Genomic DNA, 42,971 nt, shown 5'->3' with positions numbered 1-42,971 from the left:
ACCACCTTCCTCGGTGGCGTACTCCTCGGCGCGATTGTTATTCATCACCGTGTCCGCAAATAGCAGACACGCTCTAGGCGGAACCTCTGGTGAAACCGCCGTTGGCGATGATGGTTCCGGAGTAATGTTGGTGTACCAAGCCGATGGGGTCGATGCCCTCCTCGGAGTGGTGACCGCGATAGTCGGCGAAAACAAGCCCCATCGGACCTGCCCGCACAGATATGCATACAGTTCAGCGGTGTCGACGTTGTGTACGTCGTTGAAGTAGAAACCGGGGGAGAGCTTGACTCCCACTCGCTCCGGACCGACCCGCTCGGCGGCGCCCTCGATGCACTCGAGCAGAAAACGTGCGCGGTTCTGGGTGGTGCCTCCGTAGGCATCGGTGCGCCGGTTGGTCGACGACGAAAGGAACTGCATCGGTAAGTAGCCTCCGGTGCCGTGGATCTCGACTCCTTCGAAGCCGGCCCGAATCGCGCGGACCGCGGCGTCCACGAGATGGCGGATTTCGCCGGCTACGCCGCCTCCATCCAGAGCCTCGGGCATCGGATACGGCCGGTCGTGGCGGGGGGTGTCCCTATGGTTCCCGTCAAGCCGCTGAGGAAGTGGTACCCGGTAGAGTTCCTTGTTCTTCAGCATGGCGTAGAGGACATCGTAACGGCGTCGGGCGAGGCAGATCAGGGCCGCGCCCAAGCTTCTTCTTCTCGGCACGCTTTTTGTCGTAGTAGGCGCGACTGGTGGGGTCGTGGAGGGCGGAAAACGCGACAGGAACAGGGCGCGTTTGAGCTTTTTGTTGCCGGAGCGGGCGGGGTGTTCGCCACGGATCGAGGAGCCCCGATTTACGGGTGAGAAGGTGCGATGCCGGCGTAGGCCGCCATATGGGCGGCGGAGGCGAAGGCGGAGCCGTCGCCGACCTCGATCAGGACCGGGCTGCCGCCGAAGAAACCGTTGCCGGGCATCGAGGTCAGGACCCGGGAAAGAGGGTGGTCATCGGGGGCCCTTTCCACGTCTTCGGCGACCGTTTCCGCTGTTGGAGAGTCTCTTTCAGGGTGTCGGCAAGTTTGGGGAGGATCGTCTCGGCGGCCTGGGTGCCGGGGACCACCACTGTCTGCTCGTCGAGGGCGGTGAGGATCTTGTCGACGAGTCGGGTGCCCATGCGGGGCGCGTGCTTGACTGCGATCGCGGTGAGTTTTCGCTTGCCTGCTTTTGCGAATCCCGGCTGGTCCGCCGCAGCGGGAGAGGATCTCGAGGACCGCCGGATGGGTGATGTGGGGTCCGAGGACCCGTTCGAGCCGGATGGATTCCAGTGAGCAGTCCTCGGATGCGGTTGCTCACGCGGGTGGCCTCGCCGGCGAGGTCGTCGTCGAATCCGACGTTGGCGGGGGCATGATGACGGTGTGACCAGGAACAGGTGAACGCGCGTTTCCAGTGAGTACCCATCATAGGATTGCAGTATGTCAAGAGAAGATCAGATCCTTACAGCGGCGACCCAGCTGTTCTCCGAGCGGAGTTTCGACGGGGTCGGCGTCGATGCCATCGCGGGGGCGGCAGGTATCACGGGTTCGGCTGTCTACCGGCATTTTTCCAGCAAGGAGGAAATTCTTGCTGTGCTGTTCGATCGGCTTCTCGATGCACTGCTGGTGAGAATCGGCGAGCCCACCGATTCCCCGGAGTTCGAGATCGAACGTTTGATTGCCGCTCACGTCGAGTTCACGATGGAGAATCCGGAGCTCACGATCATCTGGAACCGTGAACAGACGACGTTGTCGCAGGTGTATCGCGCCAACATCATGCGGAGGAAGCGAGCATATGTGGATCGGTGGATCCGCGCCCTCGGTGCTGGATATCCCGGACGGACCAGGGAAGAGCTGGCCTCGGCTGTGCGGGCGGTCCACAGTCTGATCTCGTCGGACACGTCCCGTCCGGGGGGTGCGAAACGGCCGTCGAACATCGCGGTGGTTCTCTCTTCGATGGCGCGTGCGTCCCTGGGGGCACTTGCCGATGGCTATGTCTCCGCGGTCGCCGGCGCGACCAACGGTTCGCAGTAGCGAGCGAGCAGCTGATCGGGCCGGGCGGTGTCTCGTTACGCTGCCGGGTCCCGACCCGGCCGGGGGTCGCCTGTCAGCCCGCCGGCATCGCGTCGAACCCGTCGGCGAAGTCGGTACATGGCCCGCCGGCGGCGGCGATCCCAAGCGTCGCGGGCAAAGTGTAGTATTGCGACATCGGGTCTGAAAATATGTGGAATGCCGGTATGTCAGCCTCGACACCCAGCTACTACTACGACAGGTGCCTATGTGCAGGCCACTATGCAGACGTCCTTGACCGACTGCTGTGCGAGCGACACCGTTTCCGCGACTTCCATCCGGACGAGGTATCTCACGGGCTGCACTTGTCGGCGTCGATGCTCAACTTCACGGGACGGGGATGGTTTGCACCTGGATCTTTCTGTGTGTGCTCTACAGGCGTCGAATCACTCTGGAAACAGCGGACTGACGACGCGAGTACCGCGCCACTTAAGAGTTGATTGACGGTGGGTCGTCCTGACACCACAAACACATAAAGGGGACAAGGTTCGTGAGCAGTGTCGATGCAGCGATCCTCAAGCTCGCATGCCGATGGTTGCCTTACGGGGGGCCCCCGGCCGAAGAAATTCTCATCGGCTTCGGCATGTCACCGCTCAGATATGAACAACGGCTTCTCGAACTTCTCGATTCCGTTGCCTCACGAAGTTTGTCAGTCGCTGAGCGAACCACCCTTCGTGCGAAACTGGCGGCGAAGCGTGACGGACGGCCATGTAGTCCGCAACGTGTCCTGTCGGAAGCGATACATTGAACCTCGTTCGCCGCTACCCAGCCCAGTCCATGGAAGCGTGACCAATGCTCAACCCTTTGCACGAAATCGATAAATCCGAGCTTGTCGTATCTGGGAACAAGTCCTATGCGGCAGGTGTTCCTGCGGTGTTGGTCTCGCTCAAGCGTGGGCTGGAGCAGATGGGTCCGGTGCGTACGGCCCGGACCCTGATGAAGCTGAATCAGCGGCAGGGATTCGACTGCCCGGGCTGCGCGTGGCCGGAAACCCCCGGGCACCGCAAGCACGCGGAGTTCTGTGAGAACGGCGCGAAGGCGGTCGCCGAGGAGGCCACCACCCGCACCGTGACACCGGAGTTCTTCGCCGAGCATTCGGTGGCGGATCTGCTGGGTCGCACCGAGTTCTGGCTGGGCCAGCAGGGCCGGTTGACGCATCCGATGGTCCTGCTGCCGGGGGCCACGCATTACGAGCCGATCGGGTGGGACGCGGCGTTCGCGCTGATCGCCGGGGAACTGCGCGCTCTGGCGTCGCCGGACGAGGCGGTGTTCTACACCTCCGGGCGCACGTCGAACGAGGCGGCGTTCCTGTATCAGCTGATGATCCGGGCGTTCGGGACGAACAACCTGCCGGACTGTTCGAACATGTGCCACGAATCCTCCGGATCGGCGTTGGTCGAGACGATCGGGATCGGGAAGGGGTCGGTGTCGGTCCCCGATATCGAGAACGCCGACCTGATCCTGATCGCCGGGCAGAATCCGGGGACCAATCATCCGCGGATGCTCTCGACGCTGGAGAAGGCGAAGGGCAACGGCGCGAAGGTCATCGCGATCAACCCGCTCCCGGAGGCCGGACTGCTGCGGTTCAAGGACCCGCAGAAGGTGCACGGCGTCGTCGGCGACGGGGTCCAGATCGCGGACGAGTTCCTGCAGATCCGGATCGGCGGCGACCAGGCGTTGTTCCAGGGGTTGGGCCGGTTGCTGCTCGAGGCGGAGGACGCGGCACCGGGCACCGTGCTGGATCGGGAGTTCATCGACCGGCACACCGCCGGGTTCGAGGAGTGCGCGGCGCACCTGCAGCAGGTCGATCTCGGCACGGTAGTGCAGGCCACCGGGCTGACGCTCGAGCAGATCCGGGCCACCGCGGACGCGTTGATCGGATCGAAGAAGACCATCATCTGCTGGGCGATGGGATTGACCCAGCAGACCCACGGGGTCGCGACCATCCAGGACGCGGTGAACCTGCTGCTGCTGCAGGGGATGATCGGCAAACCGGGCGCCGGGGTGTGCCCGGTGCGCGGCCACTCGAACGTCCAAGGTGACCGGACGATGGGCATCTGGGAGAAGATGCCCGAATCCTTCCTGACCGCCCTGGATACCGAATTCGGCATCACCTCCCCGCGTAAGCACGGGTTCGATGCGGTCGATTCGATCCGGGCGATGCGCGACGGCAGGGCGTCGGTGTTTATCGGGATGGGCGGCAACTTCGTCTCCGCGACCCCGGACACCGAGACCACCGAGGCCGCGCTGCGCCGGTGTGCGTTGACGGTGCAGGTGTCGACGAAACTGAACCGCTCGCACCTGGTGACCGGGCAGGCCGCACTGATCCTGCCGTCGCTGGGCCGCACCGACAAGGATGTCCAGGCCGGCCGCAAGCAGCAGGTCAGTGTCGAGGATTCGATGTCGATGGTGCACCTCTCCCGCGGCAGCCTGCCCCCGGCCGGTGACCAGTTGCGTAGTGAGGTCGCGATCGTCTGCGGGATCGCGCAGGCGTTGTTCGGGCCGGACCATTCGGTGCCGTGGGCGGAGTTCACCGCCGACTACGACCGGATCCGCGATTCCATTGCCCGGGTGATCCCGGGGTTCGAGGACTTCAACCGGAAGGTGCGCCGGCCCGACGGGTTCGGGTTGCCGCACCCCCCGCGGGACGAGCGCCGCTTCGACACCGGCACGGGGAAGGCGAATTTCACGGTCAACGACCTGTCCTGGGTGCCGGTGCCGGCGGGGAAGCTGATCCTGCAGACCATGCGGTCGCATGATCAGTACAACACCACCATCTACGGTCTCGACGACCGCTACCGCGGCGTGAAGGGTGGTCGGCGGGTGCTGTTCATCAGCGCCGAGGACCTGGAGTCGTTCGGGTACGCGGCGGGGGATCGGGTGGACCTGGTCTCCGAATGGACGACGGCGGACGGCAGCGTGGAGGAGCGGCGGGCGGAGGATTTCCGGTTGGTGCCCTACCCGACGCCGGTCGGGAATGTGGCCGCCTACTACCCGGAGACGAATCCGCTGATCCCGCTCGATCACGTCGCGCGCAAGTCGAACACGCCGGTGTCGAAGGCGGTCACCATCCGCCTCGAGAAGCGGGGCTGACCGGTGGGGCGGGTGACGACCCGGACCCCGGTCACCCGGATCACCGACACCCGGCACTCGACCCGCCCGGACACGGTGGTGGTGGAGGAACCCCTCGAGATCCGGGTGAACGGCACACCGTTGGCGGTGACGATGCGGACCCCCGGCTCGGATGTGGAGTTGGCGCAGGGCTTCCTGCTGACCGAGGGCATCATCACCGGGCGCGCCGATATTGCGTCGATACGGTACTGCAACAGCGTCGACGAGCACGGCGTCAACACCTACAACGTGCTGGATGTGGACCTGGCGCCGGGAGTGTTCCTGCCGGACATGGGCATCGAACGCAACTTCTACACCACGTCCTCGTGCGGGGTGTGCGGGAAGGCGTCCCTCGACGCGATCCGGCAACGGACCCGGCATTCCCCGGCCACCGACACGGTGCGGGTGGCGGCGGCGACCATCGCGGAGTTGCCGGACCGGTTGCGGGCGGCGCAGAAGGTGTTCGACACCACCGGGGGTTTGCACGCGGCGGGGTTGTTCACCCGGTCCGGGGAACTGCTCGCGGTCAGGGAGGACGTCGGCCGGCACAATGCCGTCGACAAGCTGATCGGGTGGGCCACCGAACAGGATCGGGTGCCGCTGCGCGGGACGGTGCTGCTCGTCAGTGGTCGGGCGTCGTTCGAGTTGGCGCAGAAGGCGGTGATGGCCGGGATCCCGATTCTCGCGGCGGTGTCCGCGCCGTCGTCGCTGGCGATCGACCTCGCCCACGACACCGGACTCACCCTGATCGGGTTCCTCCGCGGCACCACCATGAACCTCTACACCCATTCCCATCGCATAGTCGACTCCGCCCCGCGGGCATGAGGTTGCCCCTCGGGAGTGGACACCCGATTTCATGCGGCGACTGACAGCGTAGACGACGCCCTCAGCTGTTGTTCGAACTCGACCGGTGTGAGGTAGCCGAGGGCGGAGGGATGGAACCGGCGGGCGCACGGAAAGTGACGGCGACGCCGATTGAAGTACGAGAGGCAGTCGAACAGCTCCAGCCGTGCCTGCGACTTCGACGTCCAGCTGCGTCCGTGCAGCCATTCCCGCTTTAGGCCTTGGAAGAACGACTCGGTGAGGGCATTCATCGTTGCGGCGGTTCGGTGCGGTTGCGGTTGGCCAGACTCAAACAGTCGCACGCCTGAACAGGTACTCGCTGGTAACTGAGCCGACCGCATCCCCTGCACAGCTCCTCAATGGTAATTCTTCCTGGTGGCCGACTACGTCGCCGCCGCGTCGTTACCGGGGTGCACCTGGTGACGGATCTGCACCGGATGGGCAGACTCGCCCAACATGTCGCCGAGAGTGTGCGCCGCCGGCACCCGAACCACGTCGCCACCGGCGAGGCCGAACACCTGCAGCGGATGGGGCGGCGGACGGGCGAGTCGGCGCTCCTGGCCGAACAGGTACTGCGCACCCGAGATCCCGGACTGGCCACCGAACTCGACCGCCGCGACGACGAACTCGATACCCTGCACCGGCAACTGTGGGACCTGCCCCAGGATCCGGAATGGTCAGGTGCATCACCGCCGCGGTCGATGTGGCCCTGCTCGGCCGCTTCTACGAACGCTTCGGCGACCACACCGTTGTGGTCGGACGGCGGGTGACCTTTCTGGTCACCGGGCAAGTGCGGAGCTAGGTGCTAGCCCGCGGCGTTGACTGTCACACAGTACTTTCGGTCGATCCGCTGACCGGCGACCCGCCGAATGGGTCTCACACCCAGCAGCCGATGCGCTAAGGACCATGGTGTGGATGCAGAGCAGGTGTTCGGCGACGGCACGCCGCAACGGGTGGGCGGCTTCCGGTTCTCTTGGACGGGCAACGGTGGAAATGGTCCGAGGCCGACGCACAGATGCACGGATACGCACCTGGTGAGGTCATCCCGACCACCGAACTGTTGCTCTCCCACTAACATCCCGAGGACCACCCGCACGTCGCCGGGGTGCTGGACCGGATGATCAACGACGCCGAACCCTTCTCCAGCAAACATCGCATCATCACTGTCACCGGCAAGGTCCGCCACGTCGAAGGCAGGGCCGGCGCTGTTCTCTGCCCCGGGAACCCACCTCCTGATCGTTGACGGATGTGCCCGGTCGATCGCCGGGGCAACTTCGCTCGACTACCCAGACCGGCGCACGCTGAACGGAGTTGGAATGAGGTTCCCGCGTTTTCCCGGAGACTTCCGAACCAGGTCTGATCCTGGGTAGATGGAGGAGGATGTCACTGTGGGAACGAGGAAGTATCCGCCGGAGCTGCGGGAGCGTGCGGTGCGGTTGTACCGGGAGTCGGAGCCACGGCCGGTGATCCGACGGCTGGCTGAGCAGCTGAACGTGCACCCGGAGGCGCTGCGGACCTGGATCCGCCATGCTGCGGCCGATCACGGCGAGCACGACGATCTTCCGTCGTCGTCGATGCTGGAGGAGAACCGGCGCCTGGCGAAGGAGAACGCCGAACTGCGCCGTGTCAACGACGTATTACGCGCGGCAAGTGCGCTTTTCGCTTCCGAGATCGACCCGACCCGCAGGGGGGTCATGAGGTCCATCGATGCTCATGACTTCCCGGTCGGTCTCGTACTACGGGTCCTGGGTATCGCGTCGTCGACCTACTACGACTGGCGGGCACGGGCGACCTTGCCCGCTCGGCGGCGACGGGAGGACGTCGAGCTGCTCGGGTTGACCGACGAGATCCGCGCCTCCCATAAGTTCGCCGGCACCTACGGATCCCCGCGGGTGTGGTTGGAGCTACGTCGCCGCGGGGTGCGGGTCAGCCGCAAACGTGTCGAGCGGATCATGCGGGAAAACGATCGCCGGGGCGCCTACCTGCGCAAAGGCTGGAAGGGTGGGTCCACGAAGCAGAACCCTCGGCACATCGCGGCCCCGGACCTGCTGGACCGTGACTACCGCCGCGACCGCACCGAACCGCAAATGGGTGGCGGATCTGACGCGGATCCCGACCGGAGAGGGGGTGCTGTGGCTGGCCAGCGTGCGCGACGCGTTCTCGAACAAGGTGGTCGGCTGGCGCGCCGGGCCGCGCGCGGACACCGATCTGGTGCTCTCGGCGCTCGACTACGCCCTGCTCTCCCGCGACGTCCGCGGCAGGGAACTTATTTTCGACTCCGATCATGCCGAGGTTGCCGTTAAGCCGAGGAACTGCGAGTTCGTTTGTGCTGCTGAAGGTTTCTCAGTATTTCTTCGGCTTAACGATTGGTTGTCTGGCTTACGTTTGTGTCGTGTCGATGCCCCTATGGGCAGGAGGCGGCGATGGATACTACGATCACCAGGATCGGTGCGGTCGTGTTGCCGAGCTGCGTCTCCTCGGCGCAAAAAGTACCGATCATCAACACCTTCTACCATTCGCCACCATCGACATGATTCGCGCCGCCGTCAACGCCGCGCCACCTCAACATCCGGCGCCCCCGCCGAACACCACCTCGCCGAGGGCACACTGCAAACCCTCTACAGTCTGTTATGAACCTGAAACGTTAAGCCGAGGAATCCGACAGAAACAGGCAGCTGACCGGGCCCAACCCTGAATTCCTCGGCTTAACCCCGGCATAATCGCTGTTAAACGGAATTCGGCTTACTCCGACAAGGTCTGCCAATATACGGCGCTGCGGTTCACCCAGCGGCTCTCGTGGACGCCGGCATCGCCCCGTCCACCGGCAGCGTCGGGGACAACTTCGACAATGCGTTGGCGGAGAATCTGTGGTCGACTCTCAAGATCGAGTTGATCTATTGGCCCACAATCATATTCGTAACCAGAGCGGAGGCGGAGTCGGCTTTGTTCCGGTACATCGACACCTGGTACAACCCACGCAGGATCCAAGCCGGTCTCGCGGGACTCTCACCGGACGAGTACGAACGCGCCCACCATGTCCGGCCGGAGCTAGAGGAGACAGATATCATCCAAGCAGAGCTCACCGGAGCCAGATTGAAACGTCTCCGGAGAAGAGGGGGAACCTCACGGTGCAGTACGGGCACCTACGCGCGTCCACGGTCACCGACGGCTACGCCGGGCGAGCCCGCGACGGATTACGCCGGATCCTCACCTGCAACTACGATCCCGCCAAAGCGCTCTGCCACCCGGACCGCGTCCACCCGTCCGGCGGGTCGACCTCCCCGGCGATCGACCGGTGCGATCCGGCCTGCGCGAACATCGCGCGCACCGAAACCCACATTGCGGCACTGCGCACCGAGATCGCCCGACTCCGCGCAGAAATCGTCGAGCCGGCCACCCCGATGCCGCTGCGCGAACGCCTCCGACAACGCGTAGACCACCTGAACAAGCTCGTCGCACAACACGAGAAAACCCGCACCACGAACCGCGAGGAGACCGACGTTGACCGATGACGACGACCGGCGTGCCATCACCGCGGCCATGCAGCGATTGTTCGCGGGCACACCGCTGCGGTCGTCCGGCAAGCTGGACATCGTCAGCCTCGCGCAAGAAGCCGGGGTGAAGCGAAACAAGTTGACCCACAAGCACACCGACCTCAAGGATCTTTTCTACGCGCAGCGACGAACCCGCGCCGGCGTCCCCGACAACGAGGTCGAGCTCCGCGTGCAGATCGCCACCTTGCAGAAGTCCAACCAGTCGCTGCGAGACGAACGGGACCGCTACCGCCTGACCAGCGAAACGTTCGCTCGTGCGTTGCACGTACTGACCATCGAGAACGACCAATTCCGGCGCGACGCACGTAACCGGTCGCTCCACCCCTCGCGCCGCTCGGGCCATCCGCGCCTGGTTGATCACCTCGAGCCTGGAACCTCGTCACCAGGTGAGACGTAACCACCGGGGTGCTTGTCGGTTGCTGTGGGCCGAAATTGCCGCTCCCTGGTCCACCTCGAGGGACGTTCCTACGTGGATGAGGGAACGGGGCACCGCAGTGCGGATGCGGTGTCCCAGCCGGCATCCGTCAGCCATCGGAGAATCGAATCGGGAAGCGAACCGATCTCCATGCGCGCGGCGGACGGACCGGTGAGGATGGGGCCGTCACCACAGATGGTGCCGGCAATGTCGACGGCGGGCTGATCGGGTTCGCAATGCCGACAGTGGTACCTGCTGGTCAGCTGCCCGGACCGGTCCGGATCCAGATGGAGCCAATCCACGGCGAGGTCAGCGCGTTGATGCGCGGCCTCGGCGCGAGTGGTGGGCTCGTGCCCGCACGTCGGGCAGATACGCGAGGACCGCAGATGCGTCTGCGACACCGTCACCTCGATCGCAGCCAGCCCCAACTCGCTGCGGCGGCGGACATACCGGGTGACCGTCGCTTCCGACATCGTCGCCCCATGCTCGGACACCGACCGCTGCCACACCCGCCGCGCGGTGTGCCGCTGCTTGCGCGGTGCCTGCTTGTCGGCGACCAGCCAGGAATCAACCAGCTCGGCCCAATCGTCGATCGCCGGCCGCACCCGGCGGCGATACGGTTTGCGCGGCGGCGGCACCGCCGAGGCCAACGCCTGCCGCACCGTGCGCCGTGCACCCCGTGCCGCTGGGCCAACTCCCGAATCGACAAATCCGAATCCCGCCGATCACGGCGGATCTGCTCGAACAACTTCATCCGCGAACCCGATCTCTTCACCGGTCCTCCCTCGCTGAAACATGTCCAACGAGGAAATCCGAACCCGGGTTGGGCCAAGATTCGTGCCGACACGCCGCACCACCCGACCGCGACCACTGGCATCCTTCAGCCCGGGGCCAGAATTCGTGCCGATCAGTGGTCGTGCCGGGGCCTACTCCGGTGACCACACCCAGTTGGACTTCGGCATAGAAGGGGCTGCGGTTGAGCGGTACGTGCTGCCAGACTTGAACACCGAAAGAGGGGCATTCGAGTTGTGGGGAGAGGCGGATGGTGCGGCTCAGGACCGGGGTAGTCGATCCGGGTCTCCATTGCCGCTTCGCGCCGGATTTCACCGGGCGCAACGCCGAGTTCCTTGCTGCCTCTACCGGCGCCGATTCCCTGTGGGTCGTCGACCATTTGATCGGCTTGTTCCCCTCGTCGGTGTGGACGCCGTCCCACGCGGGCGGCGCGCGGATCGCTCCACGCGCGGATGCGTACTACGAACCGTGGACCCTGCTCGGGCACACGGCGGCCCGGAACCGATTGAGCCGGCTACGGCTTGGTGTCGGGGTCACCGATGCCGGTCGCAGGCGACCGCGCAGGCCGCCGCGTCCTTGCACCTGCTCAGCGGCGGACGCGCGATTCTCGGGATCGGCCCGGGTGAACGCGAGAACAACGAGCCCTACGGTGTCGACTGGAAACGCCCGGTGGCCCGGTTCGAGGAAGCTGTCGAGACGATCCGGGCGTTGTGGGAGTCCAACGGCGAGCCGATCTCCCGGGATTCGGAGTTCTTCCCCTTGCGAGACGCGGTCTTTGCGCTGCCACCGCACCGCGGCACGCGGCCGGAGCTGTGGATGGGGGCGCACGGGCCGCGGGTGCTGAAGGCGGCCGGCCGGTACGCCGACGCGTGGCTGCCGGCGTTTCCGGGCAGCCCGGCCGAGTACCGCGACAAACTGGACGCGGTCCGGTCCGCGGCGTCGGATGCGGGTCGCGACCCGTCCGCAGTCCAAGCGGCAGGATGGATGTGGGTCATCACAGGACGGTCGCGGTCGATCGTCGACGAGATCCTCGGCTCGGCCGTGGTTCGCGCCTTCGCGCTCGCCGCCTCGGCGCAGACCTGGGCCCACCACCGTGTCGAGCATCCGTTGGGCCCGGCGTTCTCCGGTGCGCAGGACATCCTCCCCCAGACCATCGACGAAGCGACCGCGCTGGACTACGGCCGACGCGCGCCCGTGTCACTGATCCGCGACTTCTTCCTGGTCGGCACACCCGCAGAGGTTCTCGACCAGATCGCCGAACGGCGCGACCACGGCCTGGTCTACGCCGTGATGGTCGACCTCGGCGGGTGTCATCCGCGACTGAGCGAAGGCCTCCGTGCGTCGATATCCTTCGCGAAGGTATTGCGCGGCGTCCGCCGGTTGTGACGGGCCCCCTTGCTTTTGCTGTGCCAGCCGTTAACGGGAGAACACCCTCGCCGGGCTCGCCGAGGCCCGCAGACGCGGCCGCGTCGGAGGCCGACCGGTCTGCCCTGACCGACACCGCCCGTCGCGCAGGCCCGCACATGAAGGCTCACGGTGCTACCGTCACACAGATCGCCGAGGTGCTCGGCGCCCTGGTTCGTGGATCGGCTGGGCATGCCGTTCACGGTCGATGGTTAAAGATGGTCGAGCACACGACATCCTCGATTCACCACAACCTCGGCCTTCTGCAGGCATTTGCCGACGAGAACGGCCACGCCAACGTACACAACAAGTACGCCGTGGAGGGAGTCAACCTGGGAAGGGGTGCCTGACACCGGGAAGTCCACGGGACATGTCCCAGACAGGGGTTCGGCCGGGAATGCTTTCACATTCTCGGCCGGATCTCTGCTTCTCGAGCATTTCACCGTTACCGATTACTCTCTCGATCCGCGAATCTCAATGTACGCGCGCCCAGCGGCCCACCGAAATGCCACGCATCGACTCGTCACAAGTGCTGCCGACGAGCGTACGGCAGCCTAGTGCCGGGCATCTCGGGTCCGCCGCGGGGGTCTGCCGGCGGACGCCACCACCGAGCCTCCCGAGGGTGCCCGCTACGGGCTCAGCTGTTCGCCGGTGACGAGGAAGACCACCCGGCGTCCGACCACGACGGTGTGGTCGCCGAAACGTTCGTAGAAGCGGCCGAGCAGGGTCACATCGACCGCGGCCGGGATGCTGCCGGTCCAGGCGGGGTCCTGGATCAGGGTGAGCAGTCGTCGGTGCAGGTCGTCGAGCTCGTCGTCGCGCCGGCCGAGCTCGGCGGCCAGTTCGGGATCATGCGTGCGGAGGACCTGTTCGGCGACTCTGGCCAACCCGCCCGCCACCCGCCCCATCCGGGCGAGCAATTCCTCCGCCTCCCCGGAGGTGACGCGGTCGGGGTGCCGGCGGCGCACGCTCTCGGCGACATGTTGCGCCAATCCGCCCATCCGGCTCAGATCCGTCACCAGGTGCACCCCGGTGACGACCTGCCGCAGGTCCCGGGCCACCGGCGCCTGCAGCGCCAGCAGCGCCAGCGCCTGCTCCTCGCAGGGCCCTCGCAACGCTTCGATCTGCTCGGTGAGGTCGAAGACCCGCTCGGCCAGCGGAAGGTCGGCCCGCACGAGGGCGTCGGTGGCCGTGTCGATGGCCTCCCCGGCCAGGTGACACATCGACGCCAGCCGGTCGGTCAGCGTTTCGAGCTGCTCGTGAAACGTCGTCCGCGTTCGCATCATCGTGCACTCCGCCGGACTTCGGTCGCCGGGTTGGTCCCGAGTAGTTGCCGGGAGGCCGCTTCCCCGGTGCCGGCGGACGCCGGTCGAGGGTGCCGCGGCGTGCGGGGCCGGTGCTCGCCGCGACGCAGCCGCTGGGCGTGTCGTCTGCGGTCGGTTTCGGTCATGCCGCCCCAGATTCCGTAGGGTTCGCCCGTGGCCAGGGCGTGGTCGCGGCACCGGCTGAGTGCGGGGCAGTCCTGGCAGATCCGCCGAGCCTGAGATTCGCGTCGGGTCCGGGCCTGGCCGCGTTCGGCGTCCGGGGAGAAGAACACCGATGATTCGATGCCGCGGCACGCGGCGGCCTCGCGCCAGTCCCCGGCACCGGGGGTGGCCTCCTCGGTGGGCGGCGGCGATGAGGGTCCTACGGGCAGCACTGGCGGTTCCTTCCGTTCCCACGCAGCGGAGCCGTCGGAACGGATCCGCACGTCGCGAAGCCTTTTCTATGATGCGGGGTATCAGCTACGCCTCGTTCCGATAACGAAACCGAATACCCTGTTTGTGAGGTATAGCGGAGACCCGACCTCGGCGCCACCCGGTCGATCGTCCAGGTCTATCGCCGGTTAGCCGAGGGAACCCCCCAAGGGCTCAACCCGATAGTGGGGCACAGGCGAGGAACATCGCGGATGTCGAGTCCGTGGTTGTACCCGGTTGTTGGGGTGCCGGTGCCACGATTCTTACCCCAATGCGCCAGCCGGAGCTTGAACTTGCCCAGCATCACCCGGCCGGCAGTTCACACCGCCGCACGCGCCGTCGGACCCAGGCCAGCTAGCCGAAACTTTCACGAGGCAACCATTCCGTCGCCGTCGTTGGAATTCTTGGCATCCTCTGTCGGGATTCGTGCGCCTGGTCGTAGCCGGGGTTGCCCGCCCGGCTGGGGAACGATCGTGACGGGTTTCCGCAAATTTTAGGATTCAAGCTCCGCGACGACAGACGTGGCTTCCGGCCTCGCGCTCGCTCGCTCGCGATCGAATTCATCACGGGTGATCTGCCAAATCCGGAAACAGCAGATCGCAGAGATGAGCAGTGGTACCGACGCCGCGAGATACAGCTGAGTGGGGGCCAGTACCGCCAATCCGTACCCTGCGCCGATCGGGGCGGCGATCGCGCCGATCCTGCCCATTCCCAGCATCATGCCGTATCCCTTCGCGCGGGCAAGTGGCGGATACATGCCGGGGGCCATTGCGCCGAACGATGCGGCACCGACATATATCGCGATTCCCAGGACGACCACAACAACCAACGCCCCGGTACTGCCGAGTAAGAGTGCGAACCCGACGACGCTCACCACCGATACCAGCAGCGCCGTCCAGGAGATACGGGTCGCCAGCACCTTCAGCCCGACGAACCCGAATAGAACAGATCCGCCGATCTGGCCGATGCTGAGAATGGTCCCGACGAGCGCTCCGGCCTGAGTGTCACCGCTCGCATCGGAAATGAGCTGAGGCGTCCACGTATTGACGAAGTAGAACGCTGCCAGAAAACCACCGTATGCGATCCACAACAGAATCGATCGCTCTCTGAGCGTGCTGCCCAGCAATCGCTGCTTGCCTTCGCCGGTCTCAGCTTCCCCGGTGGAGGGGGCGGGAGCCGAAGGATCGACACCGGTGATTCCGACCCTCGCAATGATCTTTTCGATCTTTCGCTGCGCAGCAGGTGTCCGCTTGGACATCAAGAATGAGAGGGATTCAGGAAGCAGGAACACGACGAGCACGAGGCCGATCACGTTGATCCCCGCCCCCGCCCAGAGCAGGGGCTGCCACGCACCGCTGAAAGTGGACGTCAACGACAAACCGACGAATCCCGCGATCATGCCGCCGACCGGCCCGCCGACACCAAGCACTCCGATGACGAAGTTCCGTCGAGAAACGGGCGAAAACTCTTGCACAAGAACGATACTCGAGACCATGACGGCACCGACACCCATGCCCGTGACGAACCGGACGGCCATCATCGCTTCGGCGGTCGGCGCCAGCGCCGTCGCGGCCACGAAGCTAGTGGTGACGGTCAAGCCCATGATGATCAGTGGCCTCCGGCCGATCTTGTCTGCCAGGGGGGCGAGAATCGCGGCGCCGACGCCCATGCCGATGAGGCCGGCGCTGATCAGGTACCCCTTCTGATCTGCAGTGGTGAATCCCGCTGGTAGATTCGGGAGAACGTATCCCATGACAATCAAGTCGTAGCCGTCGATCACGGAACAGAACGTGCACAAGAAAACGATGACGTATTGGTACGGTCTCATTTTCGACGTCTTGATGGCACTAATGATGTCCACTCCACACCCTCTTCTTCAACTGAGCCAATGTATTTGTTCGGATATTCAGACAGACAGTGTCGCGGCGGCACGTGCCGCCGTTGTTCGGGACGCCGATCGCGCGGATGCGTGCCCCACCGCCTGAGAGATCTCACCGTAGAGACGCGCAGGGCCGAGGAGGTCTTGGCCCGGTCGACGAACCTGACGGATAATCGTCACGAACAGTGGGATCGGACGGCCCTTGCCACGCTGGCACGGGAGCAGAGCCGTCGTCTCGACGTTGACGTTGACGTTGACGCGGCAGTCGCGGCGGGACTGCGCCGCGTTATGGGGGAGAATTGTCGGGGCGGCCCGGTCCTTGGCGACACCCGTGATTGCCGCGGCTGCCGCCTTGAGACGTCGATGAGACGCATCTTGGCTGCGCGGTCTGTATAGGTCGCTCATTGCGGCGGTCTTGTCGGCGGCGCCACTGTCGAGGTCCAGGACAGCGACCGTGCGGTTCTCGGCCAAACGCCTTGTGATACTCGCACTGATCCCGGGTGCCGCTCGGTCACGATGGCAGTTCGATTGGGCATTTGAATCCTTGGGTCGAGGTGATACGAACCACACTGACGGTGTCACGTGCGCATCGGATGGTGGTGTGTCATTTCGCGCCACTGCCGAGATCGTCGCGAACCGGACTGGCGCAGAGTGCGACACATCGGTTTACCCGCACCGTGGGATCGTCGGAGAATGACCGAACTCATGGACGGCGTCATCGACGTGGCCTTGTTGGATGCCGATGTCGATGAATTCCTGCGACCCCATCCAGTCGGATTAGTGGACGCCACGGCACTCCTGCGCGCCCGGTTCAGCGCCGGGTTCGGATCCGCCGCCTGGCCTGATGGACTCGGCGGACGCGGACTGCCTCGTTCCGCCCCGGGGATTGTGGAGTGTCGCGGGTCGAAGCGGCGGGTGTGCCGTCCCTTCGCCGGGCCCCGAAACCGGATCGGGCTGGCGATGTCGACTCCGACTCCGACTCCGCTTACATTCGCCGGCCGCGGACAGCAGAAGCGGTGGCTGCAGTCTCTGTGGACGGGCGAGGAGATCTGGCGCCAGCTGCCCAGCGAACCCGGCACCGAATCCGACCTCGCCGACAAGGAGCCTGGTCCGAGAAAGCGATCGGTGGATCGTCACCGGTCAGAAGGTCTCGATGTCACGTGCGCATGGTGCACGGTGGGCGTTACCGTTCGCCCGTACCGATACCTCGGTCTCCAAGCATGTCGGTCTGACATATTTCGTGCGCGATATGCCGCCGGCCGAAGGCGTCGATGCCCGGCCGCTCCGGTACGGCATTCCTGTCGCCGCGACCCGCCATCGGGCACCGAGGCAGAAAGGATTCTGCTGGATGGCGCATCGGTTCGCCGCGAACACCCAGTTCACCGCGATCTGACACGCGCGCGGACCCGACTCGTCGGCCGGGGCAGGGCCATCTGGGCTGCCAAGGCCTCGCCGAGCTGCCGACCTCTGACTGTCCGGTCGATCTCCGATCGCCTGTCGTCCCACCCCTGATCCTGTCGAGGAGTTCCGCATGAGCGAGCAAGAAACCATTCACCAGTTCCGGCTGCGGGCCCGGGACTGGTTGGCGTCTCACGCCCCTGCCACCATCCCATCCCGCAAAGACCCCGAGTACCTGAGGGTCGCGCGGGAGTTCCGCCGGGCGATGTTCGAGGCCGGTTTCGCCGGAATCGACTGGCCGGTGGCGTTCGGCGGCCAGGGGCGAACAGCAGCAGAACGCCGCGCCTTCGAGGAAGAAGCGTCGAATCACATTCTTCCGCTGGTCGTCTTCGATATCGGCCTCGGGATGTGCGCACCGACCATACTCAGTGTGGGGACCGATGAACAGAAGCGCCGGTTCATCCGGCCGATGCTCGACGGCTCCGAGATCTGGTGCCAACTCTTCTCCGAGCCGGCGGCCGGGTCGGATGTGGCCAGTCTGCTGACGCGGGCGGTTGTCGACGGCGACCACTTCATCGTCAACGGCCAGAAGGTCTGGACAACGGGCGCCGAGGTGAGCGATTGGGGAATGATTCTCGTCCGCACCAACCCTGACGTGCCGAAGCACCGTGGCTTGACCATGCTCGTCGTCGACATGCAGGCACCCGGCGTCACGGTGCAACCGTTGGTGGACATGACCGGTGTCGCCCATTTCAACGAGGTGTTCTTCGACGACGTCCACGTCCCACTGGACGCGGTCGTCGGCGAGGTCGACCGCGGCTGGGACACCGCGCGCGTGTTACTCACCCACGAGCGGTTGGCGGTCACGAGCGGGGGTGGAACCGCAGGCGGAAGCAGCGGTCCATTGTCGTTCGCGGGTTTGAAGGCAGCCGCCGAATCCAGCGGCATCCTCGCCGAGCCCTCCGCACAGCAGGCGCTCGTCGACTTCTATCTTCTCGAACAGTCACTACGCCTGTTCAACGACCGAATCACACGCGATGTCCTGCGGGGCGTCGACCCCGGCGCACGCGGTTCGGTCGGCAAGCTCCTGCAAGGCGAACTGCTCCTCCGCGGTGGCGTGCTGGCAGCGGAACTGGACAATGGTGACGTCGTCGCCGGGGACGCCGCCGATGAGCTTGCCGCGGATGTGCTCTTCACCCCGGCTTTGGCAATCGGTGGCGGTACCAACGAGATCCAGCTGTCGATCATCGCCGAACGGCTGCTCGGATTACCCCGCGAGCCGGCAAGTGACACCAAGTTGCCGTTCCGAACGAAACCCACAACCAAGGAGGGCGCGGCATGACCGCCACGGTGTCAATCGCAGGCCAGGACGACCTGGACGCGTTCCGCGAAGCCGTCCGTGACTTCCTGGCCGCTCGGGCGCCACGAGAACACGTCCGCCAGGTCATCGCCGCGGGCGGCGTCGACAGCTCCGCCACCTGGACTCGCGCAGCCCGTGAGATCGGCGTGCAAGGCCTTCTCATCCCGGAGACACTCGGGGGAGCCGGTGCCCCACCCGGCGTCGCCGCGGTGGCGATCGGGGAACTCGGCGCAGCACTGACGGTCGGCCCGTTCCTCCCGACCCTCGTGGGTAGCGATGCCTTGGCCGCCTCTGGCCAGGCTGATGCCGCCGCCGCGATCGCCGCGGGCGAAGCGAAGGTGGCGCTCGATTTCGCCACGCTCAAGGCGCCGATCGCAGTCGAACGAACTGGGCCGTCATCGGTCGTGCTGGATGCGGCTGCGCTTCGAGTCCCGGACGTTCTCGACGCCGACATCCTGCTTGTCGGTGTCACCTCCGAGAGCGCATCCGGTCTGGCGATCATTCGCACTGACGATCGCGCGGTCGCCGTGAAAGAGCTGCGATCCATCGATCTCACCCGTCCGGTCGGTCGGGTGGCCGTGAACGCCGCGACCGCACCGTTTGTCCAGGACGGCGGCGACCTGCTGGCCAGGGCCGGCGACCTCGCGGCACTGCTGCTCGCCTCTGAGCAGATCGGCATCATCGACCGGGTGCTGCGCGATGATGTCGCATATCTGCTCGACCGAGAGGCATTCGGCCGCAAGGCCGGATCGTTCCAGGCGGTCAAGCACCAACTCGCGCAGATCTACTGCCACTGGGAACAAGCCGTCGCACTTCACGACCACGCGCTCGCCGTGTTCGAGCGCCCTGCAGAACGGACGCACGCGGTCGACGCCCTGCAATGTTTCGTCGCACCGGCCGCCGTGACAGCGACCACGGTCGGCCTACGGCTCCTCGGTGGCATCGGGTTCACCTGGGAACACGACGCCCACCTCTACTTCCGTCGTGCCCGTGCCGATGAATCGATGCTCGAAAACATCCATGTGCGACGTTCGCGACTCGCCGGCTCGCTCGGCCTGCGCACTCCGGTCTCAGGAGACGATGCGTGAAACCACCCGGAGTTTCGGCGATCGCGACGGGCGAGCGTCCGGCCGCGACCGAAGCACTGATCGCTGGCGACGTGAGAGTCGTTGTGTTCGACGCCCCATCTGCCCATGCCGCCGAGGCCACACACCGGTTCGGCGCCGTTCGTCCAGGCCGACGTCCGTGAGGAGGACCAGATCCACCGCCGTGGGCCACGCAAGCAAGCGACCTCCGACCGCTCCGGGTCTACTGCGCCCACATCTCAGACCCCGCCACAATCCTGGGATTTTCGGGACTGGCGACCACGGCGTCGGTCACCGTGCGCGGACATGTTCAATTCCCTGACGACGTCGACGCCATCGTCCCAGCCGATGGGGGCGTAAGCGGGCACCTGACTATGGGGACCCGCATAGTGCTTCGCCCGCAAGGCGCGCATGGGGGACACCCTGGGAGTCTTCTGCGCCGTCGGGGCGCAGCGGCGGTGTTTGCAGATCCACGCGAACGTCCTCTCGACCACCGACCTGCGGGGCAGAACCGTGAATCCCCAGGCGTCGTCGGTGTGCTTGACGACCTGAATAGTTAGCGACAGAACTTTTTTCGTCCAATCGATCGGCCTTGCAGCGTCGCCGCTGTCGGCCCACATCTACCTCGTCGACTATCGCGGCATGGCGCCGGACTGATCGTCGAGAAGCGGGCAGGCAGGCCCGCCGGTAATCGGAACGCGCCGTCCCGGCCGAGGACCCTGGCCATCGTCACCACGACCGCCAGCAGCAACCCGTTCGAGTCCACCGCGATGTGCCGTGCACTGCACCGACTGGGAGTCGATGATCGCGGCCGAGGGCACCGGGCCGCGTCCACCATGGACACACGAACCCAGCGGGTGCAGATCGAGTAGATCGCCGTGGCGGGCGGGAACTCTGCCGGCGGCTGCCGCCAGGCGATCCCGCCGCGCACCACATCGAAGATCGCGTCGAGTACCAGACGACGGCAGTATTATTCGCCCACCCCTTTCCGCGCGTGCTTCCGGGAGGCGGGAGCAGCGGCTCGAGGATCGGCCACTGCGCGTCGGTGGTAGACGAGGTCGGGTACGCCGCACGGCGGTGCGCCAGCGCCTCATCGGGGGTGTGGCATGACGCACAGCGCAATGGGGCGATGATGGCAAGTGAACTCCTGGTCGGGTCGTGACGTAGACACTCACTGACCTATCAGGAGTTCACCCATTCCGCACCCGTCACACGCTGACCCGCACTGAGTTTTCAGACGCTCTCTGAGGCAGCATCACTCCCGTTCCGGGCGATCGTCGGCCGCCATCTTCTCGAGGGCAATCGCGAGCTCATCCAGGTCGGCGCCGGCACCGTATTCCACATTCCCAGACCCGAGAACTCCGCTCTCGCCCAGCGCATCCGCAAGTCCTGCACCACCTCGCCGGTGCGTGACGCCTCCGGTAGCAATGACGACCGAATCGGCCACGAACGTGGAGACCGTTCGGCGAACGAGCAGGCTGCCCGTTGGACGCGGTCAAGGGAACGGGCAGGTTCGGCCGTGGTCGAGGCACCGTGAGGGTCGCCCCGAGATCGGCAGGTGGCGTGCGATGACGGTCGCGTGCATCGCGAGGTACAGACATCCAGAGGCAGAACTGTCCAGTCGCGCAATGAGACATGCTTCGACCCGGATGATGATGGTGTCGCAGTCTGCAACAGGAGCTTTGCCGGTGACCAGGCGTTTCGTAGCGTCCTAGGGGTAATCCCCCCAACGAGGACGGCTGGTTGACGGTGACGGAAGCATATATCTACGACGCGATCAGGACCCCCCGTGGCCGTGGTCGGCAGAACGGCGCGCTGCATTCGGTGCGTCCGATACAACTCATCACAGACCTGATCACGGAAACTCTGAAGCGGAACCCGACGCTGGATCCTGCGGAGATCGATGATCTCGTCCTCGGAGTGGTCTCCCCGGTGTCCGAGCAGGGTGCAGACCTCGCCAAGACTGCTGCCATCTCCGCCGGTCTTCCCGACCAGGTGGCCGGTGTGCAGATCAACCGGTTCTGCTCATCGGGCCTCGAGGCGGTGAACATGGCGGGCCAGAAGATCCGATCTGGATGGGATCAGGTCGTATTGGCCGGCGGTGTCGAGTCCATGTCGCGGGTACCGATGGGAAGCGACGGCGGCGCGCTCTACGCAGACCCCGCCACGATGTACGACAACCACCTCGGACCCCAGGGGGTGAGCGCCGACCTGATCGCCACCATGGCCGGATTCACCCGCGACGACGTCGACGCCTACGCGGTGGAATCGCATCGGCGCGCCGCCCATGCCTGGTCCGCGGGTTATTTCGGCCGGTCGATCGTTCCGGTTGTCGACAGCTTCGGAACGGTACTGCTCGATCATGATCAACTCGTCCGCCCGACCAGCACCGTGGAGAGTCTCGCCGAGTTGCCGCCGTCGTTCGTCGCGATGGGAGCCGCCGGATTCGATGAAGCGGCCCTCCAAAAATTCCACTGGGTGGAGAAGATCGATCACGTGCACACGGCCGCGAACTCGTCCGGCATCGTCGACGGCGCCGCGCTGGTGGTCGTCGGCAGTGAAGCCGCCGGCGCCCGCCTCGGCCTCGAACCCCGCGCCCGTATCGCGCACGCCGCGGTGTCCGGCGCAGACCCGACACTGATGCTGACCGGACCGACTCCCGCGACCGAGAAGCTGCTGGCACAGACGGGTCTGACGACCGACGACATCGATCTCTTCGAGCTCAACGAGGCATTCGCGTCGGTGGTGCTCAAGTACCAGGCCGACCTGAAAATCCCCGCCGAGAAACTCAACGTCAACGGCGGCGCAATCGCGATGGGCCACCCTCTGGGAGCCACCGGCGCGATGCTCGTCAGCACGGTCATCGACGAATTGGAACGGCGCGACCAGCAGCGCGCCCTGGTGACCCTGTGCATTGGCGGCGGCATGGGCATCGCGACCCTGATCGAACGAGTGTGAGGACAACGATGACAACCACCCAGGCCCCTGACGACCTCGCCACGGCCACGATTATCTGGTCGAAGAACGCGGACGGCGTCGTCGTCTTGACGATGGACACACCGGGTTCGACGGCCAACATGCTGACCCCTGATTTCGAGAAGGACCTCGAATCAGTACTCGACCGTCTGGCGGCCGAGAAGGACACGGTCGCAGGCGTCATCTTGACATCGGCGAAACGCACGTTCTTCGCCGGCGGCGACCTCGACGCAATCCGACAGGTCACTGCGGATTCGGCGATCGACTTCGCCGCCGGCGTGCGGCGAACCAAGGCGCTGCTGCGCCGTCTCGAGACTGCCGGAGTTCCGGTCGTGGCCGCCCTCAATGGCAGCGCACTCGGCGGGGGGCTCGAAATCGCGCTGGCCTGCCACCACCGGATCGCGGTTCGCACGCCGCGCACGGTTGTCGGTTTCCCCGAGGTGACCATGGGACTCTTGCCCGGCGGCGGGGGGATCGTCCGCGCGGTCCGCCTCCTCGGACTCCGCACCGCTGTCGAGCAGCTATTGCTGAACGGCTCCACGGTGAACGCCGACAAGGCCCTCGCAATCGGGATCGTCGACGAGGTCGTCGATTCACCGAGCGAGCTGATCGCAGCAGCCACCGCCTGGATCAGGGCGCACCCCGGGGATGCGTCACAGCCGTGGGATGTCAAGGGGTACAAGATTCCCGGCGAGCCGACCGACACGGTCGCCGGCCTGCTGACATTGGCGGTGCACCGCAAGGTCAAGGGGGCGAACTACCCGGCGCCGCGGGCGATCGTCGCGGCGGCCACCGAGGGCGCGCGCATCGGATTCGACGCAGCCATGGAGGTCGAAACCCGCTACTTCACCGAACTCGTTGTCGGTCAGGTGGCGAAGAACATGATCAAAGCCAACTTCTTCGACCTCAAGGCGGTTCGTGGCGGCGCCGCCCGTCCCGACCTGCCAGCCGCCCCGCCCGTCACCACCCTCGCGATCATCGGGGCGGGCATGATGGGCGCCGGACTGGCGTATCAGGGCGCGGCCGCCGGTATGGATGTTCTCCTGCTGGACGTCGACGAAGCGGCGGCCGAGCGTGGCAAGGATTACTCTCGGCTGTTGGTCGAGAAGGCCGTCGACCGCGGTACGATGTCCGCCGAGGACGCGGCCGCACTGGTCGACCGAATCCGGGTCATCACCCGCGATGAGGACCTGTCGGGCGCGCAGGCCGTCATCGAGGCCGTGGTCGAGGACACGAAGGTCAAACAGGATCTGTTCCGCAGGATCGAGCCCCACGTCCCCAACGCCTTGCTGGTATCCAACACCTCCACCCTCCCGATCACCGAACTCGCCACCGGGGTCGAACGCCAACCCGAGTTCATCGGAATGCACTTCTTCTCCCCGGTCGATCGAATGCCATTGGTGGAAATCATCATTGGCAAGAAGACCAGCCAGGAAAGCCTCGCGCGGGCATTCGACCTCGGCCTGCAATTGAAGAAGACCCCCATCGTCGTCAACGACAGTCGCGGCTTCTTCACCAGCCGGGTGATCACATCCCGGATGAACGAGGCGCTGACGATGATCGGTGAGGGTATTCCGGCGGTCAGCATCGAACGAGCCAGCCAACAGGCCGGGTACGCCGTCGGAATCCTGCAGTTCCTGGACGAGGTCACCATCACGCTGCCGCGGAAGGTGCTCGACGAAGCGAAGGCGTCGGCCGAGGCTGCGGGGCTGCCGTGGCAGCCGCATCCCTCGGAGCCGGTGCTGATCCGGCTCATCGACGACTACGGGCGTTGTGGTCGTTCGACCGGTGCCGGGTTCTACGATTTCGTCGACGGACGCCGCACGAACCTGTGGCCAGGCCTCGAGGAACATTTCGAGGGCCCCGGTCCACACCCCTCGATGAACGATCTCATCGAGCGTCTGCTGTTCACCGAGGCCATCGAGGCGGCGAAGTGTTTCGATGAGGGAGTGCTCACCTCGGTCGTCGACGCGAATGTCGGATCATTGATCGGCATCGCCTTCCCGGCATGGACCGGTGGCGTGATGCAGTACGTCCAAGGCTACGACGGCGGGGTGGACGGATTCATCACCCGCGCCGAAGAACTCTCGGCAACCTACGGTCGCCGATTCACGCCGCCGGCCTCGCTGCGATCGGTCTTCGAGACTCAAAAGTGAGCGAGAGCCGCACGTATCGGTGCGCTGTTGGACCAGATCCGTGGCCCACCCACCTCGACCTGAGAGTGCACCACCCGAGAATGAACATCCGTGAAAGCCGTCGCTGGTTTGCCCGAGTTGCCGGCCGCGGTCGACCAGGACTCGGCACCAGCGACTGGTCGAGATCACGGGGGGTGCCGACCAGTTCGCCGTTACCGGCGATCACCAGTGGATCGATGTCGACATGGTCCGGGCGGCCGAAGGGCGGTTCAAGGGAACCCATCGCCCATGGGGACCTCCCGCGGGCGATCGGTCCGGTGCTCATGAGCCCATCTACCGGACCGGTGGTCTCGAGACGGTGGTCGACGACGGAGCCGAAAAGCTTCGCTTCGTTGCTCCTGTCTGCACCGGGTGCCGGCGTTCCTCGGATCCCTGCACGACGGCGGCGGCGGTATCCTGGCCAGGCCCACATGAGCTTCACGGCCATCCCGAGTCCGTGGGCAAACCCGCGTGTGTCGCTGCGGCGATCTTTCGGCTGGCAGAGGGGCGCGACGCCGAGATGATACTGCCCTGGGTCACGCTCGACCTGGCTCATGTGTCGCCGATCGAGACCACGGTGAACCTCGGTGGGCGCGATGCTCCACTGGACAAGATTTTCAAGGAGAAGGTATGAGCGCGACAATATCTCGACTCGATCTCGGTCGGCAGATGCTGCGAGTGGGACGCGGATATCTCGTTGATCGTGTCACCAGACCCCGGCCGACGACCCTCGACGTGGTGCCGCCGTTCGCGGACTCGCTCACGCCTGAGTGGCTGACGGCAGCGCTGTGCTCGAAGACCTCTGTCCGGGTGGTATCGGCCGACCACGAGACCGTCAGCGACGGCACCACCTGCCGCGGTCGCCTCACTCCTCACTACGCAGGACCCTCCGCCGAGGTCGACCGGCTCCCGGCGACGGTGTTCGTGAAATCGACCTCGACGTTTGTGACCAGATTGCACGTCGGGGCGAACGGCGGCGCCACCGGAGAGGTGCGGTTCTACCGCGACATCAAACCGAGAACGAACATCCTGGCGCCGGTCGGATACTACGGCGCTGCCGACCGTCGTTCCGGACGATCCATCCTCTTGATCGAGGACATGGACCGCATCGAGGGTCTGACGTTCGGCGACTGTCGCAAACCGCTCACCCGAGCGCAGGCCGAGGGTGTTGTGGACACGTTGGCCGAAGTGCACGGCGCGTTCCTCGACAGTCCACGATTCTCCGATGACCTGCGCTGGGTGATGCGCACGATCGACGTTCAGGAAGTTCTCAATGCGTTTGTCGATTGGGAGCGACGGGCCGTGGTCGGGCTCGACCGCGCGGCCGACCACGTGCCTGCAGAGCTGATGCAACGGCGAGACATCCTCCACAGTGAATTCATGCATTCCCTGTCGCTCGACGATCAGGTTCCCCGCGGGCTGGTGCACTCGGACGTCCACGCCGGCAACTGGTACCGTCTGCCGGACAACCGCATGGGTCTATTCGACTGGTCGGCATACTCGCGCGGAAACGGAACTCGCGATGTGGGGTACGCGCTCATGTCATCGCTCGAGCCTGCGGACCGACAGACGTGGGAGCGTGACCTGGTCGACCGCTATGCCGACCGGCTGTCACAGATTTCGGGACGACCGCACGACCCGAAGGATGTCTGGTTGTCCTATCGCCAGCAATTGTTGCACGGACTGACTTTCTGGCTGACGACCCTGGGGCGTAGCGCCATTCAGCCGAAAATGCAGTCCGACGAGGTCGCTCTCCTCAACATCTCGCGGATGGCGCAGGCCGTGGTCGACCTCGATACGTTCGCAGCCCTGAACCGATCCTGATCTTCGTGGCCTGCAAATCGGCGCGAAGGTTAGGGCTACAACACGTGCCGTGGGGGCCGCCACCGAAGTCGGGCGTCCGTCACCCACCACACCACGGTGTCGCGGGGGAATTCGGCATTGTTCACCCAAGATGCCGATCGAACCGGTCCACGCATACATGGCGGCGCACGCGCGACAGATGATGTATCGGCAATGTCGACCGTCGAGGCAGGACCAGATTGCCGGTCGGCTCCGCTTCGGCGAGAATTCTGATGCAGGTCCCACGTGAGCCCGGCGTCGCGGAAAAGGCGGGAGATCACCAGGCGCCGCCCTGGGTAGCACCAAAGTCCGGAGACGTTCGGTGCTCGATGAGCGGGTGTTGGTCACGGCGCCGCCCTCGCACATCGTCTGAAGTGCGTAATGGTGGCCCGTGTTCGCGAGATTGATCGGCCTCGTCGGGAGCAGTCGTCCGCCATGAGCTCCGAGTGCGTGGCCGGGGTGAGGATGCCCGTTCGCCCGGTCCGGGAAAGACGTTCGACGATCATGTCGTCGACGTCGCGACGTTCCTACCCCTTCCGGATGGGGCCGGCCCGCGTCGATGACGGCGGATTTCATGGAGCTCCGTCAATTGTGGGTGAGTGCCTGTGAAGAGCTGTTTTCGCTGCTCGCGCTCGGAATCCGTGCTGCGGGTGCGGTGTCGCGATTCGCGACGTGCAGGCGGACTGGGGGAGGGCAGGATCGAATGCGGATCACCAAGCATCGACGAGGGGTTGAGGAATGGGACTGGGAATGGACGCCGCGGAACGTAGTGCATTCGTGGAACAGGGCCACACCGGAATTTTGACCACCCTTCGGCGAGACGGGTGTCCCGTCACCCTGCCCGTGTGGTTCGCTCCGATCGACGGAGTCATCTACGTGGCGTCACCATCCGGGGCCGCGAAGGTCAAACGGCTCGAGCGGGACGACCGATGCTGGTTCATGGTCGAGCGTGGCAATGCCTGGACGGAACTCGCTGCGGTCGGGTTTGCCGCCCGCGGAAGGACCCTCGCACCCGGTGATGAAGCGGCCCGGGCAGCCGCGGCCCTTGCCGACCGGTATGCGGCATTCAGGCCGGCCGACGAGTCCCTCCCCGCGGCGATGCGCACCCATTATGCGGATCAGGTGATCATCCGGATCGAACCGGTGGACGAGCCACTGAGCTGGGACAACTCGAAGGCTCGACTCACCGGCACCTGACCCCGCCCCGCGGGTCCGCGATATCAGAGGCCGATGGCCGCCGCGACCCGCTCGAGGTGACTTGCCCCGGACCCCAGTGTCACGCGGAACGCTTTGATGGATCTGGTGAACACGTGCAACGGGTACTCGGTGGAAAAACCCATCGCGCCGTGCACCTGGTGCGAGTTGAAGACGACCATGTCACCGATGTCGGTCAAATACGCCTTCGCCACCGACACGAACTCGGCCGCCTCCGATCGGTGTTCCGCCAGCGACCATGCGGCCTCCCAGGTCAACAGGCGCGCGGCGTCAATCCCCAGCCGCATGTCGGCGCACCGATTGCTGACCGACTGAAACGATCCGATCTGGCGGCCGAACTGCTCGCGATCGATGGCCCATTTCACCGACAGCTGCAGTGCCGCCTCACACGCACCGACGGCGTGGGCGCACTGCAGCACCGTGGCCGTGAGCAGAGCCCGCTCCACGACACCCGGGACCCGCGACGGATCGACGTCGACAACCTCATCAGCGGTGACCCGGACACCGTCGAAGACGACGGCCGCCCTCGGCTCCCCCCCGATCACCGACTGTGGGCGAACGGCGACCCGATCGGCGGGGACAAGCACCAACGATCGCCCACGGTCCGCGAGTTCGGCATCGACGAGGAACACGTGCGCTTGCTCGGCGAACGGAACGAGTGTGTAGGCGCCTCTGAGCACCCATCCCTCCCCGTCGCGCACGCCCACCGCGGCATGCTCGGACCACTCGTCGGCGACGCCTTCGCGGAGCAGCGGCATGGTCGCCACGATCGCTCCCTCGCAGATCCCGGACAGTGTCTGCGCATACCGTGCGTCATCCGCGGCCACCAACGGCAACGCCACCAAGGCCGTCGACGCCGTCATCGAGCACGTGAGACCCGCCCGTCCGAGCTCTTCGGCCAGGAGCGCGAGCTCCACGAGGGTGCCGTCGGCGCCACCATGCTCGGATGGAACAGCGAGGGCCGGCCATCCCAGCTCGGCGACCTGACGCAACAGTTCTTCATGGTCGTGATGATGGGCCATCTCCCCATCGACCTCGGTCAGGGGAAACCTCTGTGCCAGAAACCGTCGCGCCGTGTCGACCAGGTCTTCCTGCTCACGGTCAAGATTCAGATCCATGTCTCAGCCTGCTTTCGGAAGCCCGAGGCCGCGTTGAGCGACAATCAGGCGCTGTATGTCGACGGTCCCGGCCCCGATCGACATCGGGATCATCTCGATCCACTCACGTTCCATCGCGCCGCCGATCGGGGCGTCGGACTCACCTTCCCGGAGTAACCCGTTCCACCCGACGATCTCCATTCCAACCCGGGCTGCCTCCTGGGTGGCCTGGCCGCCATGTATCCAGGCCATCGAGGCCTCGGCAACGGGTTCCTTGCCGGCCTCGACCATCGACGTCACGCGATAGCTGATGAGCCGCGCGGCCCGGTAACGGCAGTACAGGTCGGCGATCTTGGTGCGGATCTCCGGATCGTCGCAGAGTCGGCGCCCATCACGCTCGGTCGTACGAACGTAATCGATGAGTTGCTCGATGGTGCGCAGGGCGCGTCCGTGCGTTGCGATACCGGTCCGCTCGAATGACAACCCGTACGTGATGAGCGGCCAGCCACCGTCCTGCGGGCCCAGCAGATTCTCCTTCGGGACCACGACGTCTTCGAAGAAGATCTCATTGATCTCGCCGAAGCCACCCATACTCCGGATCGGTCGTACCGTGATACCCGGAGTTGTCATGTCGACCAGCAGAACCGAGATCCCCCTGTGTTTCTTCTCCTCGGTGTTGCTGCGAACCAGCAGCAGGCACCAGTCCGCCGGTGAGTTCGCGTAGCTGTTCCAGATCTTCTGACCGTTGACGACAAAATGGTCATCCTTGTCCTCGGCTCGCGTCCGCAACGACGCGAGATCCGACCCGGCCCCCGGCTCGGAGAACCCCTGGGTCCAGATCACCGACCCCGCGGCCATCGGTGGGAGGAACCGCTGCTTTTGTTCCTCGCTACCGAACCGCATGATCATCGGACCGATGTAGTTCAGATTCATGTACTGGGGTCCACGTGGTTCACCGTGCGCCCACATCTCCTCGCGGAGCACCATCTGCGACCAGAGGTCCCCGTCGCTGCCGCCGTATTCTTTCGGCCACGACAGCGTCAACCAACCCCGCTCGGCGAGCGCCACGCAGATGTCTCGGGTGAGCTGCACGGTGGCATGGGCATTAGAACCGTAGATACCCCGCCACTCGTCGGTCAGCTCGTCGTTCAAGAAATGTCGTAGGTCTTCACGAAACCGGTCCTGCTCCTCGTTGAATTCGAAATTCATATTCGTTGGCAGCCTTCCTGACTCCATTGCCTGTTGCCGCGGCCATGTGCACCATCAGGATGTCGTCCCTGTGTGCCGTTGCATGTCCCATCTCGATACAACGTCAACGAGCAGTGGCCGGTCCGGACAGATTAATGGCACGGCTTCGCCCCGTTCTGCTCGCCCGGGGAGGCCGGGACTTGCTGTTTTGGCACTCCGCGGTTGCGGATGCTCCCGAGAAGAGCGCCGACACAGGTGAGTCTGGTGAAGCGAATGGTCGGGGAAAAAGCGACCTCGCCGCCGCCCCCCGGATCCCGGTGCCCCCTGCGTGGTTTGCGGCCCGCGTTGCGTTGAGGTGCTTGCCGCACGCTCACCAGCGCGCTTCGCCGACTTGGCAACCCGCATCCGCTTCAATGTGTTCCGATTGGGGTGCGGTTAACCAGACTCAGCCAGTCGCGCGCCTGAACAGGTACTCGCTGGTAACTGAGCCGACCAGATCCCCGGCGGGCGATCGAAGGCTAACTGCCACGGATACCGTGTCCAACTGCGAGCCATCGCGCGTGGTTTGTGATTCGAAATTTGTGATTGTCGCCGATGCGTCGTACGTGGCGCCGACCAACAAGGGCAGGTCCTGAACGATATGGCGGTTTCCGCATTCCATTTCGTCGGTTTCGCGCTGCTGCGCCAGAATGCACAGCTCCTCAATGGTGATTCCCATGCATCGAACCGCCGCGACAATGAACCACATCGGATGGGCAAATCCGTCCGGATGCGGATCCGAGAGCACCGACCCTTCGTCGGTCACCGCCTCGTAGGCTTCGATCCGTAGTCGGCCACCAGGAAGAGTGAGACCGTCGAGAGCGGAACGAAGATCATCGGTCGGAGTCGTCATTGCAACCTCACTTGGTTGTCGCCCGAGACGGCGACATCCCGGCGGTCAGCGCTGTCAGGCCTGTGTTCATTGTGATCAAGTTTCCCTCAACTTGTTCGATGCCCAATGTCTCGGAGGCGTCACACCAATCAGCATCAGCGGCGGTATGAACACTCGATCGACGGTTGGCGCTAGATGGCTCACCAATAGATCCTCCGGCGCACTTCCCGCCGCGCGTGTAGCGGAAGTACACCGCTTCCAGCCTTCTGACATCAGGGATACACCGACAGGTTCCCAGCGTGCCAGTCGGCCGGCCGCGTTGAGTGGTGATATGTAGCGTTTCGCGACACATCGACGATCCGCCACCGACCACCTCGGCCTCGACGTGCTCGCACGCTCCCGCGGACGACCAGTCGCCACATCACCATTGCACCACTAGGATCACATCACCCGTCCTGAATTGTGAGACGATCTTGCGCACAATGCTCTGGGTGCTTGACCTTTTCCGTCTTCGCGGTAAAGATCGGCAGCTAGATTGACTGTGGACGAACAGGTTGATCAGTGCATATGGGAGTGAGCATGCTAGCTCTTGATGATTCTCGCGAGTTTTACGCCGCAAGAGAGGCGTTCTTGTCAGACGGGCTAGTCCCGCCCGCTGGGGTGGTCCGCCCGGTAATCTTTGATTCGTGGCACCGGTCGAAGCTGTACGGCCTTGACGCGAACGGAGTCAATGGTGTTCGTGTCGTCGGAGGATCATTAGAAGACCGTCAGCTGGTTCGAGCATCGAAACCTCTTGTCGATCGCTATCGCGCCGGGATGTGGGACTTTCCGTCCGCACTCATGTTCACAGACGAGGTGGGCACGATCCTCGAGCATCGTGTCAACGATCCAAAATTTGCCCGCCGCCTCGACGCGCGCAACATCGCACCGGGGTTCAGCCTTGCCGAGAATTCCGTTGGGACATGCGCAGCCGGCATCTCCCTCGAGACCGGCAAGAATGCGCTCGTTCTTGGTGCCGAGCACTTCCCGACGAGTGGGTCGTCGTTGGCGTCGGCAAGCGCAGTAATACATCACCCGATCACCCACCGGATGATTGGGACGGTGGCTCTCAGCTGTGCTGTCCGTGAAGCGTCTCCCCTGATGCTTTCGTGGCTCGAGGACCAAGCCGACAAGATCGAGCGCTCCATCCTCGATTCGGCGTCTGCGCGGGAACAACAGTTGCTCACGGCGTTCATGTCGGAGAGCCATGACATACGAAATCCGGTGATCTGCCTCAATGAGCGGACCGTCATCAGTAATGCGGCTGCCGCACGTCTGATCGCGAATGTCGATCAGACATTGTTGTGGGAGTTGGCAGCTGAATCGGTGAGATTGGGGCGGTCCGGCTCATTCGAAGTGATGCTTCCCGATTCAGGCACTCTCGTAGAGGTGCACTGCAAGCCGATCGCACGCGGAGACGACGTTGTGGGTGCCACACTCCGTCTCAAGAATGGCCCATCGAGGTCGACTCAGTTGAAGGTGTCGTGTCCGCCACTGTCGCCTCGAGAATCGGTAATTTTACCGCGGCTTGCCGGGCAGAGCATCGCCTGGCTCGAGTTCTGCCGGCAGTTGCGCCTCGCTCTGGACGATCGTAAGGCCATCCTGCTGATCGGAGGCCCGGGAAGTGGGAAGACGAGTGTTCTGACCGAATTGGCGCGAACCTATCAGTCCGATGGTGAAGTCGCCCTGATAGACCTTGACCCGACATCGGATCACCGCGAGCAGATCGCCTCCGCACTCACGGGAGCGGGACCGATCATCGTCGACAACCTGCATATGTGTCGAGGATTCGGTGTGCGCCAGCTCAGTGACGTGTTGCGTGGCACTAGTTCATCGGCGCAAGTGATTGCAGCAATGTTGTGGAATGACAGTAGTGACGGTTGTCTGTCGGCCGACGACTTCGGTGTTTGGCCTGGGGTCGTGATTCAGATCCCGCAGCTGAAGGATCGAATTGGTGACCTTCCGCTCTTGCTGGATTCGCTGACAAGCAAGCGTGTCGCGTCTGGGATGCGTCCGGTCTGGACGGCAGAGGCCGTGCAGACATTGGGCCGTGTCGCGTGGTCGGCCAACGTCGCCTCCCTGGCGAAGATCGTGACGTCGATGATTCGGCGGCATGCCGGCCCGTATATCCGGCGGGACGACCTGCCATCCGAGGTCCTCGCGCTCGCCGGGCGGCGGCCTTTGTACGGATTGGAGTACTCCGAGGTACAGGCGATCATTCAGGCGCTCAAGGCCAGTGACGGAAATAAGAGCCTGGCTGCTGAGAAGCTAGGAATCGCGCGGTCGACTCTCTACCGAAAGGTTCGCGCACTCGGGATCGACCTGTCGGGGTCGACTTACTGAGGTTTCTTCTCTGAGAAGGTTAGCGAGACGCGCGTACCGGTGCGTTCGTCTTGGTCGAGAATGCGCACCGCAACCAGTGGACGATGCGTGCTGGGGAGAAGCAGCTCTACCGGCCGGTCGGCATCATCCGGGGGGTCGGCAGCGAACTATCAAGTCTGCGTGTGGATTCGGTGGCTGTACGGCACAGTCGGTGTTGCTCACGCCCTGATCGATGAGGTCGCGGCGTTGCCAACCCGATTGCGTCGAAACCGTGCCGGGGATCGGGAGCCGGCACGTCACCACACGATATGAAGGTCGCGGCCGAGCGGCCGCCCTCCGTGAAGTTCGGGCCGCATGGAGGTCTGCGCGCCGCGAAAGGCTGGCGAAGTAGGACATGCGCTCGAGGCGCTACTTCGCCAGCCTCACCCGCCGTACTGCGGGGGCGTTTAGTGATTCACGTGACGTCAGGTGAACTCGAGGCCGTCGTATCCGCTGGCCTCGGTGTTCGAGAGCCACTCTTTGTACGCAGGCAGACCCGCGGGATAGAGCAGGAAGCTTCGCGCTTTTCCGGGGATGTTCGCGCCCCACTGCCAGGACGATGCACCATCGAAAATCGTGCCGTCGACAACACCGGCGAGATGGTCGACCCAGTCCTTCGCGGCCTGCTGATCGGCATCAACTGTCTTATGTCCTTTGGAATCCATGTATTCGAGGAGTCGCACGGCGAACTCGACCTGATATTCGGTGACTCGCGGAACGTTGCCGACTAGTGCCTGAACGCCACCGATCATCAAAAGATTCGGGAAGTTGGGCGTCAGCATGCCCATCCGCGTGATCGGACCGTTGGCCCATTCGTCCTTGAGTTTCTTGTCGTCGAGTCCGGTGATGTCGATTTTGTTGAATGCTCCGGTACCGACATCGAAACCGGTGGCGTAAATGATGAGATCGAATTCGAATTCGCGTTCTTTTGTCTTTATTCCGAGTTCGGTTATTTCGAGAATTGGATTCTCCGTGGTATCGATCAACTCCACGTTGTCGCGGTTGTAGGCCTCGTAATATCCGATCTCCATGGGGGGTCGCTTGGCCGCGTAGCCATGATCTGTTGGGATGAGCTTCGCGGCGATTTCAGGGTCGTTCACCCTTGATCGAATCTTCTCCGCGATGAAGTCACAGTATTCGCGGTTGATTTCCTCCGACTCCATCACCTCGGGATAATTTGAGAACAGCGACGCGAAACCGCGCTTGTCCCAAAGCTCTTCCCAAAACAGCTGTCGCTGTTCAGAGTCGTGGTCGCGGGCGGACAGATCCGGGAAGTCGTGGACGAAGCCGCCGAGGTTTTGTGTCGACGCGTGGATCTGATCGTAGGTCGCCTTGATCGTCTCGAGTTCGTCGGGGGAGACCGGTCCGTTGTTCAACGGGGTGGCCCAGTTGGGTGTGCGCTGGAAAACTGTCAGCGATGCGACGTCGTCCGCGATCGTCTGAATGACCTGAACGCCGCTTGAACCTGTGCCGATCACGGCCACACGCTTGTTCGCGAAACTGACTTCACCCGGCCAGCGGGCGGTGTGATGAGATTCGCCTCGGAACTTCTCCCGGCCGGGGAACGCCGGGAAGTGGGGATCGGATAGAAAACCGATGGCGGTCACAAGGATGTGAGTCTTGTACCGCTCACCGTTATTGGTGAGGATCTCCCAATAGTTTTCCTCGGCGTTCCATGTGGCGGCGGTCACTGTTGTATTGAAATGGATCAGCGGGCGAATGCCGAACCGGTCCACGACGTGGTTCAGGTATCGGTTGAGTTGGGGCTGGCTCGCGAAATGCTCGGGCCAGTCCCATTCTTGGAGCAGTTCTTTCGAGAAGAAGTAGCAGTACGTATACGCCTCGGAATCGGTTCGTGCGCCCGGGTAGCTGTTCCAGAACCACGTGCCCCCGACCGCGGGCCCGGCTTCGAGGGCGATGACCCTCCGGCCCTCCTCCGCCAAGCGGTGGAGCTGATGGATACCGCTGATTCCAGTGCCGATGACGAGCGCGTCGAGTATTTCTGTGTCCTGCGATGACCGCGTTGATCGCTGGCTAGTGGCCACGGTGACTCCTGTCCGAAGTGGTGAGTGTTGCGTCGGTCACAATTCCGACGGTGCCTGGCAGTCTGGTCCGGCGCGATGCCGTGTGCATAGAAGCGTCGCAACATGCAACACCGGAAATCGTCGGGGAGTCGAGGACGAACCCGCGGGTCGGTGTCGCCATATGGGACGGTCGCGTTGACATGACCGACGATGGTCGCAGAATCACCTGTTGACGGATCGGATAAGGAGTAACGATGACCGAACTCACCGGACGCGAGATGATGCGGAATCTCTACCGCCTGATTGAAGGAGACGGCCTGTCCCTCGACGATCTGCGGAGCAACTACGACAAGCTGATTGCCCACGCACCGGTCCCAGCAGACATTTCCGTGTCGGAGGTGGACGCGGATGGGGTACGTTGCCTGCTGGTCGGCGTCGCCGGCACCTCGGAGGGTCGCACCATCGTGTGGTTCCACAGCGGCGGATACATGGTCGGGTCGGCTGATGCGTACCAGAACTTCGGTTACCAGCTGTCGAAGGCAAGCGGCGCGCAGGTGCTGCTGGTGGACTACCGTTTGGCACCTGAGGACCCTTATCCTGCACCGATCGAGGACGCAGTCACCGCCGCGAGGTGGGCGATCAGGACATGCCCGGAGGGCAGCGTCGTTATCGGGGGCGACTCGGCGGGCGGCGGCCTGTGCATTGCCGCCAACGTGATCCTTCGCGACGCCGGCCTGCGGCCGGCTGCGGCGATCGCACTGTCCCCGCTGACCGACCTTGCGGGTCGCGGCGAGTCGATGAAGACCAATGGTGCCGGAATCGACTATGCGTGCACACCGGAGACCGTCGCGGGGATGGCCCAGGTCTACTACCCGAATGGCGACCCGCTGGATCCGAAGGTCTCGCCGATCTACGACGAACTCCACGGTCTGCCACCTCTGTACGTCACTGCTGGTTCGATCGAGGCACTGCTCGACGACTCCACCCGCCTCGTCGAGAAGGTCAACGCCGCCGGGGGAGACGCAATCCTCGAGATCGGCGACGATCTGGGACATATCTGGCCGACGTTCTTCTCGATCCTGCCCGAAGGTCAAGCCACGCTCGAACGACTGGGCGGGTTCGTGCGAACCCACGCCAAATCGGCCTGATCCCTCGGCTGCATCCTGACCGACAGTAGAGCACGCGGCCGCGATACCCGGGGCCATCACACTGCGGTCCGTCCATGCCGGTATATCTAAAACCCGAAGGTGTCGAGGTCCGATACTTTGCGGGCCGGATGTGCGTGCACGGGCGGTCCAGACATCATCCACAACGACGAAGAAGGCTGATATATGTACCCCAACGAGGAAGCCAGGAAGAACCCGAACCGCATCGCCGCGGTCATGGGTGGTTCGGGCCGACAGCTGACGTACGGACAGTTGGATGCTTCCGCAAACCAGCTCGCGCATCTCTTCCGCGATCAAGGTCTGGTGCGACACGACCACGTGGCATTCTTCATGGAGAACAGCCTGGAGCTGATTGTTGCGTGCAGCGCCGGGGAACGGAGTGGCCTGTACTACTCCGCGATCGACGCAAAGTTCACCGCCGAAGAGGCAGCGTGGATCGTGAACAATTCCACGGCGCGGGTCGTCATCACCACAGTTGCCCTTCGACCCGTTGCCGAGGAATTGGTGAAGCGGTGTCCGCAGGTCGAGCGGTGGCTCATGGTGGGCCTCGAGCAGTCGGAAGGACCTTTCGAGTCGTACACAAAGGTCACCGAGACGTTGCCGACCTCACCGCAGGCCGATGAAAGAGTTGGTGCCTACATGGCATACACCTCTGGAACGACCGGGCGGCCCAAGGGGATCGCACGCGAGTTACCCGACATGGCCCCCTCGGACCCGCTCCCGATCATGGCGTTCGTAGCCGAGATCTATCGCTTGCACCCGGGCTGCGTCACACTGGTCCCGGGGCCGCTGCATCACATGGGTGGGCAGGCTCCGGCTAGTCTCACCATCCGGCTCGGTGGGACCGTCGTCATCATGGAGCACTTCGACCCCCAGAAGTACGTCGAGCTGGTGGACACGTATCAGGTGACGAACTCTCTGGTGGTGCCGACGATGATGTCGCGTATGCTGGCGCTCCCCGCCGAGTTCAAAGAGAAGCACACCATGGCCTCCATGGAGACACTCCTCCACGGCGCCGCTCCCTGCCCCACGTCGGTCAAGCAGCAAATGATCGACTGGGTCGGACCAGTCGTCTACGAGTACTACGGAGCCACCGAGGGCAACGGCATCACGTTCGTCGACTCCGGCGAGGCACTCGAGCGGCCGGGCACTGTCGGCAGGGCCAAAGTCGGCGAGATCGTGATCCTCGACGACGACGGGAACGAGTTGCCAACCGGTTCCATCGGTCAGGTGTGGTTCCGTGGACGTATCAATTACGAATACTTCGACGACGAGAAGAAGACGGCGGAAAGCCGCACCCCAGACGCCATGCTCAGCACGGTCGGCGATATCGGTTTCCTCGATGAGGACGGCTACCTCTTCCTCACCGACCGGGTGGCCTTCACCATCGTCTCGGGCGGAGTGAACATCTACCCGCAGGAGATCGAGAACGTGCTCGCCGATCATCCGGACGTCGCGGATGTGGCGGTCATCGGGGTTCCCAACAAGGACCGCGGCGAAGAAGTGAAAGCGATTGTGCAGCTCCGGGACGGCATTGATCCGGACACCTACGACTCCCAGATCCTCTTGGATGCGTGCGAGGGCCGCCTTGCCAAGTTCAAAAGGCCACGCTCAATCGACTACGTCGACGAAGTTCCCCGGTCGAGCAACGGAAAACTGGACAAAAAGGGTCTGCGGAAGAAATACTGGGAAGGCCACGCTACCCCCCTCGTCTAGATGTGAGGGACCCGTACCCTCCCGGCGCTGAAGCTGCCGGATACGGTCGAACCGAAAATACGCACCCGGTCCGGTGTCCGCTGGTTCCGAGCGTGCCGCAGTGGAGTTCGGTTCCGCTTCGCCGCACCAACATCCGGCCACATAAATGGCCGAAGCCGGCGATGCCTGCGCCCGGAGACCCCAGGCCCCGGGCCCGTACCACAATGCGACACCTCGCGCAGCGACGCCGTTTCTAGACTGTAGACCTCACCCTAGAGAAGGAGCTTTACGTGGCTATCCTGGTCGAGACTTCCCAGCGTGTCCGTGTCATTTCCCTGAATCGCCCCGATCGGCACAATGCGCTCGACGACCCGACCCTCGACGAGCTGCCCGTCGCCCTCGCCGACGCGTCAGCAGATCCGGCAATCGACGTCATCCTACTGCGCGGTGAGGGTCGATCGTTCTGCTCGGGACGTGACATGAGTGTCATCGACTCCGGAGAGTCGGGCATCGACAACGCCCGTTACGCCAACAACTACGAGTACATTCGTGCCGCCCAAGATCATCGGTTGGCGCTCCTCGGCTCGGCCAAACCCGTCGTGGCCGCGCTGAAAGGCCACGTGATCGGTGGCGGCCTCGAGCTGGCCATGGCTGCAGACATCCGAATTGCTTCCACCGATTCCAAGCTCAGCCTCCCCGAGGTGCTGTATGGAATTAGTACCGACACCGGGGGCGCAGTCCTCGCGACCATTCTCGCCGGACCGTCTCGCGCCAAGTTGATGCTGATGACCGGGCGCCGAATCGAGGCCCAACAAGCTCTCGCATGGGGCCTGGTCGACGAGATCGTCGAGCCCGAGGCGCTCGATGAGGCAGCGCTTGCGCTGTGCCATGAAATCGCTCAGAGAAACAACCCCGCCGTGCAGATCAGCAAGCAGCTCGTCGACCAGACATGGGAGGGCGCCATCAAGAACGGTCTGCGATCGGAGCTCCTCGCCCAGGTCGCCCTGTTCGCCGATCCAGCCTTCGCCGCTCGCGCCGATGCCTGAGTTGACGCCCTGCGATCGAGCATGTGAGCACGTGCCCTCGGCCGTGTTTCACGTTGCGACAACGTAACTCACCCGACGAGCCATAGGTTATGGGACATGCAACTAGCAAACAAGACAGTAGTGATCTCCGGCGGTAGCCGGGGAATCGGCGAGGCCATCGCGATCCGTGTCGCACGAGATGGGGCAAACGTGGCCTTGCTCGCCAAGACAGCCGAACCACATCCCAAGCTTCCCGGCACCATCTATACAGCCGCCGAGGCCGTGGAGCAGGCGGGTGGCAAAGCGTTGCCACTCGTCGGCGACATTCGCGATGACGCCTTTGTTGCCTCCGCGATCGCTAAGACCGCCGACGTCTTCGGCGGGATCGACATCGTCGTGAACAACGCGAGCGCGATCGATATGAGCCATAGCGACGCGATGACGATGAAAAAATACGACCTGATGAACGGCATCAACGCGCGCGGGACCTTCTCCGTGTCGATGCACGCCATCCCGTTCCTCAAGGAGTCCGAGTACGCACGGATCCTGACCATCTCGCCGCCGATCAGCCTCGAGCCGAAGTGGCTCACCGGCGGCACCGCGTACCTGATCTCCAAGTACGGGATGAGCCTCGCGACTCTCGGGCATGCCGAGGAGCTTCGTGACCACGGCGTCGCGGTGAACTCGCTGTGGCCGCGGACCGCTATCGATACCGCCGCCGTTCGCAACCTCTTCGCACGGGGCGCGGAGGGCACCGAGCTACTCGAGCGCACCCGCAAGCCGGAAATCATGGCCGATGCCGCCTACTATGTCCTGACCGCGGCCGGTAAAGAGATTACCGGCCAGTTCTTCATCGACGATGAAGTGTTGGAGCGGTTCGCGGGCATCACGGATCTCACGCCGTACCTCAACGGTCCGAACGCCGATGATCCGCTGATGAGCTACTGGTCCGAACCCCGCCAGTTGGCCTGACCCGATCCACATGCCGGAGCCAGGAGGCTTACACATGCTTGATCACGATGACGTCGACGAGTCGTTCCGCGAGCACGCCCGGTCCTGGCTTGCCCAGAACGCGTCGGAGTTCTTGGCCGACCACGCCGCAGCTGATGTGGACATCGAGACGTCGCGGAAGTTTCTGAGTTTGTTGCACCAAGCCGGCCTTGTCGGAATCACGTGGCCGGTCGAGTTCGGCGGGCAGGGCCGCGGCGAATCCGACGAGAACGTGTTCGCCGTCGAGAGCGCGCGATACAACCTCCCGCTCAAGGTCTTCCGCCTCGGCCTGGGCACGGTGGGTCCCGCGATCCTGGAGCTGGGGACTGTGGAGCAGAAGACCTCGTTCTGCCGTGACATCCTCACCGGAGATGCCATCTGGTGCCAGCTGTTCTCCGAGCCGGAGGCGGGATCAGACCTCGCCGGAATCCGAACATCCGCGACACGTGTCGATGGGGGGTACGTCGTCAGGGGACAGAAGGTGTGGACGTCCGGCGCGCATCTGGCCGACCGCGCGCTACTTCTGGCCCGAACCGATCCGGACGTCCCCAAGCACGCCGGTCTCACCATGTTTCTGATCGATATGCACCAGCCGGAAATCACCGTTCGCCCGCTCCCCGATGTGTCCGGTCGAGCCTTCTTCAACGAGGTACTGATCGACGGCGCATTCGTTCCGGAATCGATGACGCTCGGCGAGGTCGGCGCGGGCTGGGCAGCCGCCGGCCGGACGCTCCAGCACGAACGCGCCGCCGTGTCGACGGGTCTGGGGAAAGGCGACCGAGATACCGACACCATATCGGTGAAAAATCTCCTCAACCTGGCACGAACGCACGGCCGCTTTCTGGGTGATACGGCGCGCGCGGACCTTCTCGATCTGCTTGTTGCCGACCGCCTGGTCGGCCATCTGCGGCTCCGCCTGACGCAGGAGGCTGAAGCCGGGACGGCGATCGGCGCGCGTGGCTCCATCGTCAAGTTGCTGATGGGACGAAACGAAATCGAAGCAGCCAAGACTGCCTCGCGTGTACTGGGGCCGCTGGCGGTCACCGGCCGTGACCCCGGTGGCTCGCCGACCGACGTGATGCAGACCGTGATCGGCTCGCCTGGTCTGGCAATCGCGGGTGGCACCGAGGAGATCCAGAAGAACATCGTCGCCGAGCGAATCCTCGGCCTCCCACGTGAGCCGGACCCGTTGCGGCAGCGCCCGTTCCGCGAGCTCAGAGTCACCGGCGACAACACATCGGCTCTTGGAGTACAAGAATGAAACTGACACTGGACCCCGAACAGCAAGTGCTGCAGGACACCACCCGCCGGTTCCTCGCCGGGCGCGTCTCTGTTGCCCACACCCGTGAGTTACTGGCTCAGGGCGGGCTCCGCCACGACGCAGCGGTCTGGAAGCGGGCCTGCGGCGAACTGGGTCTTGCCGGCCTGATCGCCGATCCCGACCGCGGCGGAAGCGGTACCGGACTCACCGAAGCATCCCTGGTCCTCGAGGAGTTCGGCGCCGTTCTCGGCGGTGGCCCGGTGCTTTCGGTGACAGCTGCCGTTGCCGCGCTCGAGATGGCCGGCGGCGATATCGCCGACAAGTATGTGAGTCGGCTTGTCGAAGGGGAGGCAACGGCGGCCGTCGTCCTCGGTGTCGACGGCGACTTCCAGCCCGGCGCCCCGGCGGTCGACATCGACGGCGGTCGGTGCCGGATCACCGCGTCGTGCCCGAATGTGATGGACGCTCCCGATGCCGACATTTTCGTTCTCATCGTGCCGTCGGATGTCGCCGCTCGTGTCGTCATTGTCGAGCGCGGCGCCCATGGAGTGACCATCGAACCGGTCGCAAGTCTCGACCTGACGCGTGGCTTCGCCGATGTCCATCTCGACAAGGTCGTCGGCGACACTGCACTTCTGGCACCTGGTGCAGCCGAGGGTCTTCGTGATCGAATGGCGGTCCTGATCGCGGCCGAGCTCAGTGGCTTGATCCGATCCTGCATAACCCACACCACCACGTACGCGCAGACCCGTGTGGCGTTCGGGCGGGTCATCGGGTCGTTCCAGTCGTTGAAGCACCGGCTCGCCGACATGTACTGCCAACTCGAGCTGGTCCAATCCGCCGTCCGCGCCGCGACATGGTGCGCGGACTCCGGTGATCGAGACTTCGCGATCAACGCGGCGGTGGCGATGCGAGCGGCCACCGGCCAAGCCGTCGACATTTCAACGGAGTGCCTGCGCATGACGGGGGGTGTTGCCTACACCTGGGAACATGATGCACATTTCTACGTGCGCCGCGCACACCAGGACCAGTCACTGCTGGGCGGACGTGTCGGCAACGACGAAAGGCTCCGAGAGTTGGTCCTCGCGTAGCGTCGCCGTGACCGACCGGTCGGGCGTTCGTGTCGTCGGCCTCGCGCAGGTCGGCGCAGGCCCGGAAGCTCTCCCCCGTCGGGGCTCGATCTTGATCAAGCACCCATTGTCGGCTGCGGAAACTTCGGCAGGGAATGGCGTTCACAGGGCACGGCATTCGCCCCGGGGATCACGACAAAGCCCCGGGGCGCACGACGCCGTGGAGGCCTAGACGCTCCCACCCTCCCACCCGGTGTTCGATTCGGTCATCCACCGCGCCAGTTGGACAGTGTCTTCGATGACGGCGAAGCCCTCGGTG

General features: G+C 64.4%; 37 protein-coding genes and 7 pseudogenes. 29 read left to right on the top strand and 15 right to left on the bottom strand.

Features of this window, described 5'->3' with window-relative positions; all coding sequences use genetic code 11:
• Both MLGJGCBP_RS52575 and MLGJGCBP_RS44385 read right to left on the bottom strand, forming a co-directional pair.
• The coding region (locus MLGJGCBP_RS52575; protein WP_442972105.1) for an oxidoreductase at positions 1 to 543 on the bottom strand (543 nt) is incomplete at its 3' end.
• Between the two features lie 54 nt (positions 544 to 597).
• Positions 598 to 1,371, bottom strand: a pseudogene (locus MLGJGCBP_RS44385) (transposase); the annotation flags it as partial.
• Positions 1,372 to 1,451: 80 nt separating this feature from the next.
• Between MLGJGCBP_RS44385 and MLGJGCBP_RS44380 the strand changes: the two are divergent.
• The 4 genes from MLGJGCBP_RS44380 to fdhD all read left to right on the top strand — a co-directional run bounded on the left by MLGJGCBP_RS44380 (position 1,452) and on the right by fdhD (position 6,017).
• Positions 1,452 to 2,045, top strand: coding sequence for a TetR/AcrR family transcriptional regulator (locus MLGJGCBP_RS44380; RefSeq protein WP_160097162.1), 594 nt, complete (start codon positions 1,452 to 1,454; stop codon positions 2,043 to 2,045).
• Positions 2,046 to 2,571: 526 nt separating this feature from the next.
• Positions 2,572 to 2,829, top strand: a complete 258-nt coding sequence (locus tag MLGJGCBP_RS54510; protein WP_160097163.1) for a DUF3263 domain-containing protein — start codon at positions 2,572 to 2,574, stop codon at positions 2,827 to 2,829.
• A 44-nt stretch (positions 2,830 to 2,873) separates the two neighbouring features.
• On the top strand, positions 2,874 to 5,174 hold the full coding sequence (locus MLGJGCBP_RS44370; RefSeq protein WP_160103956.1) for an FdhF/YdeP family oxidoreductase: 2,301 nt from the start codon (positions 2,874 to 2,876) through the stop codon (positions 5,172 to 5,174).
• A gap of 3 nt (positions 5,175 to 5,177) precedes the next feature.
• Positions 5,178 to 6,017 carry a formate dehydrogenase accessory sulfurtransferase FdhD gene (fdhD, locus tag MLGJGCBP_RS44365; RefSeq protein ID WP_160103954.1) on the top strand — a complete coding sequence of 280 codons (840 nt, stop codon included), beginning with the start codon at positions 5,178 to 5,180 and terminating at the stop codon, positions 6,015 to 6,017.
• A 29-nt stretch (positions 6,018 to 6,046) separates the two neighbouring features.
• Here fdhD and MLGJGCBP_RS44360 read toward each other — a convergent pair.
• Positions 6,047 to 6,283 (bottom strand): annotated as a pseudogene (locus tag MLGJGCBP_RS44360) (IS3 family transposase); the annotation flags it as partial.
• Positions 6,284 to 6,427: 144 nt separating this feature from the next.
• Between MLGJGCBP_RS44360 and MLGJGCBP_RS44355 the strand changes: the two are divergent.
• The 7 genes and pseudogenes from MLGJGCBP_RS44355 to MLGJGCBP_RS44340 all read left to right on the top strand — a co-directional run.
• A pseudogene (locus MLGJGCBP_RS44355) lies at positions 6,428 to 6,837 on the top strand (phosphate signaling complex PhoU family protein); the annotation flags it as partial.
• 109 nt (positions 6,838 to 6,946) lie between these two features.
• A pseudogene (locus tag MLGJGCBP_RS52570) lies at positions 6,947 to 7,224 on the top strand (PAS domain-containing protein); the annotation flags it as partial.
• Between the two features lie 181 nt (positions 7,225 to 7,405).
• Positions 7,406 to 8,014 (top strand): annotated as a pseudogene (locus tag MLGJGCBP_RS52565) (transposase); the annotation flags it as partial.
• Positions 7,974 to 8,669, top strand: a complete 696-nt coding sequence (locus MLGJGCBP_RS53895) for a DDE-type integrase/transposase/recombinase (RefSeq protein WP_442972143.1) — start codon at positions 7,974 to 7,976, stop codon at positions 8,667 to 8,669. The pseudogene MLGJGCBP_RS52565 and the gene MLGJGCBP_RS53895, both read left to right, overlap by 41 nt.
• Positions 8,670 to 8,831: 162 nt before the next feature.
• Positions 8,832 to 9,050, top strand: a pseudogene (locus MLGJGCBP_RS54505) (IS3 family transposase); the annotation flags it as partial.
• 113 nt (positions 9,051 to 9,163) lie between these two features.
• Positions 9,164 to 9,547 (top strand): hypothetical protein, encoded by a 384-nt coding sequence (locus tag MLGJGCBP_RS52555; protein ID WP_236581644.1) that lies wholly within the window; start codon positions 9,164 to 9,166, stop codon positions 9,545 to 9,547.
• Positions 9,537 to 9,986 (top strand): hypothetical protein, encoded by a 450-nt coding sequence (locus MLGJGCBP_RS44340; RefSeq protein ID WP_160102799.1) that lies wholly within the window; start codon positions 9,537 to 9,539, stop codon positions 9,984 to 9,986. Before MLGJGCBP_RS52555 ends, MLGJGCBP_RS44340 begins: the two co-directional genes overlap by 11 nt.
• A 68-nt stretch (positions 9,987 to 10,054) precedes the next feature.
• Here the strand turns inward: MLGJGCBP_RS44340 and MLGJGCBP_RS52550 are convergent, their stop codons facing one another.
• Positions 10,055 to 10,666, bottom strand: coding sequence for a hypothetical protein (locus MLGJGCBP_RS52550; protein ID WP_236581642.1), 612 nt, complete (start codon positions 10,664 to 10,666; stop codon positions 10,055 to 10,057).
• A gap of 380 nt (positions 10,667 to 11,046) precedes the next feature.
• Here MLGJGCBP_RS52550 and MLGJGCBP_RS44325 point away from each other — a divergent pair.
• Positions 11,047 to 12,182, top strand: a pseudogene (locus MLGJGCBP_RS44325) (LLM class flavin-dependent oxidoreductase).
• Positions 12,183 to 12,418: 236 nt separating this feature from the next.
• Positions 12,419 to 12,550: a helicase associated domain-containing protein gene (locus tag MLGJGCBP_RS50965; RefSeq protein WP_201453326.1), complete on the top strand. Its 132-nt coding sequence runs from the start codon at positions 12,419 to 12,421 to the stop codon at positions 12,548 to 12,550.
• A 279-nt stretch (positions 12,551 to 12,829) separates the two neighbouring features.
• Here the strand turns inward: MLGJGCBP_RS50965 and phoU are convergent, their stop codons facing one another.
• The 4 genes from phoU to MLGJGCBP_RS44305 all read right to left on the bottom strand — a co-directional run bounded on the left by phoU (position 12,830) and on the right by MLGJGCBP_RS44305 (position 16,286).
• A complete protein-coding gene (phoU, locus tag MLGJGCBP_RS44320) occupies positions 12,830 to 13,486 on the bottom strand; it encodes a phosphate signaling complex protein PhoU (RefSeq protein ID WP_160102797.1) in 657 nt (218 codons plus the stop codon).
• Positions 13,483 to 13,899, bottom strand: a complete 417-nt coding sequence (locus tag MLGJGCBP_RS44315; protein WP_160102795.1) for a WhiB family transcriptional regulator — start codon at positions 13,897 to 13,899, stop codon at positions 13,483 to 13,485. The genes phoU and MLGJGCBP_RS44315 overlap by 4 nt, the downstream gene beginning before the upstream one ends.
• 530 nt (positions 13,900 to 14,429) lie before the next feature.
• On the bottom strand, positions 14,430 to 15,764 hold the full coding sequence (locus MLGJGCBP_RS44310; protein ID WP_268960816.1) for an MFS transporter: 1,335 nt from the start codon (positions 15,762 to 15,764) through the stop codon (positions 14,430 to 14,432).
• A 78-nt stretch (positions 15,765 to 15,842) separates the two neighbouring features.
• Positions 15,843 to 16,286: a hypothetical protein gene (locus MLGJGCBP_RS44305; RefSeq protein WP_160102791.1), complete on the bottom strand. Its 444-nt coding sequence runs from the start codon at positions 16,284 to 16,286 to the stop codon at positions 15,843 to 15,845.
• Positions 16,287 to 16,968: 682 nt separating this feature from the next.
• Between MLGJGCBP_RS44305 and MLGJGCBP_RS44300 the strand changes: the two genes are divergently transcribed.
• The 4 genes from MLGJGCBP_RS44300 (at position 16,969) to MLGJGCBP_RS52545 (ending at position 20,210) form a co-directional block, all read left to right on the top strand.
• The gene (locus MLGJGCBP_RS44300) at positions 16,969 to 17,208 is read left to right on the top strand and encodes a hypothetical protein (RefSeq protein WP_160102789.1); all 240 of its coding nucleotides are present in this window, start codon (positions 16,969 to 16,971) and stop codon (positions 17,206 to 17,208) included.
• Between the two features lie 138 nt (positions 17,209 to 17,346).
• The gene (locus MLGJGCBP_RS44295) at positions 17,347 to 18,555 is read left to right on the top strand and encodes an acyl-CoA dehydrogenase family protein (RefSeq protein ID WP_160102787.1); all 1,209 of its coding nucleotides are present in this window, start codon (positions 17,347 to 17,349) and stop codon (positions 18,553 to 18,555) included.
• Complete coding sequence (locus tag MLGJGCBP_RS44290; protein ID WP_160102785.1) at positions 18,552 to 19,661, top strand: acyl-CoA dehydrogenase family protein; 1,110 nt, start codon at positions 18,552 to 18,554, stop codon at positions 19,659 to 19,661. Before MLGJGCBP_RS44295 ends, MLGJGCBP_RS44290 begins: the two co-directional genes overlap by 4 nt.
• A 408-nt stretch (positions 19,662 to 20,069) precedes the next feature.
• The gene (locus tag MLGJGCBP_RS52545; RefSeq protein WP_236581640.1) at positions 20,070 to 20,210 is read left to right on the top strand and encodes a hypothetical protein; all 141 of its coding nucleotides are present in this window, start codon (positions 20,070 to 20,072) and stop codon (positions 20,208 to 20,210) included.
• A 4-nt stretch (positions 20,211 to 20,214) separates the two neighbouring features.
• On the opposite strand, the gene MLGJGCBP_RS52540 is transcribed toward MLGJGCBP_RS52545, so the two are convergent.
• Both MLGJGCBP_RS52540 and MLGJGCBP_RS44280 read right to left on the bottom strand, forming a co-directional pair.
• Entirely contained in the window at positions 20,215 to 20,589 is a 375-nt protein-coding gene (locus MLGJGCBP_RS52540; protein ID WP_236581639.1) for a hypothetical protein, read from the bottom strand.
• Between the two features lie 324 nt (positions 20,590 to 20,913).
• Positions 20,914 to 21,105 carry a hypothetical protein gene (locus MLGJGCBP_RS44280; protein WP_160102783.1) on the bottom strand — a complete coding sequence of 64 codons (192 nt, stop codon included), beginning with the start codon at positions 21,103 to 21,105 and terminating at the stop codon, positions 20,914 to 20,916.
• A gap of 302 nt (positions 21,106 to 21,407) precedes the next feature.
• On the opposite strand from MLGJGCBP_RS44280, the gene MLGJGCBP_RS44275 reads away from it, so the two are divergent.
• The 5 genes from MLGJGCBP_RS44275 (at position 21,408) to MLGJGCBP_RS44255 (ending at position 27,847) form a co-directional block, all read left to right on the top strand.
• A complete protein-coding gene (locus tag MLGJGCBP_RS44275; RefSeq protein WP_160102807.1) occupies positions 21,408 to 22,616 on the top strand; it encodes an acetyl-CoA C-acetyltransferase in 1,209 nt (402 codons plus the stop codon).
• 8 nt (positions 22,617 to 22,624) lie between these two features.
• Entirely contained in the window at positions 22,625 to 24,790 is a 2,166-nt protein-coding gene (locus tag MLGJGCBP_RS44270) for a 3-hydroxyacyl-CoA dehydrogenase NAD-binding domain-containing protein (RefSeq protein ID WP_160102781.1), read from the top strand.
• A 475-nt stretch (positions 24,791 to 25,265) separates the two neighbouring features.
• A complete protein-coding gene (locus MLGJGCBP_RS44265; RefSeq protein WP_160102779.1) occupies positions 25,266 to 25,442 on the top strand; it encodes a hypothetical protein in 177 nt (58 codons plus the stop codon).
• The gene (locus tag MLGJGCBP_RS44260; protein ID WP_160102777.1) at positions 25,439 to 26,632 is read left to right on the top strand and encodes a phosphotransferase family protein; all 1,194 of its coding nucleotides are present in this window, start codon (positions 25,439 to 25,441) and stop codon (positions 26,630 to 26,632) included. The genes MLGJGCBP_RS44265 and MLGJGCBP_RS44260 overlap by 4 nt, the downstream gene beginning before the upstream one ends.
• A 756-nt stretch (positions 26,633 to 27,388) precedes the next feature.
• A complete protein-coding gene (locus MLGJGCBP_RS44255) occupies positions 27,389 to 27,847 on the top strand; it encodes a pyridoxamine 5'-phosphate oxidase family protein (RefSeq protein WP_201453325.1) in 459 nt (152 codons plus the stop codon).
• Positions 27,848 to 27,870: 23 nt separating this feature from the next.
• Here MLGJGCBP_RS44255 and MLGJGCBP_RS44250 read toward each other — a convergent pair whose 3' ends face one another.
• From MLGJGCBP_RS44250 to MLGJGCBP_RS44240, 3 genes are all read right to left on the bottom strand, one after another.
• Positions 27,871 to 28,983 carry an acyl-CoA dehydrogenase family protein gene (locus MLGJGCBP_RS44250; protein ID WP_160102775.1) on the bottom strand — a complete coding sequence of 371 codons (1,113 nt, stop codon included), beginning with the start codon at positions 28,981 to 28,983 and terminating at the stop codon, positions 27,871 to 27,873.
• A 3-nt stretch (positions 28,984 to 28,986) separates the two neighbouring features.
• Entirely contained in the window at positions 28,987 to 30,171 is a 1,185-nt protein-coding gene (locus MLGJGCBP_RS44245) for an acyl-CoA dehydrogenase family protein (RefSeq protein ID WP_160102773.1), read from the bottom strand.
• A 424-nt stretch (positions 30,172 to 30,595) separates the two neighbouring features.
• Positions 30,596 to 31,042 carry a hypothetical protein gene (locus MLGJGCBP_RS44240; protein WP_160102771.1) on the bottom strand — a complete coding sequence of 149 codons (447 nt, stop codon included), beginning with the start codon at positions 31,040 to 31,042 and terminating at the stop codon, positions 30,596 to 30,598.
• A 558-nt stretch (positions 31,043 to 31,600) separates the two neighbouring features.
• Here MLGJGCBP_RS44240 and MLGJGCBP_RS44235 point away from each other — a divergent pair.
• On the top strand, positions 31,601 to 33,403 hold the full coding sequence (locus MLGJGCBP_RS44235; RefSeq protein ID WP_268960817.1) for a sigma-54-dependent Fis family transcriptional regulator: 1,803 nt from the start codon (positions 31,601 to 31,603) through the stop codon (positions 33,401 to 33,403).
• A gap of 443 nt (positions 33,404 to 33,846) precedes the next feature.
• Here MLGJGCBP_RS44235 and MLGJGCBP_RS44230 read toward each other — a convergent pair whose 3' ends face one another.
• Positions 33,847 to 35,466 carry a flavin-containing monooxygenase gene (locus MLGJGCBP_RS44230; RefSeq protein ID WP_160102767.1) on the bottom strand — a complete coding sequence of 540 codons (1,620 nt, stop codon included), beginning with the start codon at positions 35,464 to 35,466 and terminating at the stop codon, positions 33,847 to 33,849.
• Between the two features lie 233 nt (positions 35,467 to 35,699).
• On the opposite strand from MLGJGCBP_RS44230, the gene MLGJGCBP_RS44225 reads away from it, so the two are divergent.
• From MLGJGCBP_RS44225 to MLGJGCBP_RS44210, 4 genes are all read left to right on the top strand, one after another.
• Positions 35,700 to 36,593, top strand: coding sequence for an alpha/beta hydrolase (locus tag MLGJGCBP_RS44225; RefSeq protein ID WP_160102765.1), 894 nt, complete (start codon positions 35,700 to 35,702; stop codon positions 36,591 to 36,593).
• 183 nt (positions 36,594 to 36,776) lie between these two features.
• Positions 36,777 to 38,327 (top strand): AMP-binding protein, encoded by a 1,551-nt coding sequence (locus MLGJGCBP_RS44220; RefSeq protein WP_160102763.1) that lies wholly within the window; start codon positions 36,777 to 36,779, stop codon positions 38,325 to 38,327.
• Positions 38,328 to 38,596: 269 nt separating this feature from the next.
• Complete coding sequence (locus tag MLGJGCBP_RS44215) at positions 38,597 to 39,352, top strand: enoyl-CoA hydratase/isomerase family protein (protein WP_160102761.1); 756 nt, start codon at positions 38,597 to 38,599, stop codon at positions 39,350 to 39,352.
• A 96-nt stretch (positions 39,353 to 39,448) separates the two neighbouring features.
• Complete coding sequence (locus tag MLGJGCBP_RS44210) at positions 39,449 to 40,303, top strand: SDR family oxidoreductase (protein ID WP_160102759.1); 855 nt, start codon at positions 39,449 to 39,451, stop codon at positions 40,301 to 40,303.
• Between the two features lie 28 nt (positions 40,304 to 40,331).
• Here the strand turns inward: MLGJGCBP_RS44210 and MLGJGCBP_RS52535 are convergent, their stop codons facing one another.
• Positions 40,332 to 40,481 (bottom strand): hypothetical protein, encoded by a 150-nt coding sequence (locus MLGJGCBP_RS52535; protein ID WP_236581647.1) that lies wholly within the window; start codon positions 40,479 to 40,481, stop codon positions 40,332 to 40,334.
• On the opposite strand from MLGJGCBP_RS52535, the gene MLGJGCBP_RS44205 reads away from it, so the two are divergent.
• Positions 40,416 to 41,582: an acyl-CoA dehydrogenase family protein gene (locus tag MLGJGCBP_RS44205; RefSeq protein WP_236581645.1), complete on the top strand. Its 1,167-nt coding sequence runs from the start codon at positions 40,416 to 40,418 to the stop codon at positions 41,580 to 41,582. The two genes, MLGJGCBP_RS52535 and MLGJGCBP_RS44205, sit on opposite strands and share 66 nt — an antisense overlap.
• Positions 41,579 to 42,673 (top strand): acyl-CoA dehydrogenase family protein, encoded by a 1,095-nt coding sequence (locus MLGJGCBP_RS44200; RefSeq protein ID WP_160102755.1) that lies wholly within the window; start codon positions 41,579 to 41,581, stop codon positions 42,671 to 42,673. The genes MLGJGCBP_RS44205 and MLGJGCBP_RS44200 overlap by 4 nt, the downstream gene beginning before the upstream one ends.
• Positions 42,674 to 42,971 lie beyond the last annotated feature (298 nt).

This window comes from Rhodococcus sp. T7, assembly GCF_009872365.1.
Lineage (GTDB): Bacteria > Actinomycetota > Actinomycetes > Mycobacteriales > Mycobacteriaceae > Rhodococcus_F.
The sequence above is the reverse complement of the archived record's forward strand: the minus strand, read 5'-3'. Positions and strand labels throughout refer to the sequence as shown.

What these genes read in the sequence shown, in the direction of transcription:
- MLGJGCBP_RS44380 (WP_160097162.1), top strand. Translation starts at nt 1,452, where the DNA reads ATGTCAAGAGAAGATCAGATCCTTACAGCGGCGACCCAGCTGTTCTCC.
- MLGJGCBP_RS44370 (WP_160103956.1), top strand. Translation starts at nt 2,874, where the DNA reads ATGCTCAACCCTTTGCACGAAATCGATAAATCCGAGCTTGTCGTATCT.
- MLGJGCBP_RS50965 (WP_201453326.1), top strand. Translation starts at nt 12,419, where the DNA reads ATGGTCGAGCACACGACATCCTCGATTCACCACAACCTCGGCCTTCTG.
- phoU (WP_160102797.1), bottom strand. Translation starts at nt 13,486, where the DNA reads ATGATGCGAACGCGGACGACGTTTCACGAGCAGCTCGAAACGCTGACC.
- MLGJGCBP_RS44310 (WP_268960816.1), bottom strand. Translation starts at nt 15,764, where the DNA reads ATGAGACCGTACCAATACGTCATCGTTTTCTTGTGCACGTTCTGTTCC.
- MLGJGCBP_RS44300 (WP_160102789.1), top strand. Translation starts at nt 16,969, where the DNA reads ATGTCACGTGCGCATGGTGCACGGTGGGCGTTACCGTTCGCCCGTACC.
- MLGJGCBP_RS44295 (WP_160102787.1), top strand. Translation starts at nt 17,347, where the DNA reads ATGAGCGAGCAAGAAACCATTCACCAGTTCCGGCTGCGGGCCCGGGAC.
- MLGJGCBP_RS44290 (WP_160102785.1), top strand. Translation starts at nt 18,552, where the DNA reads ATGACCGCCACGGTGTCAATCGCAGGCCAGGACGACCTGGACGCGTTC.
- MLGJGCBP_RS52545 (WP_236581640.1), top strand. Translation starts at nt 20,070, where the DNA reads ATGGGGGACACCCTGGGAGTCTTCTGCGCCGTCGGGGCGCAGCGGCGG.
- MLGJGCBP_RS44270 (WP_160102781.1), top strand. Translation starts at nt 22,625, where the DNA reads ATGACAACCACCCAGGCCCCTGACGACCTCGCCACGGCCACGATTATC.
- MLGJGCBP_RS44260 (WP_160102777.1), top strand. Translation starts at nt 25,439, where the DNA reads ATGAGCGCGACAATATCTCGACTCGATCTCGGTCGGCAGATGCTGCGA.
- MLGJGCBP_RS44255 (WP_201453325.1), top strand. Translation starts at nt 27,389, where the DNA reads ATGGGACTGGGAATGGACGCCGCGGAACGTAGTGCATTCGTGGAACAG.
- MLGJGCBP_RS44250 (WP_160102775.1), bottom strand. Translation starts at nt 28,983, where the DNA reads ATGGATCTGAATCTTGACCGTGAGCAGGAAGACCTGGTCGACACGGCG.
- MLGJGCBP_RS44245 (WP_160102773.1), bottom strand. Translation starts at nt 30,171, where the DNA reads ATGAATTTCGAATTCAACGAGGAGCAGGACCGGTTTCGTGAAGACCTA.
- MLGJGCBP_RS44240 (WP_160102771.1), bottom strand. Translation starts at nt 31,042, where the DNA reads ATGACGACTCCGACCGATGATCTTCGTTCCGCTCTCGACGGTCTCACT.
- MLGJGCBP_RS44235 (WP_268960817.1), top strand. Translation starts at nt 31,601, where the DNA reads ATGCTAGCTCTTGATGATTCTCGCGAGTTTTACGCCGCAAGAGAGGCG.
- MLGJGCBP_RS44225 (WP_160102765.1), top strand. Translation starts at nt 35,700, where the DNA reads ATGACCGAACTCACCGGACGCGAGATGATGCGGAATCTCTACCGCCTG.
- MLGJGCBP_RS44220 (WP_160102763.1), top strand. Translation starts at nt 36,777, where the DNA reads ATGTACCCCAACGAGGAAGCCAGGAAGAACCCGAACCGCATCGCCGCG.
- MLGJGCBP_RS44210 (WP_160102759.1), top strand. Translation starts at nt 39,449, where the DNA reads ATGCAACTAGCAAACAAGACAGTAGTGATCTCCGGCGGTAGCCGGGGA.
- MLGJGCBP_RS44200 (WP_160102755.1), top strand. Translation starts at nt 41,579, where the DNA reads ATGAAACTGACACTGGACCCCGAACAGCAAGTGCTGCAGGACACCACC.